This window comes from Bacillus multifaciens, assembly GCF_030756675.1.
Classification (GTDB): Bacteria; Bacillota; Bacilli; order Bacillales; family Bacillaceae_G; genus Bacillus_A; species Bacillus_A multifaciens.
Genome location: NZ_JAVBXD010000002.1, coordinates 57672 through 115342, shown reverse-complemented (window position 1 = coordinate 115342; position 57671 = coordinate 57672). Strand labels below are relative to the sequence as shown.

The window sequence follows — 57671 nt, the reverse complement described above, 5'->3', positions numbered from 1 at the left end:
GTAATTTCGTAAAAACAACGGAAAATCAAACAAATAATATAAAACGAGCAGCGGAACAATGAATAAAAAACTACTAAAAAAAGTTGGGACAAAACCCGGTTGTCCAAACTGTGAAATAGAAAACAACAAAAATGTGCCGAATACAAAAATCGGTGTAAATGGTTTCCCTTCATTTAGTAGGTTCCAACAGCGCGCCGCTACCTTTTCAAATTTTGACGCTTTCTTTACTTCTTCCAACGATTGTCTTCTCCTTTCTGACTGAAAAATGAGCGTAATTCCATCGGATACAATAGTAATAGCATTACGCCCGCACCATAAGAAAATATAAATTTAAAACCATGACTCATTAACGACCATTGATATGCATCAGATTGCTTGGCTCCTATTGCTTGCAATGCAAATGTCATAACGGTCTCATACGTACCAATTCCGCCAGGTGTTAGTTGAAACACTTGCCCAGCAATGGTCACGCTATTTACCCATACTGCTTGCAAAAATGAGAGAGGCTTAGCAATTTCATAAATGACAAATGCTTCGCAAATCCAGCTCATCATAATAAGAAAGACAATCATTCCACCTTGTAGAGTAAATAGTGACTCTTTCAATTGCTTCCACTGCTTTTCTACAAATTGAGGTACTTTCTTATATAAGAGAAATAACAGCACGCTTCCTGTACAGACACACGCAAGAATAACAGGAACATTAAGCAAAATATTTCTCCATAATAGTAACATTCCCGTTGCCCCAAACAGACCGAGAATAAACAAATCTAATATACGAAGTACAACGACAGATTGCGTCGCCTCTCCTAATGTTACTTTCTTCTCTTTTGTAATCACAGCAATGCGAACAGCATCTCCCACTTTTAGCGGAGAAACATGATTAATGAATAAGCTGTACAACAGTCCATATAACGCCTCTTTCATCGTAATACGATGGTGGAGATACAATTTCCACGCATATGCACGAAATAAAAAAGCGATGCTATACATCATAACGAGAAGCATAATGATGTACGGCTGTCTCCATAAATCCTGAAAATGTTTCCATAATGAGGATACTTCAAACGACCGCCATGACAAAAGAAAAAAGATACAGAGCAAAAAAACACCGAAAACATTAAAGAATATTCGGATATTGTTTCGCCCAAGCAACGGTTCGCTCCAACCCTTCTGCAAAAGATACACGCGGCTTATATCCAAGTTGTTCTTGCGCTTTAGAAATATCTGCCCACGTTGATGTTACGTCCCCTTTTCTATGCGCTTCTTGCCTTACACGCATAAACGGGAAATGTGTTTCTAACTGCGCGAGTAATTCTGTCATTAAAATAGGTGCGTTAGATCCAAGGTTATATACATCACTATGATGTGATTGTAATGTAAGAGCAATTCCTTCTGTAATATCATCGATATACGTATAATCACGTCCTGTACCTGTTCCGTACACAACAATTTCTTCCTCGTTTAATAACTTTCGAATGAAGCTTGCAACTGCCATATCCGGACGTCCCCACGGTCCATATACAGTAAAGAACCGTAAAATATTCATTTGAAACCCGTACATATATTGATACGCATGACAAAGAGATTCTGCACCGTATTTGGATGCAGCATACGGTGAAAGAACACGACCGTTTGCCATTTCCTCTCGTAAAGGCATTCCTGTCTGCTCCCCATATACAGAAGAAGACGATGCAAAAATAACATGCTTCACATTTTCTTCTCCAGCACAAGTTAATACGTTGCTTGTCCCTTTTATATTAATATCAACATAAGCACCTGGTATTTCAAGCGATGGTCTTACGCCTGGAAAGCCTGCTAAATGAACCACCGCATCGATTTTCTCTTGCTGCATCACAGCTTTCACATCATCTTTTTGTAAAATATCACATTCATAAAATGGAACGTTCCCATCTTTCTGGACTTGTTCTAATTGAAAAAGCTTTCTAGACTTCGCATAGTAAGAGTGAAAATTATCAAGAAGCACAACTTGTTTACCTTGCTCTAGTAATTTCAACGCAAGATGACTTCCGATAAAACCCGCTCCTCCAGTAATTAATACTTTCATTTTGTTCACCACCTTCTACAACCCTATGCAAAAGAAGAAACCTTGTCAAGGCAAGGTTTCTTCAAAAGAATATAGACGTTTCGGGTTTATTTCGCTGTTTCCACAACTTTATTTAATGTGGATTCAATTTGCGGCAATAACTTGTCTGCTTCTTCTTTCTTCTTCGCTTTTACTGCGTCTAAATAAGATTGTGCTGTTTTTGTTAACTCTGCTGTTTGCTGCTCGCCAAGTACTGTTTTTAAATCATTCTCAATCATGTTAATGAACAATGCACCTTCTAATGCTGTAACAGGGCCTTTGTCTTTTCCGAAGTTTTCTTGGCTCTCTTTATACTCACCTAATGCAACTTTTGCAAATCCACGTACAAACGCTTTATTTACCGCTTTTGCATCAACTGTTTTCACATCAGTTTTTAAATCAAATTGTTTTAAAATAAAGTCTGCTTCTTCAGGAGCTGCTTTTTTCACATATGGATAGACAGCTTGATAAAATGCCCATCCCTCCGCTTGCTCAACTTTTGCATTTTTCTCATCTTTCTTTGCTTCTGCTACCATTTTTGTAGCATAACCGTGCGGCTCAGCGCCCGTTGCAAAGTAAAATGTTTTCATTAACGTTTTATCTACAACTTGCTTGCCAAGAGAAAACGCAAGTTTGTCACCTTTATCAATTGCTGCGTTCATTTCATCAAAGCCGCCTTTAATTGTAGAAGTCATTTGTGTTCCGTATGCCGTATCACGCTTTCCAACTGTACCTTCTACGCCTTTATAAAACGCAAGTGCTTCTTCCATTTCTTTTTTCACTTCATCTTTTTTGCCCCATTTTGTATCAATCTCTTTAAAATCATGGCGCATGGATTGGAAGAATTCTTTTTGCATTAATTTATCAAATAGTTGTTTTACAACCATTGGTTCCATTTCTTTCTTTTTCCCTGCTTCTAATGCAGCTGTAATTGTTTGATCAATTTGCTCGTTAAATTCTCCATCACGTTGTTGAACAAGAGGTTGTAATTTTTCTTTATATAACTTTGTTACTTTATCAAAGTCAACCTCTTTGCCGTCTTTTGCTTTTTCAAGCTCCGCTACTCCATCTTTGTAAGCTTGTACAAAATCTGCTTCTTGTTGTTTTGTTTCTTCCTTTTTAGCAGTTTGTTCTGTCTTTTTCTCTTGTGCTTCAGACTTTTTCGTTTCCTCTTTCGCACAACCTGCAAAAAGTAAAGATGCTACTGCTGCTGCAGATAATACTTTTAACTTTAACGTCATGGATTACGTCCCCCTAGAACTCATTGATAGTGATTTTCATTATTGATAGCTTGATTATAAAAGCAGGGATAACAAGTGTCAACAACATTTTTGTATCCGTTGTCATATTTACACAAGGTAATTTTAACCAATATAAAAAAGCCCAGCATCATCTGCTGGGCTTTTTGAATTAGAAGTGTTTAGATACTAATTCAGCTAACGCTTCTTTCGGTTTGTAACCTAATGCTTGATCAACCACTTGACCATCTTTTAATACGAAAAGAGCTGGGATGCTCATTACTTCGAACTTACGAGCTGTTTCTTGGTTTTCATCCACATCTACTTTTACTACTTTTACTTTATCGCCTAATTCTGCATCGATTTCTTCTAATACAGGAGCAATCATTTTACAAGGGCCGCACCAAGGTGCCCAAAAATCTACTAAAACAACACCTTCGCTTGCTTCAGCTGCGAAAGTTTGGTCAGTTGCGTTTACAATTGCCATGTTATTTCCTCCTTTATGAACTTTCTAACCAAAGTATATCATTATCTTATATACGTGGCGAATAATATGTATCGTTAAGTATTTTAACAAATAACTCAACCTTTATACTAGCAAAAATTCTTTCGAACGAAAAAGCGAGAAGCAGGGGACCTCTCGCTTTTCTTTATTTATAATATAGGGGTAATTACTTACTAGGAACTCATTATGCGCAACTTAAGAATGTACTTTTAACTTTTTAAATTCTTCTGTTAGAAGCGGTAATACTTCAAATAAGTCACCAACGATGCCATAATCAGCTACTTTAAAAATATTCGCTTCTGGATCTTTGTTAATTGCTACAATAATCTTTGAGTTAGACATACCAGCTAAATGTTGAATCGCACCAGAAATACCGCATGCAATATATAAATCTGGCGTTACAACTTTACCTGTTTGCCCAATTTGCAGTGAATAGTCGCAGTACTCTGCATCACAAGCTCCGCGAGACGCACCGACTGCTCCGCCAAGCACATCTGCTAGTTCTTTTAATGGTTTGAAACCATCTTCACTTTTCACACCGCGTCCGCCCGCAATAATTACTTTTGCTTCGGAAAGATCGACGCCTTCTGCTGTTTTACGAACAACATCTTTAATAACTGTACGTAAATCTTTTACATCAACTGTCATAGAAGAAACATCGCCTGTACGCGCTTCATCTTTTTCAAGCGGTGCAATGTTATTTGGACGAATTGTCGCAAATATGACACCATCTGTTACAATCTTCTTCTCAAATGCTTTACCAGAATAAATTGGACGTGTGAACACAACATTACCACCAGCCACTTCTAACGCTGTTACGTCAGAAACAAGACCTGCCTCTAATTTCGCTGCAAGTTTTGGGGATAAATCTTTTCCTAATGCTGTATGTCCAAACACAATTCCTTCTGGCTTTTCTTCTTCATACACTGCTAGAAATGCTTGCGCATATCCATCAGACGTATACGAAGCTAATTTATCGCTTTCAACTGTCACAACGCGATCTGCACCGTAAGAAATAAGTTCTTGTGCGAATGAAGCGACGCTTTCACCTAGTAATAAACCGACAACTTCTCCGCCTTCTGCAATTGTTTTTGCGGCTGCTACTGCCTCAAATGAAACGTTACGTAAAGAACCGTCACGAACTTCTCCCATTACTAATACTTTACGAGCCATATGTTTTCCCTCCTGGATATCCTAGTATTTTTTAAACTACTTTCGCTTCTGTATGCAATAGCGATACAAGTTCTTTTACTTGATCTTGCAGTTCGCCTTGTAACACTTTTCCAGCATCTTTCTTAGGAGGTAAATAGATTTCAATTGTTTTTGTTTTCGCTTCTACATCATCTTCATCTAAATCTAAGTCATCTAATTCTAACGTTTCTAGCGGCTTTTTCTTCGCTTTCATAATACCTGGAAGCGATGGATAACGCGGTTCATTTAAACCTTGCTGCGCTGTTGCTAAAAGAGGTAAAGATGTTTCGATGACTTCTGTATCCCCTTCTACATCACGCTCGATTTTTACGTTTGTACCGTCAATTTCAAGCTTTGTAATTGTTGTTACATATGGGATATTCAGCGCTTCCGCTACACGTGGCCCAACTTGTCCAGATGCACCGTCAATCGCTACGTTACCAGCTAAAATTAAGTCAACATCCTTCTCTTTTAAGTACTCAACAAGCACTTTTGCTGTTGTATATTGATCACCATTTTCAACATCATCTTCAATGTTAATCAATACCGCTTTATCACAGCCCATCGCAAGTGCCGTACGAAGTTCTTTTTCACTATCTTCACCGCCAACAGTAACGACTGTCACTTCACCGCCTTGTGCATCTCTTACTTGAATTGCTTCTTCAATCGCATATTCATCGTAAGGGTTGATGATGAATTCCGCTTCGCCATCGTAAATTGCACCGTTTTTAATTGCGATTTTTTCTTCTGTATCAAAAGTTCGTTTCATGAGTACGTAGATGTTCATTCTATTTACCCCCTTGTTTTTTTAAAAGGAAAATTTGGTTAATTCTAATATTCCGTTAATTTATATTAAAAAAATAGAGAACTACCTGCCGCTAAAAGAAGGTTTACGTTTTTCTAAGAACGCTGCTACCCCTTCTCTTCCATCTGCGCTAGTGAACACTTCACCAAATAACTGCGCTTCATGTTGTACTCCTTCATAATAATGAGAAGACTTCGTTGTTTGCAGCAAATCCAATACAGCGCGGACAGATGCTGCGCTTTTTCCAGCAATCTTTTTCGCTACTTTCAGCGCCTCTTCTAACAATACTTCTTCAGGAAATGCCCGGTTTGCAAGCCCAATCTCAGCTGCTTCCATACCTGAAATCGGATCGCTTGTTAACATCATTTCACAAGCTTTCGCTTTCCCAACATAACGCGGTAAGCGCTGCGTCCCCGCAAATCCTGGAATCAATCCTAGCGTCAGCTCCGGCAAACCGATTTTTGCAGTCTCACTTACAAAACGCATATGGCAAGACATCGCAAGTTCTAATCCCCCGCCAAGCGCTGCGCCGTGAATTGCCGCAATAATTGGCTTTGAGAATTTTTCAACACGTTCAAAGATTACTTGTCCATGTTGCGATAATTTCGTTGCCTCTTTTGCTTCTTCAACAGAAGTGAACTCTTTAATATCCGCTCCCGCTGAGAAAAAGCGGCCCTCTCCATGAACAAGTACAACGCGCACATTCTCATCAGTTTCCACTGCATCAAGTAGTTCACCAACTTCACTAATAACCTGTGAAGACATCGCATTTGCTGGCGGATGATTAATCTTTACAATTGCTATGTAATCCTCCACCGTTACAGATAGGAAATTCAAATGTACTCCCTCCCCATTAATTGCGGTAACCACAAGCTGCTACTAATAGCTCATGCACCGTTTTTGAAATTGCGACCAAATCATATTTATGATCGCTCATTACCCAGTTGGTGACAACTTCATCTACTGTTCCGAAAATCATTTGTCTTGCCACGCGGACATTTAAATCCGTACGAAATTCTTCTTGCTTGATGCCAATTTCTAAAATTTCATCAATGACTTGCAAGTACCCTTTCAACACTTCATTAATTTTGAGGCGTAAGTCTTGGTTGGATTGGCGAAGTTCTAGTTGCGTAACGATAGCAAGAGCGTCATTTTGCGAAAGTAAAGAGAAGTGTGTTTCTACCAACATAAATAACTTCTCTACAGCGCTTTCAATTCCTGCTGTTTTTTGCCGAATTGTTTCGATAAATTCTCCCATCTTCTCCTGGAATAAGGATATTAATATATCTTCTTTATTTTTGAAATATAAATATATCGTTCCATCGGCAACACCAGCTTGTTTTGCTATTTTAGAAACTTGGGCTTGGTGGTATCCATTTTCTGCGATGACAATCACCGCTGCATCAATAATTTGGTTATATTTAGGTCGATTCTTTTTCACAGTACTATCCCCTTCAAGAAGATGACTGAATGATGATTCATTCACATTTTAATAATACTGACTATTTCAAATATTGTCAATGCTATTCACTCAAAAAAAAGAAAGGGCATTAGCCCGTTTGCTCATCATCTTGCTTTTGCAATTCTTCCTCAACTAGCACACGACGCAAAATCTTCCCGACAGTCGTTTTCGGTAATTCTTTTCGAAACTCATATACTTTTGGTACCTTATATGCTGCTAAATATTTGCGAGCAAACGCATTTAATTCTTCTTCTGAACATGTTACACCGTCTTTCACAACAACAAACGCTTTTACCGTTTCACCGCGGTACGGGTCAGGCACACCAAGAACAACCACTTCTTGCACCTTTTCATGTTCATATAGTACTTCTTCCACTTCACGCGGATATACGTTAAACCCACTTGCCACTATCATATCTTTCTTTCGATCTTTCACATAGAAAAAGCCGTCTTCATCCATATAGCCAACATCACCTGTATACAGCCACCCATCTTTCAGCACCGCAGCTGTTTCCTCCGGCTTATTCCAGTAACCTTTCATCACTTGCGGACCTTTCACAGCAATTTCGCCAACCTCACCTACCGGGAGCGGTTCACCTGTTTCTAGTGAAAGAATACGAGCATCTGTACTCGGCCACGGCACACCAATACTTCCGGGTACTCGCTTTGTCCATAAAAAGTTGCCATGTGTAACTGGGGACGATTCTGTTAAACCGTATCCTTCTACAAGTTTGCCACCTGTTACACTTTCAAACTGTTCTTGCACTTCAACTGGAAGAGCAGCTGATCCGCTAATACATGCGCTAATAGAAGAAACATCATACTTATGAAGTTCAGGATAGTTTAATAGTGCAATATAAATAGTCGGCGCTCCAGGAAATAACGTAACGCGATGTTTTTTAATTGCCTCTAATATCATTTTAATATCGAATTTCGGAATGAGGACCATTTTATACGCTTCCATAATTGACAGATTCATAACAGCAGTCATCCCGTATACATGAAAAAACGGCAATACTCCGAGAAGAACCTCTTCTCCTGCCCGGCAATTATAAAGCCAATGAATTCCCATCCTTGTATTGGACACAAGATTTTTATGAGTAAGCATAACGCCCTTTGGAAATCCTGTCGTCCCGCCTGTATATTGCAGGAGAGCTAAGTCTTCTTCCGAATCACACGGTACCTCTACCGCTGTATCCTCTGCACGTTCAATAGACTTCCAAACGTGAATATTCTCACTTTCTTTTACATGAACAACAAGGTTCGCTTGCTTCTTTTGCACAAATGGATACAACAAATTTTTTGGAAATGGTAAATAATCTGCAATACGTGTCACAATGACATGCTCAATATTCGTTGAGGACTGCACATTGCTGACTTTCGGAAATACGATATCGAGACAAAGAATAAATTTCGCACCTGAATCATGAAGTTGGTATGCAAGCTCTCTTTCTGTATAAAGCGGATTCGTTTGCACGACAACGCCGCCAGCTAATAGTGTTCCGTAATAACCGATCACACCTTGCGGACAGTTTGGCAGCATAATCGCAACTCGGTCTCCTTTTTCTAGCCCAAGCCTCTGAAGGTAATTGGCAAATTGCCTAACTTTACGATCTAACTCTGCGAACGTAATATCTTTCCCTAGGAAATGAAGCGCTTTCTTTTCTGGATATTGTGAAGCAGCTTCCTGCAAATACACATGAAGAGGCTTCATATCAAAGGAAATCGTGTGCGGAATTTCCTTTGGATAATTTTGCAGCCATGGTTTTTCCAATTCGAACTCCCCTTTCTCTACATTATAAAAGCATAACTCCTCCGCTTTAACGGCGCGTCCGTTCTAACATAAATGAATGTGTATTCATGTTGCTTATTTTCATTATAGTATAGGGATTGCCCCGTTACAATCATAATATTCAGACTTTTGCACTCCTATTACCACCCTACAAATATTCTCCAGCACACAAGTGTGATTACTCCTGTTAATAACGAAAAGACAACTTGTCTTTTCCATACACCTACACCAAATGCTACAATCCCTGCAACTATATACTCAGGACTCCACAATCCTCCCTTTTCATGAAACAGAACAAGCGGAATTGTTAATGAAGCAAAAATACCAATTGGAACAACCTTTAACCCTCTTTCCGCCCACTTCGGAAAAGAAATACGGGAACTTAACAAGAGCATTGGAAAACGAGTTACATATGTCAGTAAAACCATAATACAAATCGATACGAGTAACATACTATTCACGATGCATCACCCCTACAATTACAGCACTAATGGTACCAAATACAACTGCCAACGTTGTTCCTTCTATATAATATCCCGCACACGCGGCCGCTCCCGAAACAAGCGCAACAAATGCATAAAAGCGAGAAACAATACTCGTTGCTAAAAAACCTAAAAACGTTGCAACAAACGCAAAATCAAGACCATATTCTTCTGGACTCGAAATAAAGGTACCAAAAAACAATCCCGCAAGTGTACTGACATTCCAAATGACATAATCTAATGCACCTGCTCCAAAATAATAAGGTAAACTAGCCTTATTACCTTTCGCTACATACGCAGACTTCAAAGCATACATTTCATCATTTAGCATCCATGCCATCATCATTAACTTGCTGGTGGGAATATTACGGAATGCCGGGCCTAACGATAATCCGTATAACATTTGTCTAACATTTAAGAGCGTCGTAGACAAAATCATTGGCCATCCAACCACTCCTTGCGTAATAAATCCTATTGCTGCAAATTGTGAGGAAGTCATATTTAACAGCAACACTTCAAAAACGCTTAATCCCGTTTGTCTCGCAAGAATACCAAAAATAAGTCCATCAACAATACTTGCGGAAGCAATCGGTAAAATGTGCTTCATTCCTTTTAAAAACTCCTGCCGCTTATCATGTACTATGATTTTTTCTTTCACTATTCCATCTTATCTCCCCATTCTTTCTCTTTGCATAAGAAAAAGATGTGGGTTTATGAACCACACATCTTTCTTTCATATCTATAATTTCAAGACGATTATGTTATTTCCTTTTCAAAGTATTATATTTTATGAGTTTAAAGTGACATTTCTACTTTAAACATTTATTTTCGTAATTTGTTCACTTTAAAACAATATGCAATATACGGCATTCCAGGGAAAACTAAAATCACCAATGAGACAAACCCTAAAAAAACAGCTATATTTCCAGCAATTTCAGGTATCCAATTGTTGGAACTCAAAATACTAAGTAAAAAGAATATAACAGTAGCAATCAGAAGTGGTAACGCAGCTTTCCCCATCTTCTTCTTTTCTCGCTCGTATTTTTCAATGATAGTCGTTTTATCCGAGTAAATTGGTTTTGTTCCGACAGGTGCACAAAATATGTGAATTTCATTTCCTGCTGAACAGATGTGAGACCATCCCGCTTCCTCAAAATACATAAAGTATTCTTCATCTGCACCATTTTGATAATCAAGTGCATATTGTATATATTTAGGTTCATCTTTTCTTAATTTATAGCCAAGCGGAGCAAATCCTTCTAAAATCCAACCTTCTTTTGCATATTTAGCAAGCTTTTTCATTTCTTTTTCTTCGGAAAACGCTAATCCATCACTAGAAACATATTTTGTTCTCTTCATGTTTATATTCCTCCTTTTTGGTTCAATATTTCTTCCGCATGTTTAACCATTTCTCGTCTGCGCTGAACTTCTTTTTTTAGAAGTTCAATCCCCTCTTCTGTTGCTATGTATGTCTTTTTTTTATCTTCATCATCAAGTAATTTAATTAATCGGGCTGATAATAGTTTTTTAATTGTCGTATACATCGAAGCAGGCCCAATTGAAATACGATTATTTGTCATCGTTTCGATTGTTTTCATAATCAAATATCCATGTTTTGCATCAACTAAAGACAATAAAATGTAGTAAGAAGTGTCTGTAAGCTCTCCCGTCTCTAATGAATCATTTCTTGCCATTTTATTTATCCCTCCTTATATATCATTTAATGATATATCATTAAATAGAATATATCATTAAATGATATATTCGTCAACTTTGCATTTAATAAAAAAAGATTGATTAAAATCGAGCATGATTGGCTGATTTTGATCAATCTTTTACTAAATTTTAAATATATAAAGCAACCCGCATTGCAATCAAGCTAGGATTTAAACACCTACCTATCGCCGAAAAACCGATACTATTCACCAATTATTCCTTCTTCAAATTAATCTCAATATCTTTTCCACTCTCATCTTTCAAAATTACTTTAAAATCTCCTACTTCATCAAAAGAAGTAATATCAAATGTTTTCACCTTAATGCTCTTCCCATTATTTAAAGTTTTTGAATACCCCTTCCGCGTTGATTGATGTGCTTTTCCTTTATGATCAACTAACGTAATACTATCAATTGTCTTGAGTAGTTGTTTTCTCTTTTCAACATCCTCTACAGAATCAAATTCAAACGTGATATTCATCCCTGTTGGCAACAATTCGGCAGAAGAAATTTTTAACGATTCCAATTTTTGTTGAGAAACATATTTGATATCATGAATTTTATTAAATTTATTATCGACCGTGATACTATTTTCCCATTTCCCAAGAATTTCTTTATTTAATTGCATACCATTTTTATGAAATGCAAAAATATTTTCTTTCTCGATATTAGATTTTGTTTCTGCTTGTGTCATAAATGTGGGATCTTGATTTTCTAATGGTGTAAATAATTGGATTGATTGTATATTGAAATTCAAACTCTCAATATCAGTAATCGGATTCATTGGATATAAAACAAAATTACCTGTCAGTTCACCATGCTCTGCATCTACTTGTATACTTTGTTCTCCATTTGCTAATATTTCTCCATTCTCCTTCGTTAAACCAGTTGTTGTATCAGCTTTTTCTATATATCTTCCTTTATTGTCAGTTAAATCGTATACCATATTTAATTCCGAAACTTTCTGCAACACACTTTTATCATCAAATTTATACCGTAATGAAAATACGATTTTTGATTTATCATACGCTATGTCTTTTACTTGAATGGTAACACCACTATCTTTCATACTATTATTTTTCTCTACTTGTTGCATATATCCGTTATCCGCAGCCTTTTGTACCCCTCGATCTTTTGTAAGGAAGATTTCTTTTATCATCGCCATAGGAGCCTCACCATACAAAGCGAGACCAGCAATAGATAAACCTGTAATCACAGCAGCAATTTGTTTTTTATATGAAAACCGTTTTTTCGTTTTTTTACTGTTTCTGATTTGCTCAAAAGCAAGTTCTTTCTTTTCTATAACACTTTTAGGGATTAAGATATCTTCATTTAATGATTCTTCTAACTGCTTCTCAAAGTTAAGATTCATTTGAACTCCTCCCATTACTTAATATTTTGTCTTCTTGCAAGTAGTATGTTTTTAACTGCTGCCTTGCTCTACTTAATCTCGATTTTATCGTTCCTTCTTTTTCACTTAAAATTTCACTTATTTCTTTTGTCGTAAATTTATTTACATAAAATAAAACAATTACTAATCTGTACTCAGCACTTAAATAACTTAAAGTACTTTCAAAATCTAATTTTTGTTCTATCTTTTCATTCATCGCATGCTGACTCGGAACTTGCTCATAATCTTCGACATATACAATTTTATTTTTTCTTATTATATCGTTACACTTATTCATTAATATTTTCATAATCCATGTTTTAAAATAGCGTGGCTCTTTTAATTTTTTCAAATTGCTAAACGCTGCAAGAATAGTTTCCTGCACAGCATCACCTATATCTTCTTCATTTTTGAGACGTGCTTTTGCGACCTTATACATTTGCGGCATTATGATATCAATTGCCTCAATAAAGGCTTCTTCATCACCCTTTTGCGCTCGCTTTAAGAGTAACTCCATATAGCTCCCCCTTTAAAAGATTTATATACGTATATATTTTTGTACACCTATTAGACTATATAGAGATTCAAATGGTTGCATTTTATAGGATTTTTTTCAAATACTATATAAAGCCATTTTAATTTTCCGACATATAAGTCGCTGCTATGCACGACCAGATGCTCTCATTCTCCCTAAAAGAAAGGGATTTTCATGTCGTTTTTCAACTTAAATATAACTCCTTCTATCATATATCTTTCTATAACTCTGGTAAAAATCTCTCGTAAATCTAAATACTAGAAGGAAACTACAAAACTTTCACGAATTTACCATTTGAATCTAACCATAGGAGGTTTTTTCTATGTTCCAAACTGTAGAAGGTTTTTTAAAGGCGTGGAAATACGAAGCAGATTCAACACAAAGAGTATTAGATATGCTAACTGATGAATCATTAACACAAGAAATTACACCAGACAACTGGACGTTAGGACGCATTGCGTGGCATATTGTGACAGCCGTTCCTGTTATAACATCAAGAACAGGTTTAAAATTCGAAGGAGAAACGAAAGATTACCCTGTCCCAACTTCCGCGCAATATATCGCGGACAGCTATCGTCAAATGAATGAAGCATTTACTAAGGCATTACAAACACAATGGACAGATCAAGATTTAGCAACGATAAATGACTTCTTCGGAAAACCAATGCCTAATTCAATCTTTTTAATGATTGTCATTAATCATCAAAACCACCACCGCGGGCAAATGACAGTCCTTATGCGCCAAGCAGGATTAAAAGTTCCTGGCATTTACGGACCGGCAAAAGAAGAGTGGGCTCTAGCTGGAATGGAAGCTCCGAAGATGTAATATTTGCTTACGAAATGAAAATGAGGTTCCTCTTTTTTGAGGAACCTTGTTTTTGTTCTACAAGGACAAAACAAATTTCTTTGGTATCATTTATAATAGATATAAATCATTATTGGAGCTGAAACACATGGATTATATAAGTTATTTACGAAATATGGTTGGACATGAAAAAGTAATTATGGTGGTCGCAGGTTGTTTTGTATTAAATGAAAAGAATGAAGTACTTCTGCAATTACGATCTGATAACGGCAAGTGGGGACAGCCTGGCGGATTTATGGAATTTGGCGAGACAGTTGAAGATACAGCAAGGAGAGAAGTGTTTGAAGAAACTGGTTTAAAATTAGGTAAGCTTGAATTCTTTAATGTGTATTCTGGAAAGAAATACGAAAGAACGCTATCTAATGGTGATCAAGTTGCCTTAGTAAAGTTAGTTTATATTTGTAGAGATTTTCATGGAACATTACATACTGATAACGAAGAAAGCTTACAGCTAAAATTTTTCTCCTTAAATAACTTGCCTGAACTATGGCAGAATCAACAAGAAGTGTTTGATGATTTGTTGGAGTTTATGAAAATAAAAAACTAATTTTTCCTATCAAGTAGATAAAAGACCCCTATGGTTACGCACTCACCTGCGTTCGATATTCTATCAGACTCAGGTGAGTGCGTTTTTCTTGCAATCGTTCTAAATCATCATCTATTTTAAAAGCATTCTAATTCCATTTATAACTATACTTGCCATCCCTATCCCTACTAAAAGTAAATAAAACTTCTGCTCTGGATTTCTGTAATATAAGACTCCCCCTATTAAAAGCGCTATAAGCCCACCTACTAAATTAAGTATAAGTAAATCCATAATCGTCCCCCCTAAATAGATCTTCGACATATAAGTCTTTACTATATAAAATACAACATGACCGCTACTTGCTTTCTCCCTTTATTTTAAACCTCGCATGTGGCAGAAAAAGGCCCTGACCGCTTCTATACGCGGCCAGATGCTCTCGTCTCCCTCTATAAAAGGGTTTTTATGTCGATTTTTCAACTTGTATATACCTTTATCCGTCAAACTAAATCGCATCCTCTTTCTCAATGTCTCGAATTGCCAAGTAGGCAATTATCATTCCAATAGCTGCAAGGATGAGTTGAATAGGTATAATCATGACTACTGGAAACCCTGGATTATAAGAACAAGCAAATGAAACGACAAATAATGATGATACAATTGTGACAGGAACAGAATGCTTACGCATCCCAAAATATAGTGGAATTAAACTTGTACCTGCAGCAGCGATTGCAAATGGAATCATATTGATCGCTTGCTGCATCCAGTCCGTAAATGTGATCGAGTATGATATAAACGAAAAATATCCATGTAAAACGAAGACAGCACCTGTAACAACCGTATTAGATAACCAAATTGTTATAAATGTGAGTATAGCGATAATGGTTAATTTACTCGCAATGATTTTCTTCCGCTTAATTGGATAAGAAAACATGAGCATGATTGTCTTATTTTTATATTCTTCAATTACTAATTGCGCAAGTAAAACCGCCGCAAACACAATAAATGTTGCCCGCACCATTGTCCCTATCAATAAAAAAGCATCATCAGCATTTGTCATAATTACATCCTTTTCTACTTCCTGAATATAGTTCATGGAAACGAATAAGGCCGTAATTATGATATTGGCAATGAGCGCTCCTTTTATATACCAACCAAATTTAAATTTCTTCATTTCTAGCTTCATGAGGTGTAGCATAATGGCCTCTCCTCCTAGTTCGCTTAATTTATTTAAACAAATCCACTTGCTCTATTTTTCTTACGGTCATATAGGCAATCAATAGTCCAACACAAGCTAATATAATCGGAATGAAAACAATATCGTACAATGAAGAATTGCCACTTAAGCTAGAGGTTAGTAATGACATAATAATAACCCCAGATACAATTGTTGTCCGTACTGAATACTTTTTCATACCAAAATATAAAGGAATTAAACTAATCCCTGTCGCTGCTATAGCATTCATTAATAATTTAGATGCATTTTGCAAAAGAATCGTCATCGTTAACGGCTCTGTTATGACTGAATAATATACATTTAGTACATAAAAGAAACTAAAAATGACAATGTCACAAATAACAATCGACAGAAATGTAAAAATCATAATAATGAACAATTTTGCAATCATCATTTTTTTTCGATTAATCGGATACATAAACATGACCGTCATTGTCTTTTCTGTAAATTCTTGAATAATAAATTTAGCAATTAAACTTGCACCAAATATCATAAATGTTGCTTTCACAAAAATATCAATAAACCGAAAAGCATCATCGTAACTTTTAAATTCTCCATCAAGCATGATTAATGTAACGAAACCTAGCATAACAAGAAGCGCTATAAAGGCTCCTTTCATGACTGGCCATAATTTGAATTTAACAAGTTCTAACCTTATTAAATTAAGCATGGATTCCCTCTCCATTCATAAGATTTAAGAAGTACTCTTCCAATGAACTATGCTTTTTATTGATACTCTCAATTGCTATATCATTCATAATTAGAGTTTTCGAAATGGCTTGCTGCGTCGCGGTCATATCATAAATACGAATCATATTTTCACTCATAATTTTATAATTTGTCAGACGTAGTTTATTTTCTAACATATAAGCTGCTCGTTTCACATCTTGAACAGTGACTTCGATATACTCCGTTTGTTGTCCATTAATGCTTTTCATCGAAACTTCTTTTATTAGTTTTCCATTTTGAATGACACCAATTGTATCTGCCATTTGTTCCATTTCACCTAGAATGTGGCTAGACACTAACAGCGTAATTCCATATTCCTTACAAAGCAGTTTAAATAATTCTCGTAACTCTTTAATGCCGATCGGATCTAAACCGTTAATCGGTTCATCTAAAATTAACAACTCTGGTTTTGTTGTAATCGCTCTTGCAATTCCTAATCGCTGTTTCATCCCAAGTGAAAAATCTTTGACTTGCTTATCATCAACATTGTGTAAGTTTACAAGGTCTAAAGCTCGGTCAATTGCCTTCTTGTCATAGTACCCCATATATTCGCAGTGTAAATTCAAATTTTCTTTAGCTGTTAGTTTTTCATAAAAGATTGGATATTCAATAATTGTCCCCATTCGCTTTAACACTTCATATGAAGTATTTGTTAATTTCTCACCGAAAATCTCAATCTCACCGCTCGTCGGTTTAATTAAATTCGTGATCATTTTCATAATCGTGGTTTTACCAGCACCGTTTGGCCCTAGAAACCCATATATTTCACCTTGTTTCACATGCATATTTACGTTAGAAATCACTTCTTTACCTTGAAACACTTTTGTTAATTGATTTGTTTTCAATACGTACGTCATCTTTCATTCCCCTTTCGTGCCCGTTCTATATTTATATAATAAGAAATGAAATTTTCTTTTTTCTTACCTATTTCTTACAAATCCCTTAAGTTAAAAAAGCTTGTAGAATTGCTCTTTCTACAAGCTAAAAATTGATTCTTCTTAACATAACTGTAAACACTGTTTTCTCATAAGGTGTACTAGACAGATGAATTTCTCCCCCTAATGCTTCTACAAGACGCTTCGTAATCGTAAGTCCAAGTCCGCTGCCTTGATACAAACGATTTCGTGAATCTTCTAATGTGTACATCCGTTCAAATACTTTATCGATATGAGATTCAGAGATGCCTTTTCCTTTATCCCATATGTCCACGTACACAAATTGCTCATCACTTCGCAGTGTAATCCCTAATGTTTTTCCGTCTCCCCCGTAAGCAATTGCGTTTGAAATTAAGTTATTCATAATTCTTCCGATAACTTCTGTATTCCCGTGTGCATATATCGGTGTTTCCGGTATATCGATATGAACGTCAAATCCTTGTGTTGTTAATAAATCATAAAATGATAGCATATGTTCCTGACAAATTTCATTCATATAGACCCGCGTCATTGCAATATCTTTATCGCCAGATTCTAATTTGGCAAGATCGAAAAATTTATGAATAAGATCTAGCACTTCTAACGTTTTCGTATGAACTTTTTCTAATAATACCTTCCGATCTTCTTCATTTATCGTTTCATCTACATTTAAAATTTCTACATAACCGAGAATAACAGTAAGCGGCGTCTTTAAATCATGCGAAATGTTAGAAAGCATCTTCCTCATAGAAATTTCCAGTTTTGAATGCTTCGCAATTGTTTTTTTCTTTTCGTCTAACAAATAATTGATTGCCACTAATAGTGACTTCAATTCTTTATCATCTGTCACAACTAATAAATTTTCACTCGTTTGCTTTTCCAAAATTGCGTGTAATTTTTCATATGTATAACGTAAATTCGCACTTCGACTTTTTCCCGTACGATATTGAAAATAAATGACACCAAGTAATAAAAAAATAATAGCCGTTAAAAATAAAACCATTCTATATCACTTCCAGCTTATAACCGATGCCCCACAATGTCTTAATGTACTGCGGCTGAGAGGGATCGTCTTCAATTTTTTCACGCAGCCTTCTCATATGCACATTAATGACATTCTCATCACCGTAATATTCTTCATTCCAAATTAAGCTATAAATTTGCGCCTTTGTAAACACGCGATTTGGATTGGTCGCAAATAGCTTTAAAAGCTCAAACTCTTTCGACGTAAGTTTAATAGCTTCGTCGTTTTTTTGAACGGTAAAATTAGCCGTATCAATTTTCAAATTCCCGATCTCAATCATGTCATCTTGTTTTTGCTGCGGAGCGGAATATGTAGTCGACCGGCGGATTCCAGCCTTCACCCGTGCCGATAACTCAATCATAGAAAACGGCTTACAAATATAATCATCGGCACCGAGTCCAAGTCCTAACGCCTTATCCAAATCCGTATCCTTTGCGGACATAATTAAAATCGGAACAGAGCTCTTTTTCCGAATCCTATTCATCACTTCTAAGCCGTCTATTTTAGGCATCATAATATCAAGAATAACTAAATCAAACTGATCTTGTGAAAATTTAGCAAGCCCTTCCTCTCCATCTGAAGCTACCGCTACAACAAATCCCTCTTTTGTTAAATACCCATTCACCATTTCTTGAATAGATACATCGTCTTCTACTAATAAAATTTTATGTTGCACACCATCACCCGTTTTCTTGAAAATTTATAATTATATTGTAATATGGTGGTTGAATTTGGTAAATACAATATACGGAGTGAATCACATACACATATAACCATGTTCATTTTTTATCCCGACTAACATGTAGCATCGTTCCTCGTTTCAATTTCTCATATATGAATACAATAACCTTCAAACGACTTTTATTTCCCGCAAAAAAACCGAAATATTCAATAATATTACAAATCGGACAAGCATACAAGCAAAAGGGACGCAATGGCATATAATTAAATTACATTCTAAAAGAAAGGAGTTTTATTATTCTTGTCAGCAAAACACTTTAATTCTTATGGGTATCCTGCTCCGGCTCCAAAGTATCCAAGGGAATCCACTTTATTTACAACAGGAGCTATATGGAGAAACCCCAATACCGATGTCGTGATCGTCACGCTTTTAAATGAGGATTACAACATGCCCCAAACCGTCACCGTATCCGTGTTAGATTGGCAAAATACGTGTAATCCTGCCGAGGTTGCCAAGTCTGCATATTTATGTGGACAAGTCGTCAATCCAACTTTAAACACCACACAAACGATTCAACCTCAGCAAGGCAACATCGTTACACCTGACAACGTTCAACCAATTTTTACACCGTTCACGTTTACAATTCCTCCTCGTAATCTTCTCGTGATTCACGCAGTTCTCCCAAATTCTTTTCAGCAACCAAGTCCTTGCTACGAAGTACTTGTGACCTCTCAATATGGACCTGCCAAATCTATCATCACGAACACATTTGGAGTCAATGCTGCGGGTGTTCCGCAAGAAGGAAATACAGTCTTGCATGATCAATTTTCACCTACTCCTGTCACCTCATATGGTCTCCCTCACTATCCTTACGCTCCTCTTAGCCCTATTACTCCATAAAGGAATATATCATCTACAATTTAGGAGATACGAGCAAAAAGCCCCTTCAGTTCATACACTGAAGGGGCTTTTTGTTTTAACTCATTTCCTCGTTACCACCAATTCCTACACCATAGTCAATCAGAATTAACAATTATTACTTTAATTAACTAAATCATCCTAATCTCTATTGACAATGATAATGATTTTCATTATCATTAATAAAAGATACGATTTGAAGTTACTAATTTAAAATATGACTTTATAAAGTGAAACTTCCATCAGTGGAGAGTTTTTTCATCTCCCACTGATGGTCAGCCCCCACCTATCTTCCTAAGAAATGCGAAAGTGGCTCGTTCAGAATGTGAGGAGGATGGAGCTTCTGACATAGAGGTGCTTTTTACCTCGTAGGAGGAAGCGAAGCCACCGAACATTCTAGCCATTGGAGCTGGACAACGATTCTCTCTGAATCTTGAGGTGGGGGTCTTACTGCCAGTTAATGCGGGATAAATAGATTGCTAGGAGGAATTACTAATGATTATTGTGACAAATACTTCAAAGATTACGAAAGGGGATGCTCAAAAATTAATTGAGCGTTTCAATAAAGTAGGTAAAGTGGAAACTATGCCTGGCTTTTTAGGATTAGAAGTTCTTTTAACTGAAAATACGGTTGATTATGATGAGGTTACCATTAGCACTCGCTGGAATGCGAAGGAAGATTTCCAAGGCTGGACACGCAGTGATGCATTTAAAGATGCTCATTCACATCGCGGAGGTTTACCAGAGTATATTATTGAAAATAAAATTTCCTTCTATGATGTAAAAATTGTTCGTATGCCAATTGCAGCTGCTCAATAAACTGTTTGATTGTACCTTCCTTATTTTGAGGTATAAAAGCGAAAGAAGTTATATATCTTCTTTCACTTTTATACCTTCTTTTTTATGCTCAATGCTGTTTCATCAACTTCGCGTGCAAAACTAATCTTCCCGCTGTTGAATGGACGGCATAATCACATGTAGACAACGTAATAATTTGATCGTCTGCTGTTACTGTTGTATTTGATTTATATAGAGATTTCTCTTGAATATTTTGTAAGAAGTTTGCATATTCATCATCATTTGCAAAATCAGTTTGTATGTAATAAAAATCTGTCGTTGTTGTATAAATAGAGAAAACTTCAACATCATATCCTTCATATAACGTGTCATAATAAAATTTTGGATGAGACTTAAAAAAATCTTCATCTAAAAACTTTTTTAGGTTTCCGAACATAGAACCATCTTTCATACGATGACCGTATAAGATTGTATTTTGATTTGACGAAGATACTTGATTACGATAATCCATGAAGATACTTCCGGCTCTCATATCTTCTTTTTTATAATTTCGATATAAATAGTAGTCATTATCTTTCGCCTGAACAATTGGATAGTTAATATGTGTATCGTCAACCGTCACCCATCCAACTATTTCAGGATTAATCTCACGTAAGCTATTAAACTGAGAACGGATTTTCCCTTCTGTACTGTTCGTTTCTCCTTCATTTCTATGATAGATTGCTTGTGCTTCTGCCATTACTTTTCGATTTTCATAATAATCCATGAAAATACCGCCTAGTTCATAGATCGAGTAAAAAAATATCCCTAAAAAAATAATAGTAAGCAATCTTTGAAACATCGTAGTTTTTCTATTCTTGTTCAAGTTATCACCTCAAAACGAATTGCAATGATAGAAATCCGCTTTTTAAATTCCCATTGGAACCATATACAATCCCGTATCTTCATCATGTTTTACAACAACATCAACACCATAAATTGTTTTAATCATATCTTCTGTAATCACATCATTTGGCGTACCTTTCATAACAATTTCTCCATCTTTCATCACAATAATATGATCGCTGTACCGAATCGCTTGGTTAATGTCGTGTAATACCATTACAATGGTCAGTCCATACACTTCATTTAACTCTTTAATTAATTCTAATATTTCAAGCTGATAGTAAATATCCAAGTACGTAGTTGGTTCGTCTAAGAAAAGCATCGGTGTACTTTGGGCTAATGTCATTGCAATCCACACACGCTGCCTTTCTCCTCCAGACAATGAATCGATTGTCATATTGCGTTTTGCTTGAAGATTTGTACAAGTTAATGCTCGTTCAATTGCTTCCATATCCTCTTCAGTTTGCTGAGAGAATAAGCTTTTATGGGGCATACGACCAAAACTTGTTAATTTTTCAACTGTAATATCTGAAGGTGCTTCGTTATGCTGATGAACAACAGCTAATTTACGAGCAAATTCTTTCGGTTTATATTGACTAATGGTTTCCCCATCTAATATAACTTCACCGCTGCGGGGCATATAATTTCGAGACATTACACCAAGCAGCGTAGACTTCCCACAACCATTCGGACCGATAATAGTCGTGATCTTCCCAATCTCAATCTTACTATTTACAGATTTTAAACGATCTGTCTTATCGTCATACGAAAAGGTTACATTTTTAATTTCCATGGATTCGATCACTCTTTCTAAGTAAAAATATGAGGAATGGTCCGCCAATTATAGCCATAATTGTCGCTGCTGGAATCTCATTAGGCGGTACAATCATACGACCGATTGTATCTGCTGATAAAATTAATAAGGCCCCTGCAAGTGCTGAAAATGGAATGAGTACCTTATGGTCTGAACCGACAAATTGCCGTGAGATATGTGGAATAAGGAGACCGACAAAGGCAATTACACCTGCAATAGCGGTTGATACAGCTGCTAATAAAACAGCTATGACAGAAATGATAAGACGGACTCTCGTTACGTGAAGCCCTAAATTTTTTGCCGTTTTATCTTGTAGTGATAAAAGATTACACCACGCCCCCAGAAATAGTGCTAAAATGAGGCCGATAGATCCATATGTAACAATTACTTCTACGTCGCTCCACGTTTTCATCGTGATATTCGATGTTGTTGTCTGTTTTATACTTTTAATAAAATAGCCGCAAATCGTAACAAATGATTCATTTAATCCTGTAAACATCGCATTAATTGCAATCCCGATTAAAATAATGCGTAGTGGACTCAGGCCTGATTTCCAAGAAAATGAATACACAAGGTAACAAGCAAACGCCCCGCCTAAAAAAGCAAATAACGGTGTCCAGAAAAATAGTTGTGGAAACAGCGTAATAATGACAAGTGTCATAAAGCTAGCTCCTGAGGATATCCCGATGACCCCAGCATCTGCAAGTGGATTTTTCATGACAGCTTGGAAAAGTACACCTGAAACAGCAAGTGCTGCTCCTGTAAAAATTGCAATAATAATACGCGGCAACCTCAAGTCTTTAATTACTTCTACATCTTCATTTGTTCCTGTAAATAAACCTTGTATTAAATCAATAACGCCTACTTCTAAGCTTCCTTTCACCGCTGACACAATTGTCATTCCGATAAGTAAAGTAATTACGATAAAAAAGCTCCAAAACTTTTTATTCATTGTAATCTTCCTTTATTGATGGATACATCATTTTCTTTAGTTCATCCAACGCTTCCGTAGCTGCTAGATTTCCTGTTGTTCCAAATAAGCGTTCTTCTAAATCATAAACTCTATCATTCTTTACTGCTGCAAAATGCTTCCAAATGTCATTTGTTTTAAATTCTTTATCAAACATTTTTACAACTTCATCCGGCATACCGTGAGCGGCTCTTAAAATAATATCTGGATCAGCCTTTTTTAAGTATTCTGTATTGGAAGCTAAATATTCTACCTTCTCACCTTGTACAATATTTTTTCCACCTAATTGCTTCACAAGATCACCAATATACGAATGCTCTGTTGCAACTAAATAGCTGCCGGGTACCCCTAGTAAAATAAGAACAGTTGGTGACTTCTTCCCTTTTACTTGTTTTTGTATGTCCGCTACTTTTTTATCAAACTTCGCCACAACTGCTTCCGCTTGCTGCTGGCGATCATATTTCTTCCCTAAATCAGTAATGGTATTTTGCATATTTTTAAGGCTTGATAAATTTAAGAAACTTGCTTTTATACCCGTTTCGTTAAAAACTGGTTTTAACTCGTATTCAAGCGTTGTTACCGATAACACTTCTGTCGGTTTCATTGATTTTACTTTTTCCATATCAGGGCTCATCGGATTTCCGATTTCCGGAAGCCCTTTATAGCGCTTTGGTAACGTTTTATAACTCGTTGGAACACCAATTAACTCTACTTCTAAAGCGGCCATAATTTCTGTCACGGCAACAGTCGTTGCAATGACGCGCTGATCATCCTTAGTCACTTTTTTTGCCGTTTCCTTTTTAGGTGATGAACAGCCTGCTATGCCGCATAAAAGCAAAACAATCATAAACATACTTGCGATTTTCTTCACTTTCGATCATCGCTCCTTTCTAGACAAAACACGAATACAAGTAAGTCTTGATACACGCTTTTGTGTATCAAGACTTATAAAAATTACAATCTACCAGCTCTATATTTACGAACTAACAGAACAAATGAACCAAGTAACAATGCTGCATATAAGCCCATTTGTGCTGTATCTGCCGTTTTCGCATTTTGTTCTTTTTTCACTCCATTATTTGTATTTGAAGTTTGTTTTTTACCATCAGCATTCCGATTAAAATTAGGAGTTTCCGTGTTACCTCCTAGCGGTGTTGGCGTTACCATCGGGTTGCTTATCACTGGAGATTTTACAGTTGTTCCTAATGCTGCAATGCTTGCTGGATCAAATTGAATTTGAACGTCGTAAAAATGATGATAATTCATAGAATCAATATCTACTTTTACTTTTGTATTCAACTTTTTAAATACGTCATCTACATCAAATTCAACAACTCGCGTATCTGCACTCTTATTTTCAATTAACACTTTTGCATCAGCAAATGCACCGTTCTTTTCCGTTTGGAATTTTGTAATCCATGCACTATTTTTTAATGTCATAGCAACAGATTTCTTACCATTTTTCACGGTTAACTTTGCAGGACTGACAACATATTGATTCATCATCGAGATTTCATCTGCTTTATCTTTCAACACTTTAAAAGCGATATCATATTCACCGTCTTTTAAATTTTTTGGATCAATTGCCTGGTTTTGATTTCCACCTTGATTCTTGTCTCCGCCTTGGTTCTTATCTCCATCTTGGTTCTTGTCTCCGTCTTGGTTCTTGTCTCCGTCTTGGTTCTTGTCTCCGTCTTGGTTCTTGTCTCCGTCTTGGTTCTTATCTCCATCTTGGTTCTTGTCTCCGTCTTGGTTCTTGTCTCCGCCTTGGTTACCTACAGGTTTTACACTATCCTTATCAAATGCAAATTGAATATCGTAGAAATGATGATAATTCATAGAATCGATATCTACTTTTACTTTTGCATTTAATTTTTTTGATAGATCATCTATTTCTATCTCTATTACTCTTGTATCTTTCTCTTTATCTTCACTTAACACTTTTGCATCAACAAACGCATTGTTCTTTTCAAACTCAAATTCTGTGATCCATGAACTATTTGTCAGTGTAAACGATACATATTTCTTTCCATCTTTCACTTTCAATGTTCCTGGACTTTGTGTATATGTGTTCATCATTGAAATTTCGTCTGTTTTATCTTTTAACACTTTAAAAGCGATACTGTACTCGCCATCTTTTATTGTGTTAAAATTATTTTGTTGACCTTGGTCTGGCTTTTGGTCGGGCTTTTGACCTTGGTCTGGTTTTTCATTTGGATCTGGCTTAGTAGCTGGGTCCTTTTGTTCATCTGGATTTTTTGTTTCTTCTAGTTTTGTTACTTTAATTGCTTTTATACTTGCTGAATCAAATTGAATTTGAACATCATAAAAATGGTGATAATTCATAGCATCAATATCTACTTTTACTTTTGCATTTAGCTTTTGTTGTAAATCGTCTACGTCAAATTCAATAACTCGCGTGTCTGTACTCTTATCTTCACTTAACACTTTTGCATCAGCAAATACACCGTTCTTTTCTGTTTGAAACTTTGTAATCCACGAACTATTTTTTAATGTAAAAGAGACCTTTTTCTTTCCGGCTTTTACTTTCAGAGTCCCTGGACTAACAGAATACTGATTCATCATTGATTCTTCGTTTGTTTTATCCTTTAATACTTTGAATGCAATAGAATACTCACCATCAGCTAATTGTGTCGCTGCTTGTGCGCTTAAGGGCTTCAAAGTTGTTAAACATGTAAATATCGTTAAAAACATTGCGATAACGATTTTAAAGTACCTACTCAATGAAATTCCGCTCCTTCTATTTGATTTTTATGGAACTTCCTACTCTTATTTACTAGCTACAATGCTATTTACATCAAATCCAATTCGAATATCGTATGAAGCATTGTAATTAATGATTGGAATATTAATCTTTACCTTGCTATTTAACAGCTTTGATAAATCTTTCACTTCAAACTCTACGATTCTCGTATTCTCTTTTTTATTCTCACTTAATACAGTTGTATCTACTAGCTGACCATCTTTTTCTACCTGAAACCCTTTAATTGATGAACTATCTTTCAATTTAAAAGAAACATATTGTTTTCCACCCTTAACAGTTAATACAGCAGGACTTTCAAAATAGCTTCCCATTCTAGAAATCTCATCTTTATCGCCTTTCCATACTGTAAAGGCAATATTATATTTTCCATCAGCTAATTTTGTAGCTGCTTGTGCCTGATGAGAACCTAATGTAGCCATAAATGTAAACATTACCGCAAAAACAGCAATTACCATTTTAAGTTTTTTAAACATACATTTTCCACTCCTTCTCATGAATACATCGTTATTTGTTAAATTTCACTTTTCGAACTAAAAACAAAGTTGAAACAAGAAGCATCGCAACGAGCACTACAATATTTGTGTTGTCTCCTGTTTGTGGATTTGCTGTTTTCTCAGCATTTCCTTTCGATTTGTCAGTTGCTGCCTCTTTATTTTTCTCTTCTTTTGGAGCATCCACTTTTGTCCCTGCTGCCACGTTTCCACCACTTATTGCTTTTACATTTGCATCAAACGCAAAACGAATTGTATAGTGATGATCATAATTTGCAGATGGTACAACAACATGAATTTTTGCAGCTAACGGTTTTGAGAGATCATCTACTTTAAACTCTACTGTTCTTTTATCAGCCCCAGCATCAGAGCTCACTACTTTTGCATCAACATAGCCGCCATTTTGAGGTGCTTTAAATTCCGTAATCCATGTACTATGATTCATCGGAACTTGTACATTCATTTCTCCATTTTTTACGATTAACTTAGCTGGTTTTTCAAAGTAATCATTGGCCATAGAAGCTGAATCATCTTCTGCTTTTTTGATGACATAGCTAATATCGTAGGTACCATCAGCAAGTTCCGCTGAAGCTTGCGGGGTTGGTGCTACGAGAAAAGTAATCATATATACAAGTGTTACAATAAATGCTGGTAATGCAAAAAACTTTTTCATTTTGATTACGTTCTCCTTTTCAAACTTTGTTATGGAATTTTCTCATCAAACGGTTACACGATAATGATAATTATTCTCATCGTATATGAAAAAAAATAATCTTTTCTCACACTATCTTGACAGGACACATTTCCTAACAAAAGATATGCACACACACAAATGATTATCATTCTCAATTGAACTTAAAAAAATAAACTCCCTATTCTATTTTTCTATCACCTCATTACCTAAACATACTATTACGTTTCTAACAACGCTCTTCTCTTATCTATCCCCCCTTTTATTTCCATATTTTTCACAACTACAACACAATCTTATCTTAATCATGAAAATTTTGTCAACTACATTATGTATGAAATTTCATCTGTATAGTTTCTTCATTTCTAATCTCAACAATGATATGATAGTATTTACTATACAAAGTTATTATTCATAAAGGAGACTTTTCATGTCAGAAAATAAAAAAGTAAGCCTAGCCGATTTAATGCGTGAGCAACTTGCGAAGAAAAAGCAAGGAAATGACAACGGATCAAATGCTAAAAATCAAAATCAAGCAACGAAGAAGCTGCAAAATCAACAAACGAAGAAACCAAACAATCAACGCAGACGCACAGGTGTATAAATGAACGGACAGAAACGCGCAAATATATCGCCTGGTCTCGAAGTTGACATTGTTCTAAAGCAAGATCAGCGGACAGGGAAATTAACAAGAGGGATTGTGAAAGACATTTTGACAAACTCACCTTCTCATCCGCACGGCATCAAAGTACGTTTACATGACGGACAAGTTGGTCGTGTACAGCACATTGTACAATAGAAAGAGGAGCTCATTTTATACTTGAGCTCCTTTTTCCAATACTTTTTATCACCGATACATAAACCCATTTTGACTTTTCAACATATAAGTCGCTAGTATACAGAATCTGACCTGCACTTGCTTTCTCTCTTTGTTTTAAACCTTGCACATGGCAGGAAATTCTACACACGACCAGGTACTCTTGGCCACCTAAAAAGAAAGAGGTCTTTATTTTATCTTCTTAATGAACACAACTTTTAAATAATCACCTTCTGGAAACTGCGAAATAGTCCGGAAGTCCTCTGGCAATGAATGTTCTTCTAATACTTTATACTTGCCGTTCATTTCTTTAAATGCCGTATCAATAAATCCTTTAAACTTTTTCATACCGAAAGCACTGCAATTTGTCGAAGCGACAATAATACCGTTATTTTCTGTAATCGCAATTGCTTCTTTTAATAAGTTTTTATAATCTTTTGCGGCGCTAAATGTATATTTTTTTGAACGCGCAAAGCTTGGTGGGTCCAGAATGACCATATCAAACTTCAGCGCTTTTTTTACTGCATATTTGAAATAGTGAAATACGTCTTCTACAATAATATCTTGCGCTTCGTAATCAACGCCGTTTACACTAAATTGCTCAATTGTTTTACTTAAGCTGCGGTTCGCAAGGTCTACACTTGTCGTTTTTGCTGCTCCGCCAAGTGCTGCAAAGACAGAAAACGCACCTGTGTAGGAGAACATATTCAAGACTGTCTTGCCATTTGCATATTTGTCACGAATTTGCTTTCTTACATTACGTTGATCTAAAAAGACACCAACCATTGCTCCGTCATTTAAATATACCGCAAAGTTAACACCATTCTCTTTGACGATAATCGGAAACTCGCCGCGTTCTCCTGTTACGAAATCGTCTTCTTCAATATATTGACCTTTCGTATCAAAGCGCTTTTTCTGATAGATCGCTTTAAATGTAGTCACATTCTGTAAGGATTCGATAATCTCTTTACTAAATTGATAAATGCCTTCGCTATACCAGCTAATCACGTAATACCCAGCATAGTAATCAATGATTAAGCCGCCGATTCCATCACCTTCACCATTGAATACGCGAAATGCGGTTGTATCTGGATCCTCATAAAAGTTTTTACGTTTACTTAAAGCAGATTTAAGCTTCTTTTCAAAGAAGGCTTGGTCAATTTGTTCTTGTTCGTTTCTTGTTAAAATCCAGCCATATCCCTTATTTTGTTTACCGTAATATCCTGTACCAATAAACTTATTTTTGTCATCCACAAGTTTTACGATTGTACCTTCTGTATTTACATCATGTAAATTGATAATCGCTTCTTTCGAAATAAGTGGATAGCCACTTTTTAATTCGTTTATGTATTTCGTCTTAATCTTTAATACAACTTCTGTCTTCATTCTATATCCTACCTTTCCATTCCAATGCTTTCTAGCTATTACGAAAGGCCCTATACGAAGTCAGAAGTTTTGTAACAACTTTTCTTATGTATGAAACCACTCTATGTTAGAAGCAAAGAAATAGGGCCGTTTATTTAGTATCGTCCGTAAAGTGAAACTTCCATCAGTGATGATTTTCTCACTGCTAGAAAGCTCTCAGCAATCGGGCTTTTACGGGCAGTTTTCTTCCCCGTAATGCCCTTGCCTTTACTGACCGCGAATAGCGGGATAAACGGTCCTTTTTATTTTTTTATCCACACAACAAGCTCTTACCCTTTTTTATGAAAAAAATTAGGTGTAAGTACTTGATTTGGATAAGGCTTATGATAAATGTGCGTCGCTGCAGGAGATATAGGCGGAATTAACCATACCCAGTTTCCTGTGACTAAACGGCCGCATGCTGCTTCTTGTTTTTCAAATTGACTGAACTGCTGCGCCGCTGTATGGTGATCTACAATGGTTATTCCTTGTTTTTTGAAAGAGTGTAAAACAGCTACATTTAATTCTATTAATGCTTTATCTTTCCAAAGTGTACTGTTTCTTGACGTATCTAATCCCATCATCTCCGCAATAGCTGGAAGCAGATTATAACGATCTTGATCAGCTAAGTTGCGTGCACCGATTTCTGTTCCCATATACCAGCCATTAAAAGGAGCAGCTGTATAAGAGATACCGCCAATTTCTAAACGCATATCAGAGATTATCGGAACACCGTACCATTTTGCTTCTAAAGCAGAAAAAGGATACTCTGGATGTTCTAGCGGCACTTCTTTTACATCTTCTGCTGGGATTGGCATATACACTGGCTCGTTTCCATCAATTGAAAATACGAGCGGCAGCACATCAAAATGTGTTCCTTGCCCACTCCAGCCAAGTTTTTGGCAAAATGATGAAAAGGATAGGGATTGAGAATCTCCGATTATGCCATGCTCGGTTTCATATCCTGCGTAGCGAATCAATTGATGATTATAAATTTGAATTTGATTTTGCTCATTTTGATATTGTTTAAAAATAGTAATCGTAGGTAGAATTTTTCCATCGTTTGTTGCATATTGAATATGATGAAGCAACGCCTCGTACAGACCTTCTGCATCATTTACATCACGCGCATCTAAAACATGCAGTTTATTCCAAAACAGACGACCGATGCAGCGATTACTATTTCTCCACGCCATTCGCGCTCCGTGAACAAGCTCTTCAAAAGTATGTTCATACGTTCCTGTCATTTGTATTTCAGATTCAATTTGTGATAATCTATCTTGAATTTCATGAGATTTTTCTAGTTCGTTGTAGCAATCTGTAATAAAATTAGTTGCTTCCTCTAATAGTTTTTTCGTTGTAATCATAGCGTCACCTTCTATTCTTGTATAACATTCTCTATTATACATAACATCTTCTACTCGTGCCTAGAAAACAGCCAATGAAAAAGAACACCAAAAGTGGTGTCCTCTCCCTTATTTCGCAAAAAACAGCAAATATATAACCCCAATAATAAAAAACGTTCCGCAACAAGCTAACAATACTTTTGCAAGTTTGTCCATAAACATAGCCGTTTCCCCTTTGCTTCGTTTCCTATTTCAGTTCTACAACTGTCACGCCAAGGCCGCCTTCGCCCATATCACCATAACGGAAGCTTTTCACGCCGCGATGTTTTTTCAAGTAATCTTGTACACCTTGACGCAGTGCCCCGGTTCCTTTCCCGTGAATAATCGAAACACGCGGATAGCTCGCAAGCTGCGCATCATCTAAGTACTTTTCTACACGTGCTAGCGCATCTTCAAAACGTTCGCCGCGAAGATCAAGTTCCAATGAAACGTGATAGTCTCTTCCTTTTACTGCTGTCACTGCTTTTTTCTCAACAGGATTTGGCGTATTAATGTATTCCATATCGGACTCTTTCACTTTCATCTTCAAAATTCCGATCTGGACGTTCCATTCGTTGTCGCTTACTTTTTTCAGAAGCTGACCTTTTTGACCGAACGTTAATACTTTTACTTCGTCGCCTGGTCTTAATACTTGTTTTGGTGCTGTGTTTTTCACTTTTGTTTGTTGTTTTTTCACAAGCTCCGGCGCTGCCCCTGCCAAGCGGCTTTTCGCTTCAATAAGCTCATGATCTTTAATATCAGCAAGCTTTGCTTTTCGCAATTGACGAAGTTCACGAATAATTTCTTCCGCTTCTTTCTTCGCCAATTCAACTTTTTCTTCGCCTTCTTTTTGTGCTTTTAGTAATCTTTCATCACGTTCTTCGTTAAATTCGATAATTTGACGCTGCAATTCTTTATGAAGCTTTTCAGATTGCTTACGAAGCTCTTCTGCTTCATTCCATTCACGCTCAGCGTTCTTTTGACTTTCTTCAAGCTTCGCTATCATATTTTCTACTTTATTTGATTCTGTACTAATATGACCACGAGCACGGTCAATTACACGGTCAGATAATCCAAGACGTTTTGAAATTTCAAAAGCGTTGCTTCGCCCTGGTACACCGATTAACAATTTATACGTTGGGCTTAATGTGTTTACATCAAACTCCACACTTGCATTAATAACTTGTTCACGATTATAGCCGTATGCTTTTAACTCAGGGTAATGCGTCGTTGCCACAACGCGTGCACCGCGGTTATACACTTCATCTAAAATGGAAATCGCAAGTGCAGCCCCTTCTTGCGGATCTGTCCCTGCTCCTAATTCATCAAACAATACTAAGCTTTCAAAGTCAGCTTGTTCTAAAATGTCAACAATGTTTACCATGTGAGAGGAGAATGTACTTAAGCTTTGCTCAATGGATTGCTCATCACCGATATCAGCAAACACATTTTTAAACACACAAATTTCGGACTCATCTAAAACAGGAATGTGCAAACCAGATTGCGCCATTAAAATACAAATCCCTACCGTTTTTAATGTAACGGTTTTACCTCCTGTATTCGGTCCAGTAATAACAATTGTTGTAAAGTCTTTTCCAAGCACAATATCGTTTGGCACAACAACTTTCGGATCAATAAGCGGATGACGCGCTTGGCGTAAGTTCATATAACGCTCATTGTTCAAAATTGGCTTTGTTGCTTTTAATCGTTTTGCATAGAAAGCTTTTGCGAAAATAAAATCAAGCTCTGCCACAACATCGACGTTTTCTAAAATAATATCAGCCTCAGTTGCTACTTCTTCTGTTAACATCATTAAAATGCGTTCTACTTCTTGTTTTTCTTTCACGCGCGCTTCTTGCAGTGCGTTATTCAGTTCTACAATGACTTGCGGCTCGATAAATAATGTTTGGCCAGAAGCAGATTGGTCATGAACGATACCACCATATACACCGCGGTATTCTTGTTTAACTGGAATTACATAGCGATCGTTACGAATCGTTACGATTGCATCTGACAACATCTTCTGTGCGTTTGAAGAACGCGTCATATTTTCCAACTTTTCACGAATGCGACTTTCCGCTGTACGAATTTGCTGGCGAATACCACGTAGCTTTTCACTCGCACTATCAACTACTTCTCCGCCATCACTAATACAATTTGTAATTTTCTTTTCTAAATCATATAAAGATATAATGCGTGCTACATACGTATCTAAAATCGGCAGTTCCACACCATTTTCAATCATATCTTCAATAAATCGTTTCATCTGGCGGCTGCCATACATCGTACTTGCAATATCTAAAAGTTCATGCGGACTTAGCATACTACCAATTTTCGCACGCTTTACATTTGGACGAATATCAAAAATCCCGCCAAGCGGCACATGCCCTTTTAAACGTATGACCTTCGCAGCTTCATCTGTTGTTTCCTGCATTTTTACCACTTCTTCGTAATCTGTGCTTGGCACAAGCCCTTTTACTTTATCTCGTCCAAGTGAAGAAGCAATGTGTTCCAGCAATTGTTCTTTTACTTTTTCATATTCTAATACACGCAACGTTCTTTCTAACATAGTTGCACGTCCCCCTTGTGTTACTTATTACGCTTAATATAATCTAATAAACGTTCAATATCCCACGTATTAATAACGGTATCTTTTTGAATCCAACCTTTGCGGGCAGCTGCAGTGCCAATTTCCATATCCTCTAACATTTCAAGCGTATGAGCATCTGTATTAATGGCGATTTTCACACCCGCATCTTGCGCTTGCTTTAGCAGCTTCGCACTTAAGTCTAAACGGTTTGGATTTGCATTTAATTCAAGTACTGTATTTGTTTCTTTCGCAAGCTCAATTAATAAATCTGTATCGACATCATAGCCTTCGCGGCGACCAATTAAGCGGCCTGTCGGATGCGCAATCATTGTTACATGATGATTTTCAATTGCAGCGCGCAGGCGCTTCATAATTGTTTCACGGTCTTGTGAAAAACTAGAATGGATCGCCCCGATCACATAATCAAGCTCTGCTAATACGTCATCATCAAAATCAAGTGTTGCATCTGGTAAAATGTCCATTTCAATACCACGTAAAATAGTAATATCCGGATACTTTTCATTTATACGTTCAATTTCTTTGCCTTGTTCACGAAGGCGCTCTTTCGTTAATCCATTGGCCACTTTCAAATACTGCGAATGATCCGTAATCGCCATATACTTATATCCACGAGCACGGCATGCTTGTACCATTTCTTCAATAGCAAAAGCACCGTCACTCCACGTTGTATGCATATGTAAATCACCTTGAATATGAGAGAACTGAACGAAATTCGGATATTGCTCAATTAGATCAATCTCTTTTCCATCTTCACGTACTTCTGGTGGGATGAATGGAAGTCCAAAGTGTGCAAAAAATGCTTCTTCTGTTTCGAACGTCTGCACTTCTCCCGTTTCTAAGTTTTCAACACCGTATTCACTAATTTTCTCGCCCTTATCTTTGGCAATTTGGCGCATTCTTACATTATGGTCTTTTGAACCAGTGAAATGGTGAAGAGTAGTGATAAACTCTTCCGGCTTCACAAGACGGAAATCAATCGAAATATCATACTCATACTGAAGGCGTACGGAAACCTTTGTATCGCCGCTTGCGATTACTTCTATCATATTATCAAACTGCAGTAAATGCTCGCGCACCTTTTTTGGTTCTGTTGTCGCAATAATAAAATCCAAATCTTTCACTGTTTCACGAACGCGGCGCAAACTTCCCGCACGAGAATAGCGAATAATTTCTGGTATATTCGACAATTTCCTCTCTATTTCCCCGGCAATAGGAAGCACCATTGCTATCGGAAGACGTTCTGGCCTGGAACCAACCTGCGCGATTGCCTCTAGTATTTTCTCTTCCGTTTTCTTACCGAACCCAGCAAGTGCTTGAACTTGCTTTTCCTCGCAAGCTTTCTTTAATGTGTCCATATCTACAACACCAAGCTCTTTATATAACTTCGCAACCTTTTTTCCGCCAAGACCTGGTAATTTTAACAGCGGTAATAAACTGCTCGGCACTTCTTTTTCAAGCTCTGTAAGCACTTCTGATGTTCCAGCTTCAATATATTCTGCAATAACAGCCGCTGTTCCTTTTCCGATTCCTGGTATTTTCGTGAAATCTTCAATTTCCGAAAGGCTGCGATCGTCGCCTTCTAACGCTGCTGCCGCTTTACGAAATGCTGATATTTTAAAAGGATTTTCCCCTTTTAGTTCCATGAAAAGTGCAATCGTCTCAAGTAATTTAATCACTTGTTTTTTATTTACTTTCATTCTTCTCCCGCCTTCCCATCATAGAAAAAAACTTCTCTTTCTAAAGAAGAGAAGTTATACTTTGCTACCTGTCTGCCATAATTCCTTAACTTTTTCAGAAAGAATCGGTGTATCATTTACTATTACTTTGCTTATTGTTGATGTATTAAGTGACGTTTGTACTTGTTGAACCGGAAGTACCGTACCGATCACAATTAATACAAACAATATAATATATACTTCTAAAAACCCTAAAATCGCTCCACCTAATGCATTAACCTGTTTCACAACAGGAATTTCTGTAAACATGTTCAAAAGCTGTCCAAGCAATGTTAGTGCGATTTTTGTAATGATAAATAACGCAATAAACGCAATGGCTTGGTAAAAGACTGTTTCCATGCTATTTGCATCGATCCAATTCGGCACATTTACTTCTTGCTTAAATGGATACGGAATCATTTTTTGCAATGCAGGTGCTAAATCTTTGCAATACCAATAAGCTACAAGATAAGCAATAATAAAGCTTGCTAATTTTACAAGTTGTAGTACTAGACCTCTTCTTAAACCAAGAAGAAAGCCCATAACAAGCAGTAAAATGATTATAATATCAACCATGTTATTCCATTCCTTTTTGTCTCATTCTTTCTTTCATCTTTTCATTTTCTTCTTTTAATTTTATATAATCATGCACGACATTGACTGCTGTCAACACCGCCAATCGATTTGTGTCAAGCGAAGGATTCTTAGCATTTAGTTCGCGCATTTTATCATCCACAATCGCCGCGACAATGCGTATATGACTTGTACTTTCATCGCCAACAACTGAATATTGTTGACCGTAAATTTCTACATTAATTCGACTTCGATTTCCCTTTTGTTGTGACAACTTACTGTCCTCCAATCCCGTACAGAATCCTAAAGATTATCATACCATGAAAAAACATCATATGGAAACAGAAACAACAATTCGATATGATAAAAATATAAATAATGAAAAAGGAGCAACCATTTTGTCAAATTCTATTGTTATTGAAGTAAACTCTACGGTTATAGAAGACATGAAAACAAAGTACGCACAAGCCGTGCAGCCAAAAGTTCCTCAAGGCGGTGTCTTCATGGCGAAGGTTCCATCTTGCACAATTACAGCCTATAAATCAGGAAAAGTCATGTTCCAAGGTGGACGGGCGACAGAAGAAGCAAGTCAATGGCAAGCAAATGCCGCGGCGCCAAAAACCTCTGTCAAAAAAAGTGTAGACAACCATGCCTATGCACCACCAGCTTCTATCGCTACTATGTCTATTCTCGGTTCAGACGAAGTCGGAACAGGAGACTATTTTGGACCGATGACAGTTGTTGCGGTATACGTCGATGCGACGCAAATTCCATTATTAAAAGAACTCGGCGTCAAAGACTCAAAAAACTTAAACGATACCCAAATTTGTGAAATTGCAAAACAACTACTAGCAGTTGTCCCTTACAGCTCTCTTGTTCTGCATAACGAAAAATATAACGAAATGTTTGAAAAAGGTCATAATCAAGGACAACTAAAAGCACTGCTTCATAATAAAGCTATTACAAACTTATTGGCTAAAATGGCACCAACGAAACCAGAAGGCATCTTAATTGATCAGTTCACACAACCGGCTACATATTACAAATATTTGGCCAAACAAAAAAACGTTCAGCGCGAAAATGTCTATTTCGCTACAAAAGGCGAAAGTGTACATATCGCCGTTGCAGCGGCTTCCATTTTGGCCCGTTATTCATTTGTGAAACAGTTTGCTGAACTAAGCAAAAAAGCAGGCATGGAACTTCCGAAAGGCGCTGGGAAACAAGTCGATATTGCAGCAGCGAAATTAATTCAAAAGCTTGGGAAAGAAAGATTACCTGAGTTTGTGAAATTACATTTTGCAAATACGGAAAAGGCGTTTCGATTGTTGAAGAAATAGTTATTTTTCAGTATGGACAGGATGCGTATAGGCTAAACAATCGGTTCATTCAATATTCCGGCGCTTTTTTCGATATTTCGGCGCTAACCCATCATTTATCGACGACTTTTACAATATATCGGCGCTTCGACACAATTTAAAGACCATTCGACAACATTCGACATGAGAGTGGTCGAGCTACTGAACTAGATTATACTAAAAAGTGAAATGAGCTGACTAAAAAATAGACTTTAGTCAGCTCATTTGTTTTACTGCTCTGTTTTAAACGTCTCTGCAACTTTTTTTGACACTTCTTTTAAATCATAAAACTCAAGACGTTCTTTCTCTGGCGTATCTTTATGCCCAATTACAATATCCCCGTCATCTTCTACCCAAACAAAGTATTTTCCAGTTGATCCATCACTATAATCAATAGACATATTGTAATAAATAGCCGATTTAGCTTCTTCATCTAATGATAATGTTTTCGGTTCATCGCCGTTTTCCGCCAATCCAACCTGCTCCATCGCAGATACAAGTTGTTTCATGTCCTCTGCTTTTTTCAATACTTTCGTCCCTTTTGATTTCGTAGATGTCAGCTGAATTTCCTTTATCTCTTTTCCTTGGAATGTAACAACCTCTGCCTCTTGTGATGTTGGAACTACTTTTTCTTGCTTTTCATTTCCACATGCACTTAAACTCATTAGCATGATTGCTAAGAAACATACCATTCTTTTTTTCATAAATTCAGCTCCTTTCACTTCTACGTAATTTTTCTCTTTACATCGCATCTCTTCCTGCCGCTTTTTAATAAAGTGAAACTTCCATTCGTTGAATCCTTAATTTGAGTCACAATGTCATTTGCTTTATTCTGGTTACGTGCAACAATTCCCAGCTTCGCCCCTCGCGCTGCAAGCGCCTTAGCCGCAGCTAACCCGATACCACTAGTTGCACCAGTAATTACTACATACTTGCCGAGCACCGTCCACTCTGGATTCGTTGTTATTCCCCCCATAGTTCCAAAACCCTCCCTCTATTTCAATAAATAGTTCATTTTACTATATATGAAATAGAGGGACGACTATGAACAACAAATTTTGAAATACTCTTACTAGATTGGATTTACAGATAGAATTAATATAAAAATGCGAGAGGTTATCCCTCTCGCATTTTCATTGTTTATTCTAATCTTAAAACTCCGCAGAACCTGGTGTTCTTGGGAATGGAATGACGTCACGAATATTTGCCATACCAGTGATGTACATTAAGAAACGTTCGAAACCTAGACCAAATCCAGCATGTTTTGTACCGCCGTATTTTCTAAGCTCTAAGTACCACCAGTAGTCTTCTTCATTCATACCTAGTTCTTTAATTCTATCTACTAAAACATCCATTCTTTCTTCACGTTGACTTCCGCCGATTAATTCGCCGATGCCAGGAACTAGAAGATCAGTAGCCGCTACTGTTTTACCATCATCGTTCATACGCATGTAGAATGCTTTAATATCTTTTGGATAGTCTGTTACGAATACAGGACGTTTGAATACTTCTTCTGATAAGTATCTTTCGTGTTCTGTTTGTAAATCAATGCCCCATTCTACTGGGTATTTAAAGTCTGCACCTGATTTTTGAAGTACTTCAATTGCTTCTGTGTATGTGATGCGTCCAAAGTCAGAGTTAATTACGTTATTCATGCGCTCTAGAACTGTTTTATCAACAAAGCTGTTGAAGAATTCCATTTCTTCTGGTGCATGCTCTAATACGTATTTCATTGCATATTTCAGCATATCTTCTGTCAGGTTCATTACATCTTCTAATTCAGCAAATGCAATCTCAGGCTCAAGCATCCAAAACTCAGCAGCATGGCGAGTTGTGTTTGAGTTTTCAGCACGGAACGTTGGACCAAATGTGTATACATCACGGAATGCTAATGCATACGCTTCTGCATTCAATTGTCCACTTACTGTTAAGTTTGTTTCTCTGCCGAAGAAGTCTTTTGAATCGTCTACTTTTCCATCTTCACCTTTTGGCACGTTGTTCATGTCATGCGTTGTTACGCGGAACATTTCGCCTGCACCTTCCGTATCACTTCCTGTAATAATTGGTGTATGAACGTGAACAAAACCGCGCTCTTGGAAGAATTGATGAAGCGCAAAAGCTGCGATAGAACGTACGCGGAACGTTGCCGAGAATGCATTTGTTCTTGGACGTAAATGAGCGATTGTACGTAAATATTCAAACGTGTGACGTTTCTTTTGTAACGGATAATCAGAATCTGATAATCCCTCGATTTCGATTTTGTCCGCTTTAATTTCAAACGGTTGTTTTGCAGTTGGCGTTGCAATTAATGTTCCCTCTACTTTAATAGAAGAGCTTAATGGAAGCTTCGCAATTTCAGTAAAGTTATCTAGTTCTGTATCGAAAACGATTTGAACGCTTTTGAAGAAGCTACCATCGTTTAATTCGATAAAACCAAATACTTTTGAATCGCGTAAGTTACGGATCCAACCTGATACTTGTATTTTTTGATCTACATATTTATCAGTGTCTCTATACAGACTTTTTACTAATGTGTTTTCCATATTGAAATTCTCCTTCACTTATATTTAAATACAAAAAAACCTTACATCCATAAAGGGACGAAAGGTTAAACTTCGCGGTACCACCCAATTTGTCATAAAGACCAACTCTAACTCGTATGTATTACACATACTTCCCGGTTTGTAACAGGCCGGATTCCCGTCTAAGTCTACTCTTGAATATACAATTCAATTTCGGTTAGCAACTCCAAGGTGTTCTTCACATATACCGCCTCATCAGGCTCGCACCGTCCCTGACTCGCTTTGGATTATAGTATATACTACTTTTCCTTATCATCGTCTTTCTTTTGTTAAACTAAAATTAATGTACTACATTCCTTTGAAAGATGCAAGTTGTCTTTCAAATGCTTACCCTTTCAAAGAAAATGCCGTCCCCATATGCGCCTCAATCATCCGAACATGTCCATCTGTTTTTGAAAACGACGGTACGTAGCAAAGCTCATAGTGTAATGGATTCTGCTCCTGCGCCCACACAAGTTCCATCTCCAAATTACGAACATAAATAGCTTTTGCCTCTTCCTCAGAGATTATTGGCTCATCGTTTAGTTCATCTAGTTCCTTCTCAAAGCCATCAAATACTTGAAACTCTAAAATCTTCCCAGATTGCTGACCAACTTGAATAACCATACTGCATGTATCTACTCTTTTACCACGGTACAGAGGATGGAACCAAAACCCGTACTGCGATTCACAATTTTCATCTTCCCATACACAATGATGCGATGAATGACTTCTCTCTATTAGGAATTGTTCGCCAGCTTTAAGATAACATGCAAATAAAAATTGAAGTGCACACTCTCTTGCTTCCTCTTCTGTTATGACTTCTTTCTTCCCATCTTTCTGTTCATTATTGATTACACTTATACACTGAAATGTTTCTTGATGAAAACATACTTGAATGGTATGAAACGGCGTTCCTTCTTCCACTTCAATATCATTAGCGTAATCTTGCTTCGTCCAAAGTTCCGTTACTTTATCCCCTTTATGGTTCATATAAACTTTTACATATGTATCATCTAAGCCAATTAATTTTAAAATCTCTCCATTTTGTACAGTACGGTTCTCTAAGTTATAAAACTGCTGAATGAACCCATTATTATTCTCATATGTATGTAGTTCTCCGTTTGCCCCTATATCCATAACGTGATCTTTTGGTGCATAAACGAGGTGATATGCATCATCCCCATTTGCAAACACTTCCGTACTAGCCTTCGCAAACAGCAATTCAAATCGAAGCGCTTCAATGTATTTTTCTTTTGCTTCTTCTTTTGGAATAAGCTCTTTCGGATACCGCACTTCACACGCTTCTCCTTCAAAAAGGAAATATTGAAAACGCCCATCCTTTGCAATCTCAAGCACGACACTAGAATCTGGAAAAGACAAGCCGTAGCGTTCATCTCGTAGTTCATAGGAAAGTTGGAACACGCTATTCATTTCAATTGAATTTACAAAATAAATAGATTTAACGATATTAGGGGCAAATACTTGTAAAAAAGATTGTGCAATCTCATAAACTTCATCATGGGATAATGATACACATCTTACCTTTTCTAAATCTCGGCACGTTTGAAAATGCTTTAATCCACCTTTTCCATCAGTTTCATAACATGCTACTAATTCTCCTGTTCGCTGCTCAAACACATTAAACTCATTCTCACCTTCTTCTGAGGTGACCGAAAATAATTGTATATTCTCATTAATTTTTAAAAATAGTTTTATTTGTTCAAGTATATTCGTCATTTGAAATCTACACACATCCTTTCTCTTATAACTATTATAAAGTGAAACTTCCATCAGTGGAGAGTTTTTTCATCTCCCACTGATGGTTAGTTGAAGTAATCGGGCTTTTACTGGCAGTTAATGCGGGATAAATAAAAGAAAACCTTTCATCCACGATAGAATGAAAGGTTTTACTTTATTTCTTTTTTAGCTTTATCTCTCCGAATTTTCTAGTTTTTAGAGTTACACTTTCCATTTCATCGTAAGAAGAGACTGGGAAATTCGCATGAATAATCATTTTTCCTTCTTTAACATCTGTTCTATATCCGCCTGAAGACGGATACTCATTTCCTTTATTATCAATCACTTTCATATCAATAAACTCATTTTCATCTTCTATGATTTTGTCTATAGAAAATGCGATATTTAATGATGTTGGATTTGCTTTTGCTGAAACAAGTTCTAAATGAGGCGAAGTTTTTACCGCTTCATACTCAAACTTTACCTTCTTTTCTTCTTTCTTGTTGTTCTCAATTGGCAAATTCCATATCCCATCAATTTTTTTCATTTCTTCATTTTCATAAAAAACGTTGACGCTCTCAATTTCTAACACAGCATCTTTCAAATTAGGAATCGATCCTTGGTTTGATCCAAATACTACATCATATTGGACTTTCCCACTCTTTCCATCTATGGATGGATTTTTATCTTCTGCCCTAGATAAATACATCTTTTTACCTTTCAAAGGCTTTGTATCTGGAATATACTCCATAATATATTCGCCATCACCATTTTTTAACCGATAATCAAAAGACACCTCCTTCACTTGTTTCTTGAATATACTTGTATCTTCAAATACCAATTGAAAACTAAATCCTAATTTATTCTCGTCAGCAAAATAGCGATCCAGTGCTACTCTGATTTCTTTATCAGCAGCTGTACTATTGCTTTTTTGTGAAAATCCTTCATCAATCGCTCTCTCAATTCCTTTATCATTAAAATGAAATAATTTGTTTATATTAGCTCGCACATGCTCATTTGTAAAAATACTACCAGCTATCATAAAACAACAAGCGGCCACCGCAAATTTTCTCCACATCACATTTCTTTTCTTTTTCTTTGCTTTCATGCGTATCACATCATAGGAATGATCTAAAGACTTTCTAACAATACTAGGTATTTCTTTTTCCTCATGTAACACATGCTGCAATTCTTTTTCAAAGTTATTTTTCATTTACACTCACTCCTTCACCACTGTAATAATGATTACGCAATATCGACTTGGCTCTGGAAAGTCTTGATTTAATCGTTCCTTCTGGTTCTTTTAAAAACGTACTTATTTCTTTAATACTAAGCCCAACGATATAATATAAAACGATCGCTATTTTATAATCCTTATTTAAACTATTTAACACATCTTCTAGTTCTATTTTCAAAAATTCATTTTTGTTTTGTTTTTTCTCAACGTGATCATCTACTAACTTAATTTTTTGTCTTTTGTTTAATATACCGTTGCATATATTAATTAATATTTTACAAATCCATGTGTTAAAGTACTCGTCATTTTTGAGTGTATGTATTTTCTCATAAGCCACTGTGATTGCTTCTTGCATGGCATCAGCGACATCCTCATCTTTTTGTAACAATCTACTTGCGACTTTGTACAGCACATCTTCATAGCGCTGTACAAGAGAAACAAATGCTTCTCCATCTCCCTTTTTTGCCTTTTTCACTAAGGCTTCTAGCTTCCCCATTTAAGTACCCCCTTGCTAACTCATTTCAATATACGCTTTTTGTTCTTTACATTCTATTAGATAGGAGAAGTTAACATTTGGTTGCATTCATTTTTTCTTTTTATAAAAAAAGGATTATCACCCTTATCATGAGTGACAATCCTTTCAATTTTTTATCCAACCCCGCATCATTTTTTTCTTCTACCATTACAGTAAATGGATCTCTTTTTTTGGACAAATCACCACTCTTTCACCTTGTGTATAATAAAGATTCCAACCAAAAAAGCAGCCACATGGCTGCTCTTTTATTATTTACGTAACTCCGCACCAAATTTTTCTTCTACCGCTGCTAATACACGGCTATGTGCTTCTGTTACTTCTTCATCTGTTAATGTACGTTCTGGATCGAAGTAGTTCATAGAGAATGCAAGTGATTTTTTGCCTTCTTCCATTTTTTCGCCTTCGTATAAGTCGAATAATGTTACTTCTTTTAGAAGTGCTCCGCCTGCTTCCGCAATTACTTGCTTCATTTCGCCAGCTTTTACTTCTTTCGCTACTACAACAGCCATATCGCGTGTCATAGATGGGAAGCGTGGGATTGTATTATAGTAAGTTTCTTCTGCATTTGCACCAAATACTTTTGCAAGTGACAGTTCGAATACATATGTTTCTCTTACATCTAATTGTTTTTGTGCTTCTGGGTGTAATTGACCGATAAAGCCAATGCTTTCGCCGTCAAGTAAAATGTCAGCTGTACGTCCTGGGTGCATACCTTCACGTTTTGCTGGTACATACGTAATGTTTTTAGATACACCAAGTATGTCAACTAACCCTTCTAGTACACCTTTCATAACGAAGAAGTCAACAACCTTCTTCTCCCCTTGCCATTGATGCTGAAGAGCAACCCCTGTCATAATACCCGCAAGATGTTGTTCTTCTTTCGGAAGTTCACCTTCTACTGTTGGTAAAAATACAGAACCTACCTCATATAATGCAACGTTATCTACTTTACGAGCGTTATTATATGCTACCGCTTCTAATAATTGCGGCACTAAGCTTAAACGAAGCTGACTGCGTTCTTCACTCATTGGAAGTGCAAGGTTCACAGGTGTTTTTTCATTTGATTCCACCATATATTGTTTTGCTTTTCCCGTGCTTGTTAATGAATACGTAATCGCTTCATATAAACCAGCAACTTCTAAATAGCGGCGTACTTTACGACGTTTTATTTGTGCTTCTGTTAATTTACCACGTGTAATTGTACCAGTTGGTAATGTTGAAGGAATACGATCATATCCGTATAATCGACCTACTTCTTCTACTAAGTCCTCTGGAATTGTAATATCAGGGCGACGTGCTGGTACGTTCACATGGAATGTGCCTTCCACTTCTGTGAATGTGAACTTTAAGTTTGTGAAAATTGCGCTCACTTCACTCAATGAAATGTCTGTACCTAATACACGGTTAATTTTTTCAACTGTAACAGATACTGTACATTCTTCTACTTGTAAGTTATCAATTTCTACAACGCCTTCTAACGCTTCGCCGCCAGCATATTTTGCCATTAATGCTGCTGCGTGTTGAATCGCTTCAAATGTACGAGTTGGGTCGATACCTTTTTCAAAACGTGCACTTGATTCACTGCGAAGACCTAAGTCTTTTGATGTGCGGCGTACTGTTTGACCTGCGAAATATGCAGACTCAATTAATACGTTTACTGTATCGTTATCTACTTCAGAATCCGCTCCGCCCATTACACCGGCAACCGCTAATGGTTTTGTACCGTTTGTAATCACAAGGTGATGCGCTTGCAATGTACGCTCTTGATCATCTAATGTTGTCATTTTCTCGCCTTCTTCAGCAAGACGAACAACGATTTCTTTTGAGCCTAATTTATCATAGTCAAATGCATGTAACGGTTGACCGTATTCAATTAAAATATAGTTTGTAATATCAACTACGTTGCTAATTGGACGAATGCCAGCTGCCATTAGGCGCGTTTGCATCCAAATTGGTGATGGACCAACCTTTACGTTTTTCACCATTTTCGCAATATATAATGGGTTTTGTTCTGTTGCTTCTACACTTACAGAAATATAATCAGATGTTTTTTCTGCTGCTTCTTGTAAGTCTGCTGCTGGAAGTTTCACTTCACGGCCGTAAATTGCTGCTACTTCGTATGCAACACCTAACATATTTAAGCAATCCGCACGGTTTGGCGTTAAACCAAGTTCAAGTACTTCATCGTGTAAGTTTAAGATTTCAAGTGCATCTGCACCAACTTCCACATCACTTGGGAAAATGAAAATACCTTCTGCATAGTCTTTTGCAACTAATTTTGCATCAATGCCAAGCTCTTGTAAGGAACAAACCATACCGTGAGAAGCTTCACCGCGTAGTTTTGCTTTTTTAATTTTGAAGTTGCCAGGAAGAACAGCACCAACTTTTGCAACTGGCACTTTCAAACCTTTCGCAATGTTAGGAGCACCGCAAATGATTTGAACTGACTCTTCTTCGCCAACGTCGATTAAACATTTGCTTAACTTATCAGCTTCCGGGTGTTTTTCGCACTCTAATACGTGACCAACTACAACACCTTTTACGCCTTTATTTAATACTTCAACGCCTTCTACTTCAATACCGCTTTTCGTAATTTTATCAGCTAATTCTTGTGCTGTTACATCTTTAATATCTACATACTCTTGTAACCAACGATATGATACGAACATTCTTTATCTCTCCTTCCCTTACGCTCGTTTGAATTGTTGTAAGAAACGTACATCGTTTGTATAGAAATGACGAATGTCATCAACGCCGTACTTTAACATCGCAATACGCTCTGCACCCATACCGAATGCGAAGCCTTGATATTCTTTTGAATCATAGCCAGCCATTTCAAGAACATTTGGGTGAACCATACCTGCACCTAAAATTTCGATCCAGCCAGTTCCTTTACAAGTGCCGCAACCTTTGCCATGACACATCATACATGAAATATCCATCTCAACAGATGGCTCTGTGAATGGGAAGAAACTTGGACGAAGGCGAATTTCACGATCTTCACCGAACATCTTCTTCGCGAATGCTTGTAATGTTCCTTTTAAGTCACTCATACGAATGTTTTTATCGATTACAAGGCCCTCAATTTGCATGAACTGGTGAGAGTGCGTCGCATCATCATCATCGCGGCGATATACTTTACCAGGGCAAATAATTTTGATTGGACCTTTTTCTGTATTCCCCTCCATCGTTCTCGCTTGCACAGAAGATGTATGTGTACGAAGTAACATTTCTTCTGTAATGTAGAAAGAATCTTGCATATCGCGTGCCGGGTGATCTTTCGGTAAGTTTAACGCTTCGAAGTTGTAGTAGTCTTTTTCTACTTCTGGACCTTCAGCAACTTCATATCCCATACCGATAAATAAATCTTCAATTTGCTCCACAACCGCTGTTAATGGATGATGGCAACCTGTATTTACAGGACGTCCTGGTAATGTTACATCAATTGTTTCAGATGCTAATTTCGCTTCAATTACTGCTTTTTCTAAATGATTCACTTTTTCTTCTAAACGCGTTTGAATTGCCTCGCGCACTTCATTTACTAAAGCTCCCATACGCGGGCGCTCTTCTGGAGATAATTTCCCCATGCCGCGCAGTACTTCTGTAATTGGACCTTTTTTTCCTAAATACGCAACGCGTACATCGTTTAAGCCCTTTAGCTCTTTCGCTTTTTCAATAAGCTCTAACGCTTCTTGCTTTAGCTCTTTTAAACGTGCTTCCATTTGGAACCCTCCTAATTTTAAAAATAAAAAAACCTCGCTCCCTAAAAAGGGACGAGGTAAATTCGCGGTACCACCCTAAATTGACAGAACGAGTCTGCCCACTTAATTCGTTATAACGGTTTGTTAGACCGGAACGCCTTTACATACAATGGTCCTGGCGTCAACTCCAGAGGTGAATTCACTTCCGTCTACCATAAGAATGCTTTCAGTCTATGACATTCTCTCCCTATATGGCGATTTTGCAAGCTACTCTTCTCTATCATCGTTTTTTAATATTTCACTTCCACCTATTATAAGAAGTTTTTTAGCGATTCGCAACCGGAGTTTGTAAATAATATGTTAAAATACCTGCTGCAACCGCAACATTTAATGATTCTGCTCCTCCGTAAATCGGAATGTATAAGTTTTGCTTACATTTCGCAAGAAGCTCTTGGCGAACGCCGTTTCCTTCGTTACCTACAATTAATGCAAAGCTCCCCGTTGGTGCTACTTCACCGTATGGAACCCCATTTTCAAGAGCTGTTCCGTATACAGGAACGTTCTCTTCAGTTAACTTGTCTACCCATTCTTCTAAGTTTCCTTTTACAATCGGTAAATGGAATACAGAACCTTGCGTAGAGCGTAGTACTTTACTGTTATATACATCGACACATCCTTCTCCAAGAATAACAGCGTCAAGTCCAGCTGCATCTGCGGTACGAATGATTGTCCCTAAATTCCCTGGGTCTTGCAGGCCATCTAATAGTAGAAACTTCCCATTTGTAAGAGCGATTTCTTTTTCATGTTTCTCACAAACCGCAAATACTCCTTGCGTCGTTTCGGTTTCACTTAGCACTTTTACAACCGCTTCAGCCACAATATACATTTCTACATCAGCAACCGTCCAATCTTTCGGAAGGTCTGTTTGATCTGAAACGATTAGCTCCGTTGCAACGCCTGCTTTTAAAGCTTCCTCTACTAAATGGAATCCTTCTACAAAAAATAATCCTTTTTTATCGCGCTCTTTTTTCGTTTGCAGCTTCTTCCACTGCTTTACGCGCGGATTTTGTACTGAATCAATGTTTTTCATAATATGTATTTCCCTCTCTTCTTGTCTTCTCATTATAGCCTATTTTTCATACATATTTACATAAAAAAGAACAAAAACTAACGTCAGTTTCCATTCCTAAAAAGAGGTGAAAGCGATGAACTTTAATTTACGCGGTGCTGTATTAGCCAACGTATCTGGAAATACACAAGACCAATTACAAGAAACAATTGTCGATGCCATTCAAAGCGGGGAAGAAAAAATGCTCCCAGGCCTTGGCGTGTTATTCGAAGTCATTTGGAAAAATGCTGATGAAAATGAAAAGCATGAAATGTTATCTACGCTAGAGCAAGGATTAAAAAAATAAGCAAGAGAAAGTCACCTTAGCAGGAAAAAGCTAGGGTGACTTTTATGTTTAAAAAAAGACATCAAAACCTCTCTTTTATTTAGGGACAAACGAGAGCATCTGACCGTGCATAGAAGCGACTTCTAAAGAAAAGCGGATCCGACTGTTTAGACCCGTTGGCTAAGGTTCTTTCACACAGAAGGTATTTTTACCTTCTCGTGTGGAAGGTTCTTAGACATGAGGCTTTAGGAGGCAAAGCTAGACAAAGATGGCGAAAAATTAACATGGATTTATATAACAATGGAACCCATCATTTTAGAAACTGTTCCTCCTTAACTTCCTCTTCTCACAAACATTTCTACTTTACTAATACAACATGATGAAGTAAAATGTTCGAAATATACTTATGTCGACCTGTTCGTTTCCGTCATATACAGCAATGAATAAAAGGAGTGAATACTTTATGCGCCGTGTTACACTTGAACAAATTTTCAAACATCATATTACACAAAAGTATGTAAACCGTGCTGGAATGGTTCACGCGATTGCCGTCGCTTACCATGCGTTTCACTTAGCCAAAAAGCATCACGCCTCAGTCGATGCGGCAACAAAGGCTGGTTTTCTTCATGATATAGGACATCACACATGGTATCAAAACGGACAATGGGACTATGAATTGTACAAGAAAAATGATATACATGCGATTAAAGGAGCGGAAAGAGCTCATAAATTGCTAATTCGATTAGGAGAACACCCAAAACAAGCAAAGGAAATTTCCGTTGCCATTCTCCTGCACACTGATTCTTTTCTAGTAGAACAAACTCTTGAGAGAACACCTCTCCAAAATATTATTAAATGGGCAGACGAAGCCGATGAGGAACCGGGCGGGGCACATCACTATCGAACAATTTCTTATGAAAAAGCATTGCAAGCAATCCAACGATTAGATCAGATGTTAGATCGTGAATTACAAGTCCAACAATCAGCGTCCGATGCTCATATTTCTACCAATAAAAAAGCAGAGCAAATCTGTTAATCAATAACTAGTCAAAAATCACCTTAGTAAATACTAAGGTGATTTTTACTTTGATTATGAAATTTCGAACTATTATGTAATATTAATTTATGGAATATTTTATCAAAATATGTATAATTTTATATATAAATAATAGAAAGGATTCGATATATGCAACATTCTGTACAACTCACATACAATCAAAATCATTCTTTATCATGGGGAAAATTTATTGGTTCCGTTTTATTTGCTTTTTTTGGGGCAAGCACTATAAGCAGTTTATTTGTAGCTCTTCCGTTTATGCTTTACAGCGAAGGCATTTCTGACAAAAAAACAAGTGCCCTATATAGCTCACTTGGAAATACCGGAAGTACTTTATTACAACTGCTTATTTTATTATTATTTATTTTTAAATATGAACCCTTAAAAAAACTATTATTACCTGTTTTCAATTTTCAAGCGCTCCGAAAAGTTCATACATATATATACTTATTTCTTTTCTTTGGGCTTAGCATTGTAATTAATGTATTAATAATTTCTAAGATATTTCCTCATGCAACACAAGAACAAGATTTAGCCTTAAACCTAGAAACTTTAAAACAATATAAGATTCTATTAATTTTAGGAAGTGCGATTTTCATTCCCATTTTTGAAGAGCTTATTTTCCGCGGAATCATTCTTCAATTTTTCCAGCAGCGTTTCCCATTTTGGATAGCAGCAATTAGCTCAAGCTTCATCTTCGGAATCGCCCATACATATTCTCTAGGTGTTATGGTCAGTGCTTTTATGATGGGTATGTTTATGGCTGTACTATGTAGAAAAACGAATTCTATTATGCCAGCTATGTTATTTCATATGATGAATAATACGCTTGCGTTTTTATAATAAACAAGAGGTACACAAAATCAAATTACTATTATTAAAAAGGAGCACCACTTTGCAAACACATGTACAAATAGAACAACAAACAAAAATATCTTGGCTTGAATTTCTTGGAATCCTGTTAATGATTATTCTCGTTATTCCAATAATTAATGCAGTTTTCACCATACTACCTATCGAGTTATATGGATATGCTCGCCCAAATACACATAAATCTCTACTTGAATCACTTGAAAATATTAGCTATGAATGCATAGCCTTATTCTTTTTAATACTATATATCGTGAAGCATAAACCACTTAAAACGCTAGTATTACCAGCTATCGATTTTCAATGTTTAAAATCTTTTCGTACGTATGCCTACGTACTCCTTTATTATGCTATCGGTATCTTTATCGATCTTGTTATACTAGATAAAATTTTCCCTAATTCGGTACAAGAACAAGTAAATGCATTAGATTTCGCTACGTTAGAGCAATACAAATTCTTACTAATTATTGCAGTCGGATTACTTGCACCTATTAAAGAAGAATTAATATGCAGAGGCATTCTCTTACGTTTCTTTGAAGAGAAATTCACATTTTGGCCAGCTGCAATCATTTCAAGTTTCTTATTTGGCGTCGCTCATACGTATTCAGTTGGGATTATGGTAAGTGCCTTTATTACTGGTCTCTTTGCCTCTTTATTATATAAACAAACGAATTCTATCGTTCCAGCTATCCTGCTTCACATCACAATTAATACATGTTCCTTCTTGTACTGAATGAAACGCCATTATGGTTGCATAATGGCGTTTTATTATTTAAAGCATTTTCAAATTTTATAAACTGGAATCATTTTATGTAAGATATATCCAAAACAAGATCTATATTATAAAATATAACTAATACTATAAAATTGCACTAATTTTCACAGGAGGTTTTCTTACACATGCCAATCTTCAGCTTACTTTGGATTTTTTTCGTACCCGTTCTTGCTCTATGCGGCATTGGCGGGGGATTATTTTTTATCATAAAAGGAAGTGTACATAAAAAATGGTTTATTCTTCTAATGGGCATCATTTGTTTGTCACTCGTTCTTCTGCCGCTTATTTTTGCAGGGATTGGAAAAGATGCACAACAGTCTCTCCCACTTTCGACGTCTATGTACTGGGGGATTTTAGCTATTGCTAGTTTATTAGCAGGCGTTAGCGGGGCACGCCATCAACTAACTAGCATTAAGCGTGTAGGGATTACGGTATGTTCACTTGTTGTAACAGGGATATTTTTTTATGAAATGATGTAATTCTCTTGAAGGGAGAACGTAACTTGAAAAAATTCCTCTTGTTTTTTGGCTTATTATTTTTAGTAAGTTGCAGGCAAGAAACTCTTCCAAAAATGACTGTAAAAGTAGAATAAAGTGAAATTTCCATCTGTGGGGGGTCTTCCCCACCCTCACCAATGGCTAGTTGAACGAAACAACTAATAATCATTATAATCCCATACTAGCGTTTCAATTATTTCAATCGTTTGTTAATCGAGTAACTTTTCTTAACTCATACATAAATTCACATAACATAATGACAAATAATGGTTTTTAGTAGATAATTATACATATTACCCTTTCATGAAAGGAGCACGATCTTTGCACATAAATATTGATAAGTTAGTGAGTTTTTTAATCATATGGTTAATCCCTCTATTTTCCGTTTTACGAAGATATTTCAAAATGGATAAAGAGGAAAAAAATGCAGCTCTTACTACTCTCAAATCTCCTCAATTTCTTTTCACACGCGGGATTATTCTACTAGGACTTTTTCTAGCAACTTTAGGGCGTTTACTATCTATCATTGTTTTACAAGTAATCGGTTGTATCCCTTTCATAATAGGCGGCGTGGTATATGCTGTTCGAACGTGGCAAAACAGGAAAGGAAAAAGTATTATCATTCTTGTTTCCGTTTTATTCGCTACTTTTGTAATCCTTTGGTGATCTATAAAATAGAGGAGAGTTTGTATGAATATACTTAGCTTACTGTGGATGCTGTTACTTCCAGCTCTTGTACTTACTGGAATTATCGCAGGTATCTTTTTAATCATAAAAGGATTCATACATAAAAAACTTCTTATTAGTCTACTTGGCTTATTTACTTGCCTATTCACTTGCATGCCTTATGTGTCGGTTCTACTCATCCATCTAGGAAGTTTTTTTACCTTTGCAACTGGTCTATACTTCGGATTATTAGCTCTCACTGGATTCCTTACACTCCTTGCTGGTGCACGTAGTCAAATGAGTAGCATCCGAAATATTGGTGGGTTAATTTGCACAACCGCTCTGGTCGGTATTTTTATCTTTTAATATAGTAAATACACAAAAAAGCAGAGATTATCTCTCTGCTTTTTTGTTCGCCTTATTTCCTGGTTGTAAGAAAAACGATAAGACTAATGCAATGGCCGTTAAGATTGTTGCAATCCAGAATGCATCATTAATTCCGTTAATAACGGATAACTTCGAAACTTGCCCAAACAGCATTTGTGAGCCTAATGCGTTTCCTGCCTGAGCTGATCCTGTCATTGCAGCAACGCTTTGGCCCATTTGTGCTAGTTTGCCTACGATAATCGGGTTTGTCGTTGTAATTGCATTTGCATAGTCTGCCATATGATTCGTCGTTTGCTGCGTCATAATTGTGATTAAAAGCGCAGTTCCAATGGAGCCCGCAACTTGTCTTGATGTATTTTGCGTTGCTGTTCCATGAGAAATAAGTTTCATTGGCAAAGCATTCATCCCTGCTGTCATAATTGGCATCATGATAAAGGACATCCCAAATGAACGAATAATATAGTCTCTCATAATCTCACTATAAGGTGTCTCTAAAGTTAAATGTGTAAATTGATATGTTGCATATGTTGTAAGGATTAATCCAAAAATAGCAAGTGGTCGAATGCCGTATCTATCAAATAATTTCCCGGCAAATGGCCCCATCATTCCCATGATTAAAGATCCTGGCAATAGGAGTAATCCTGAATCAATCGGTGTAAATCCACGGATGTTTTGTAAATATACAGGTAACAATATCATCCCGCCGTATAATGCCATCGTGACAACTACATTGATTAAAAGCGTTGAAGCAAATGCCGAATAACTGAATACACGCAGGTCTAACATTTTATTGTCAGTCGTTAACTGTCTCCAGACGAATAGACTGATTCCGATAATACCGATTACAATCGTAATGATAACTTCCGCACTGCTCCAACCTTTATTCCCTGCCTCACTAAAACCATAAAGTAAACTTCCAAGTCCGATACTAGAAGCAACTACACCGAAAGTATCTAGTGTTGCCTTCGTCACAGGTTGTTTCAGCGTAAAATATTTTAGTGCTAATACGATAATAATTAAACCAATGATAAACATAGCATAGAATATAACATTCCATGTGTAGTTTTGAATAACCCATCCTGTAATTGTTGGTCCAATGGCAGGTCCTAAAATCATTGCAATACCAAGCAGTCCCATGGCAGCCCCGCGTTTATGAGGCGGGAAGATTGTCATGAAAATATTCATTCCAACCGGCATTAAAATACCCGCACCAACAGCTTGAATAACACGTCCTGTCATCATCATCGTAAAGCTTCCAGATATCGCACAAATCATCGAACCTGCTGTAAAGAACAACATAGCCGCTAGAAATAAGTTTCGGTACGTAAACCGCGAGACTAAAAATGCACTAATTGGCACTAATACCCCGTTCACTAACATAAATCCTGTTGTAAGCCACTGTGCTGTAGATGTCGATACATTAAATTCATTCATTAATGCTGGCAAAGCAACGTTAATTAACGTTTGGTTTAAAATCGAAACGAACATCCCGAAAACAAGAACAGCTAAGACAACTTTCACATTAAATTCAGGAAGCACTGTTTGAGAACGAGAAGCTTTCGGTTCCGTATCTTCCGGTATTTCTTCTGTTCTTACTGCCTCTTTTTTATTCTCTAAAACCCCTTGTGCTTGAACTGGTTCTTCTATCTCTTTTCCTTTTTTTCTAAATACACGATTTACAATAATGAACACGACGATACATAAAAGAGCGTATCCTACAATAAAGATCGAGGACATATTTTATTCCCCCTTACTTATGAATCCGAACTGTGACATTCATGCCTGGGACAATATTTAATGATTTACTATGATCTAATGAAATCTTAACAGGAATAACTTGTGTTACTTTCGTATAGTTTGCTGTTGCGTTGCTAGATGGTAACATAGAGAATGTATTTGCTGTTGTTAATCCAATTTGTTCTACTTTTCCTGTTAATGTCGTATCAGGATATGCATCTACATATACATCTACTTCTTGCCCTTTTTGAATCTCATCTACGTCTGTTTCTTTAATGTTTGCCGTTATCCATAAATCACTCATATTGTAGGCATACGCAAGCGGTGTTCCCGGTGCAATATATGAATCTTGCGTCGCATTTGATTGTACAAGCGTTGCATTTGCCGGAACTGTAATATCTACTTCTTGCGCAGCATTACCAGCGTTACTCATTACAGAACCTACTTTGTCACCAGCGTTATAATTTTTTCCTACTTCCGCTTTCCAATCTGTTAACTTCCCTGCAACTGGAGAGGCAATAGGAACTACTTTCCCATCTATTTTTGCATTATCCGTTTTTAAATAATTTGTTGATTGATTGTAATAATAATAACCAGCAAACCCACCGCCAACTAATACAATCAGCGTAACAATATTGATGATAATCATTCTCCGAATTTGACTCATTGTTTTCCTCTCCTTATTTTTAATTTTAGATTGTTTTCTAACAAGCCCTCTTTTTTTAGTTAATAATATTGACCATTCATATTATTAAGGACTAATCAAAAAATAACTCTTTTCCGGGCACAAAATACTATCCTTATTTTGTGCTAAGAAAAAGAATATCGTTTATAATTATAAATAATTCAGTTTGAGTGACAACCGACAATTTATTGCGATATGTTGTTTTTCCAACAGTCCTTCATATATATGTTGAAAAAGTATGAAAAACAAAGCAAGGAGAACAAAAATGTCTATTAAAAATTCAAATGATCCACGCGTAAAACGAACGAGGCAAGCGATACGTGATGCTCTTATATCTTTAATACATGAAAAAGGTTTTGATAGTATTACGGTTCAGGATATCGCTGAAAAGGCAACTGTAAACCGCGCTACCTTTTATAGTCATTATCATGACAAATATGATTTATTAGACAAAAGCATTGCAGAAATGTTAACAGCATTAGCGGATATTCTCAAGTCGAAGAAATTAGATAAGAAGGAGTTTGAACTTACCTTTGATACTCCCCACCCTATCTTTTTATCTTTGTTTAGCCATATTGCTGAACATGCTTTCTTTTATCAAGTGATGCTCGGAGATAATGGGATTCCGAAGTTTTCCTCGCAAATGATGAAAGCGATTCAAGCGAATTTGCTTATCGCCCTTTCTCTTTCACAACCAAATGAAGAAGAATTGATTGTGCCTCGTGATATTCTCGCTAGTTATATAGCAGGTGCGCATTTAGGTATGATTATTTCTTGGTTAAAACGAAACATGCCGTATACGCCCCATTACATGGCCTTGCAGCTATCTCGTTTAATCATTTTAGGTCCGTATACAGCCGCTGGATTAGAATCACCGTTTAAATGAAAAAGAGCGAAAGGAATGTCCTTTCGCTCTTTCAAATATCAATCAAATGTAATGTTATGTACAGCCTCAGCATCAAGACGTTTCACAACTTCTACTATTAACTTCACTGTATTTTCATAGTCATCACGATGCAACATTGCTGCATGAGAATGAATATAGCGAGTTGCAATTGTAATTGCCATCGCTGGAATACCGTCTACAGAAATATGGATTGCTCCTGCATCCGTTCCCCCGCCAGGAAGCGCATCGTATTGATATGGAATATTTAATTCATCTGCTACGCCAACAACGAAGTCACGAAGACCTTTATGTCCAACGATAGATGCATCATATAATATAATTTGCGGGCCATCACCCATTTTTCCTTGTGCTTCTTTTTCGCTTACTCCTGGTGTATCACCAGCGATTCCAACATCTACTGCAAATGCGATATCTGGTTGAATATAATGTGCAGATGTTTTCGCTCCGCGAAGACCTACCTCTTCTTGTACTGTTCCAACACCGTATACAATGTTTGGATGTTTTTCATCTTTTAATTGTTTTAAAACATCGATTGCAATTGCGCAGCCAATGCGGTTGTCCCAAGCTTTCGCAAGTAACATTTTTTCGTTTTTCATTACTTGGAATTCGAAATATGGTACAACTTGATCTCCTGGGCGTACGCCCCACTCCAATGCTTCTTCTTTACTAGAAGCACCAATATCAATAAACATATCTTTAATATCAACTGGTTTTTTACGAACTTCAGCTGGTAAAATGTGCGGTGGTTTGGAACCAATGACACCCGTTACATCACCTTTGCTCGTAACAATTGTTACGCGCTGTGCTAACATAACTTGTGACCACCAGCCGCCAACTGTTTGAAAGCGCAAGAAACCTTTATCATCAATTTGCGTAATCATAAAACCGACTTCATCTAAATGACCGGCTACCATAATTTTTGGACCATTGCCGTCACCAATTTTTTTCGCAACTAAGCTTCCTAAGTTATCTGTTGATACTTCATCAGCAAACGGTGCGATATATTTCTTCATTACTTCACGAGGCTCGCGCTCGTTTCCAGCAATCCCGCGTGCATCTGTTAATTCTTTTAGCATCGTCAACGTTGCATCTAGTTTTGTCATTGGACAATGTCCTCCTTTTTCTTCATCTCTTCAATTATACAAGAGCAGAAAAGAATGTTCAAAAAATTTCATCAATATCCTTCTGTTTGACGTTGATGATTCACTTCATTTTTATCTAAATACGCTTTCTCAATCTCTTCTTGTCCAAAATCAAGCGCTTGTCCTAAACGAAGGTAGCTCGTAAATAATTCAATATAATTTGTAATAGATGGCTGCTCATTAAAACGAATTGCTTTCGCATATGCATCTAAGAAAATTTCTACTTGCGTTTTATTTGTTAGTGCACATTTATAAAACAAGAAATTTTTATCAATTCCTAAATCGATTCCAATAGATAAAATAAAATGCAGCCCATCTACGTATTCTTCTAGTACAACTTGGCGCTCAGAAGCTGGCTTGCTACTCCAATATTTAAAGCAGCGTGTTTCATTTG

At 36.8% G+C, this 57671-nt stretch carries 62 protein-coding genes, 1 pseudogene and 2 other annotated features (2 of these 65 cut by a window edge); of the genes and pseudogenes, 15 read left to right on the top strand and 48 right to left on the bottom strand.

The features are described from left to right. From Q9306_RS02310 to Q9306_RS02235, 16 genes are all read right to left on the bottom strand, one after another. Positions 1-237, bottom strand: the beginning of a protein-coding gene (locus Q9306_RS02310) for an alkaline phosphatase family protein (protein WP_306194869.1). The gene continues 1239 nt to the left of window position 1, outside the view; the window shows 237 of its 1476 coding nt (coding positions 1-237); the start codon lies at positions 235-237; its stop codon lies beyond the left edge, outside the window. Further along, positions 225-1187 (bottom strand): lysylphosphatidylglycerol synthase transmembrane domain-containing protein, encoded by a 963-nt coding sequence (locus Q9306_RS02305; RefSeq protein ID WP_306194867.1) that lies wholly within the window; start codon positions 1185-1187, stop codon positions 225-227. Before Q9306_RS02305 ends, Q9306_RS02310 begins: the two co-directional genes overlap by 13 nt. Next, positions 1120-2067, bottom strand: coding sequence for an SDR family NAD(P)-dependent oxidoreductase (locus Q9306_RS02300; protein WP_306194865.1), 948 nt, complete (start codon positions 2065-2067; stop codon positions 1120-1122). The genes Q9306_RS02305 and Q9306_RS02300 overlap by 68 nt, the downstream gene beginning before the upstream one ends. An 86-nt stretch (positions 2068-2153) precedes the next feature. Beyond that, positions 2154-3326, bottom strand: a complete 1173-nt coding sequence (locus Q9306_RS02295) for a hypothetical protein (protein ID WP_306194863.1) — start codon at positions 3324-3326, stop codon at positions 2154-2156. A gap of 169 nt (positions 3327-3495) precedes the next feature. Continuing rightward, positions 3496-3810, bottom strand: a complete 315-nt coding sequence (gene trxA, locus Q9306_RS02290) for a thioredoxin (RefSeq protein WP_098914164.1) — start codon at positions 3808-3810, stop codon at positions 3496-3498. Between the two features lie 213 nt (positions 3811-4023). Further along, positions 4024-5001, bottom strand: coding sequence for an electron transfer flavoprotein subunit alpha/FixB family protein (locus tag Q9306_RS02285; protein WP_306194861.1), 978 nt, complete (start codon positions 4999-5001; stop codon positions 4024-4026). Positions 5002-5032: 31 nt separating this feature from the next. Further along, complete coding sequence (etfB, locus tag Q9306_RS02280) at positions 5033-5806, bottom strand: electron transfer flavoprotein subunit beta (protein WP_272186575.1); 774 nt, start codon at positions 5804-5806, stop codon at positions 5033-5035. Between the two features lie 81 nt (positions 5807-5887). Continuing rightward, entirely contained in the window at positions 5888-6661 is a 774-nt protein-coding gene (locus Q9306_RS02275) for an enoyl-CoA hydratase (RefSeq protein WP_306194858.1), read from the bottom strand. Between the two features lie 16 nt (positions 6662-6677). Further along, positions 6678-7265 carry a fatty acid metabolism transcriptional regulator FadR gene (gene fadR, locus Q9306_RS02270; protein WP_020060033.1) on the bottom strand — a complete coding sequence of 196 codons (588 nt, stop codon included), beginning with the start codon at positions 7263-7265 and terminating at the stop codon, positions 6678-6680. Between the two features lie 109 nt (positions 7266-7374). Next, positions 7375-9060, bottom strand: a complete 1686-nt coding sequence (locus tag Q9306_RS02265; RefSeq protein ID WP_306194855.1) for a long-chain-fatty-acid--CoA ligase — start codon at positions 9058-9060, stop codon at positions 7375-7377. Between the two features lie 158 nt (positions 9061-9218). Then, complete coding sequence (locus Q9306_RS02260) at positions 9219-9530, bottom strand: AzlD domain-containing protein (RefSeq protein ID WP_306195161.1); 312 nt, start codon at positions 9528-9530, stop codon at positions 9219-9221. A gap of 1 nt (position 9531) precedes the next feature. Continuing rightward, positions 9532-10218, bottom strand: coding sequence for an AzlC family ABC transporter permease (locus Q9306_RS02255; RefSeq protein WP_306194852.1), 687 nt, complete (start codon positions 10216-10218; stop codon positions 9532-9534). A gap of 164 nt (positions 10219-10382) precedes the next feature. Beyond that, entirely contained in the window at positions 10383-10919 is a 537-nt protein-coding gene (locus Q9306_RS02250; RefSeq protein ID WP_306194850.1) for a DUF2812 domain-containing protein, read from the bottom strand. Between the two features lie 2 nt (positions 10920-10921). Further along, complete coding sequence (locus Q9306_RS02245; protein ID WP_306194848.1) at positions 10922-11254, bottom strand: PadR family transcriptional regulator; 333 nt, start codon at positions 11252-11254, stop codon at positions 10922-10924. Positions 11255-11489: 235 nt separating this feature from the next. Beyond that, positions 11490-12647 carry a DUF4179 domain-containing protein gene (locus Q9306_RS02240; RefSeq protein ID WP_306194846.1) on the bottom strand — a complete coding sequence of 386 codons (1158 nt, stop codon included), beginning with the start codon at positions 12645-12647 and terminating at the stop codon, positions 11490-11492. Continuing rightward, positions 12637-13182, bottom strand: coding sequence for an RNA polymerase sigma factor (locus Q9306_RS02235; RefSeq protein ID WP_306194844.1), 546 nt, complete (start codon positions 13180-13182; stop codon positions 12637-12639). Before Q9306_RS02235 ends, Q9306_RS02240 begins: the two co-directional genes overlap by 11 nt. A gap of 340 nt (positions 13183-13522) precedes the next feature. Between Q9306_RS02235 and Q9306_RS02230 the strand changes: the two genes are divergently transcribed. Continuing rightward, positions 13523-14026: a DinB family protein gene (locus Q9306_RS02230; protein ID WP_306194842.1), complete on the top strand. Its 504-nt coding sequence runs from the start codon at positions 13523-13525 to the stop codon at positions 14024-14026. Between the two features lie 127 nt (positions 14027-14153). Beyond that, positions 14154-14612, top strand: a complete 459-nt coding sequence (locus tag Q9306_RS02225; protein ID WP_306194840.1) for an NUDIX hydrolase — start codon at positions 14154-14156, stop codon at positions 14610-14612. Positions 14613-14723: 111 nt separating this feature from the next. Here the strand turns inward: Q9306_RS02225 and Q9306_RS02220 are convergent, their stop codons facing one another. From Q9306_RS02220 to Q9306_RS02195, 6 genes are all read right to left on the bottom strand, one after another. Next, entirely contained in the window at positions 14724-14882 is a 159-nt protein-coding gene (locus Q9306_RS02220; protein ID WP_306194838.1) for a hypothetical protein, read from the bottom strand. A gap of 211 nt (positions 14883-15093) precedes the next feature. Beyond that, positions 15094-15786: an ABC transporter permease gene (locus tag Q9306_RS02215; protein ID WP_306194836.1), complete on the bottom strand. Its 693-nt coding sequence runs from the start codon at positions 15784-15786 to the stop codon at positions 15094-15096. 28 nt (positions 15787-15814) lie between these two features. Beyond that, positions 15815-16495 (bottom strand): ABC transporter permease, encoded by a 681-nt coding sequence (locus Q9306_RS02210; RefSeq protein ID WP_306194834.1) that lies wholly within the window; start codon positions 16493-16495, stop codon positions 15815-15817. Further along, on the bottom strand, positions 16488-17411 hold the full coding sequence (locus Q9306_RS02205; protein WP_306194832.1) for an ABC transporter ATP-binding protein: 924 nt from the start codon (positions 17409-17411) through the stop codon (positions 16488-16490). Before Q9306_RS02205 ends, Q9306_RS02210 begins: the two co-directional genes overlap by 8 nt. A 124-nt stretch (positions 17412-17535) precedes the next feature. Beyond that, positions 17536-18471 carry a HAMP domain-containing histidine kinase gene (locus Q9306_RS02200; protein WP_306194831.1) on the bottom strand — a complete coding sequence of 312 codons (936 nt, stop codon included), beginning with the start codon at positions 18469-18471 and terminating at the stop codon, positions 17536-17538. Between the two features lies 1 nt (position 18472). Then, positions 18473-19168 (bottom strand): response regulator transcription factor, encoded by a 696-nt coding sequence (locus tag Q9306_RS02195; protein WP_306194829.1) that lies wholly within the window; start codon positions 19166-19168, stop codon positions 18473-18475. A gap of 453 nt (positions 19169-19621) precedes the next feature. Here Q9306_RS02195 and Q9306_RS02190 point away from each other — a divergent pair, with 453 nt between their 5' ends. Together Q9306_RS02190 and isdG are read left to right on the top strand one after the other, a co-directional pair. Further along, the gene (locus Q9306_RS02190) at positions 19622-20074 is read left to right on the top strand and encodes a hypothetical protein (protein ID WP_306194827.1); all 453 of its coding nucleotides are present in this window, start codon (positions 19622-19624) and stop codon (positions 20072-20074) included. Between the two features lie 513 nt (positions 20075-20587). Further along, positions 20588-20911 (top strand): heme oxygenase, encoded by a 324-nt coding sequence (isdG, locus tag Q9306_RS02185; RefSeq protein ID WP_306194826.1) that lies wholly within the window; start codon positions 20588-20590, stop codon positions 20909-20911. 88 nt (positions 20912-20999) lie between these two features. On the opposite strand, the gene srtB is transcribed toward isdG, so the two are convergent. The 7 genes from srtB to isdC form a co-directional block, all read right to left on the bottom strand. Beyond that, positions 21000-21731 carry a class B sortase gene (gene srtB / locus Q9306_RS02180; protein ID WP_306195159.1) on the bottom strand — a complete coding sequence of 244 codons (732 nt, stop codon included), beginning with the start codon at positions 21729-21731 and terminating at the stop codon, positions 21000-21002. Between the two features lie 66 nt (positions 21732-21797). After that, positions 21798-22568: an ABC transporter ATP-binding protein gene (locus Q9306_RS02175; protein ID WP_306194824.1), complete on the bottom strand. Its 771-nt coding sequence runs from the start codon at positions 22566-22568 to the stop codon at positions 21798-21800. Then, positions 22558-23541: a FecCD family ABC transporter permease gene (locus Q9306_RS02170; RefSeq protein ID WP_306194822.1), complete on the bottom strand. Its 984-nt coding sequence runs from the start codon at positions 23539-23541 to the stop codon at positions 22558-22560. Before Q9306_RS02170 ends, Q9306_RS02175 begins: the two co-directional genes overlap by 11 nt. After that, entirely contained in the window at positions 23534-24430 is an 897-nt protein-coding gene (gene isdE, locus Q9306_RS02165; RefSeq protein ID WP_306194820.1) for a heme ABC transporter substrate-binding protein IsdE, read from the bottom strand. Before isdE ends, Q9306_RS02170 begins: the two co-directional genes overlap by 8 nt. Before the next feature lie 83 nt (positions 24431-24513). Then, positions 24514-26304, bottom strand: coding sequence for an NEAT domain-containing protein (locus Q9306_RS02160; protein WP_306194818.1), 1791 nt, complete (start codon positions 26302-26304; stop codon positions 24514-24516). A 45-nt stretch (positions 26305-26349) separates the two neighbouring features. Then, positions 26350-26817, bottom strand: coding sequence for an NEAT domain-containing protein (locus Q9306_RS02155; RefSeq protein ID WP_306194815.1), 468 nt, complete (start codon positions 26815-26817; stop codon positions 26350-26352). Between the two features lie 31 nt (positions 26818-26848). Next, positions 26849-27508, bottom strand: coding sequence for a heme uptake protein IsdC (gene isdC, locus Q9306_RS02150; protein ID WP_306194813.1), 660 nt, complete (start codon positions 27506-27508; stop codon positions 26849-26851). Between the two features lie 448 nt (positions 27509-27956). On the opposite strand from isdC, the gene Q9306_RS02145 reads away from it, so the two are divergent. Next, entirely contained in the window at positions 27957-28130 is a 174-nt protein-coding gene (locus tag Q9306_RS02145; RefSeq protein ID WP_306194811.1) for a hypothetical protein, read from the top strand. Continuing rightward, entirely contained in the window at positions 28131-28325 is a 195-nt protein-coding gene (locus tag Q9306_RS02140) for a YwbE family protein (RefSeq protein ID WP_306194809.1), read from the top strand. It abuts the gene before it with no gap. 207 nt (positions 28326-28532) lie between these two features. Here the strand turns inward: Q9306_RS02140 and Q9306_RS02135 are convergent, their stop codons facing one another. The 6 genes from Q9306_RS02135 to zapA form a co-directional block, all read right to left on the bottom strand. Beyond that, entirely contained in the window at positions 28533-29729 is a 1197-nt protein-coding gene (locus tag Q9306_RS02135; RefSeq protein ID WP_306194807.1) for a class I SAM-dependent rRNA methyltransferase, read from the bottom strand. Positions 29730-30037: 308 nt separating this feature from the next. Next, positions 30038-31114 carry a nitric oxide synthase oxygenase gene (locus tag Q9306_RS02130; protein WP_306194805.1) on the bottom strand — a complete coding sequence of 359 codons (1077 nt, stop codon included), beginning with the start codon at positions 31112-31114 and terminating at the stop codon, positions 30038-30040. Between the two features lie 226 nt (positions 31115-31340). Further along, the gene (locus Q9306_RS02125) at positions 31341-33701 is read right to left on the bottom strand and encodes an endonuclease MutS2 (protein ID WP_306194803.1); all 2361 of its coding nucleotides are present in this window, start codon (positions 33699-33701) and stop codon (positions 31341-31343) included. Positions 33702-33721: 20 nt separating this feature from the next. Further along, a complete protein-coding gene (gene polX, locus Q9306_RS02120) occupies positions 33722-35440 on the bottom strand; it encodes a DNA polymerase/3'-5' exonuclease PolX (protein WP_306194801.1) in 1719 nt (572 codons plus the stop codon). A 54-nt stretch (positions 35441-35494) separates the two neighbouring features. Beyond that, entirely contained in the window at positions 35495-36034 is a 540-nt protein-coding gene (locus Q9306_RS02115) for a CvpA family protein (RefSeq protein ID WP_306194799.1), read from the bottom strand. A gap of 1 nt (position 36035) precedes the next feature. Then, positions 36036-36305 carry a cell division protein ZapA gene (zapA, locus tag Q9306_RS02110; RefSeq protein WP_306194797.1) on the bottom strand — a complete coding sequence of 90 codons (270 nt, stop codon included), beginning with the start codon at positions 36303-36305 and terminating at the stop codon, positions 36036-36038. Between the two features lie 124 nt (positions 36306-36429). On the opposite strand from zapA, the gene rnhC reads away from it, so the two are divergent. After that, entirely contained in the window at positions 36430-37368 is a 939-nt protein-coding gene (rnhC, locus tag Q9306_RS02105; RefSeq protein WP_306195157.1) for a ribonuclease HIII, read from the top strand. A 248-nt stretch (positions 37369-37616) separates the two neighbouring features. Here rnhC and Q9306_RS02100 read toward each other — a convergent pair whose 3' ends face one another. The 9 genes and pseudogenes from Q9306_RS02100 to Q9306_RS02060 all read right to left on the bottom strand — a co-directional run bounded on the left by Q9306_RS02100 (position 37617) and on the right by Q9306_RS02060 (position 48283). Then, positions 37617-38090, bottom strand: coding sequence for a hypothetical protein (locus Q9306_RS02100; protein ID WP_306194795.1), 474 nt, complete (start codon positions 38088-38090; stop codon positions 37617-37619). Positions 38091-38167: 77 nt separating this feature from the next. Beyond that, positions 38168-38362 (bottom strand): annotated as a pseudogene (locus Q9306_RS02095) (SDR family NAD(P)-dependent oxidoreductase); the annotation flags it as partial. Positions 38363-38537: 175 nt separating this feature from the next. Then, complete coding sequence (asnS, locus tag Q9306_RS02090) at positions 38538-39929, bottom strand: asparagine--tRNA ligase (RefSeq protein ID WP_306194793.1); 1392 nt, start codon at positions 39927-39929, stop codon at positions 38538-38540. Positions 39930-39979: 50 nt separating this feature from the next. Next, positions 39980-40233 (bottom strand) — a binding site (T-box leader). A gap of 62 nt (positions 40234-40295) precedes the next feature. Continuing rightward, positions 40296-41687: a YcdB/YcdC domain-containing protein gene (locus tag Q9306_RS02085; protein ID WP_306194791.1), complete on the bottom strand. Its 1392-nt coding sequence runs from the start codon at positions 41685-41687 to the stop codon at positions 40296-40298. Positions 41688-41862: 175 nt separating this feature from the next. Then, complete coding sequence (locus tag Q9306_RS02080) at positions 41863-42900, bottom strand: DUF4179 domain-containing protein (RefSeq protein ID WP_306194790.1); 1038 nt, start codon at positions 42898-42900, stop codon at positions 41863-41865. Continuing rightward, entirely contained in the window at positions 42890-43420 is a 531-nt protein-coding gene (locus Q9306_RS02075) for an RNA polymerase sigma factor (RefSeq protein ID WP_306194788.1), read from the bottom strand. Before Q9306_RS02075 ends, Q9306_RS02080 begins: the two co-directional genes overlap by 11 nt. 287 nt (positions 43421-43707) lie before the next feature. Then, positions 43708-46128 (bottom strand): phenylalanine--tRNA ligase subunit beta, encoded by a 2421-nt coding sequence (gene pheT / locus Q9306_RS02070; RefSeq protein WP_306194786.1) that lies wholly within the window; start codon positions 46126-46128, stop codon positions 43708-43710. Positions 46129-46146: 18 nt separating this feature from the next. After that, on the bottom strand, positions 46147-47181 hold the full coding sequence (pheS, locus tag Q9306_RS02065) for a phenylalanine--tRNA ligase subunit alpha (protein ID WP_306194784.1): 1035 nt from the start codon (positions 47179-47181) through the stop codon (positions 46147-46149). Positions 47182-47225: 44 nt separating this feature from the next. Continuing rightward, positions 47226-47453: a binding site (T-box leader), on the bottom strand. A 32-nt stretch (positions 47454-47485) separates the two neighbouring features. After that, a complete protein-coding gene (locus tag Q9306_RS02060; protein WP_306194782.1) occupies positions 47486-48283 on the bottom strand; it encodes a TrmH family RNA methyltransferase in 798 nt (265 codons plus the stop codon). An 82-nt stretch (positions 48284-48365) separates the two neighbouring features. On the opposite strand from Q9306_RS02060, the gene sspI reads away from it, so the two are divergent. The 7 genes from sspI to Q9306_RS02025 all read left to right on the top strand — a co-directional run bounded on the left by sspI (position 48366) and on the right by Q9306_RS02025 (position 52785). After that, on the top strand, positions 48366-48575 hold the full coding sequence (sspI, locus tag Q9306_RS02055) for a small acid-soluble spore protein SspI (protein WP_306194780.1): 210 nt from the start codon (positions 48366-48368) through the stop codon (positions 48573-48575). A 442-nt stretch (positions 48576-49017) separates the two neighbouring features. Continuing rightward, positions 49018-49590, top strand: coding sequence for an HD domain-containing protein (locus tag Q9306_RS02050; RefSeq protein ID WP_306194778.1), 573 nt, complete (start codon positions 49018-49020; stop codon positions 49588-49590). A gap of 150 nt (positions 49591-49740) precedes the next feature. Further along, complete coding sequence (locus Q9306_RS02045; protein WP_306194776.1) at positions 49741-50454, top strand: CPBP family intramembrane glutamic endopeptidase; 714 nt, start codon at positions 49741-49743, stop codon at positions 50452-50454. Positions 50455-50506: 52 nt separating this feature from the next. After that, positions 50507-51214 (top strand): CPBP family intramembrane glutamic endopeptidase, encoded by a 708-nt coding sequence (locus Q9306_RS02040; protein WP_306194774.1) that lies wholly within the window; start codon positions 50507-50509, stop codon positions 51212-51214. A gap of 167 nt (positions 51215-51381) precedes the next feature. Then, the gene (locus Q9306_RS02035) at positions 51382-51735 is read left to right on the top strand and encodes an ammonia permease (RefSeq protein WP_306194772.1); all 354 of its coding nucleotides are present in this window, start codon (positions 51382-51384) and stop codon (positions 51733-51735) included. 339 nt (positions 51736-52074) lie between these two features. Beyond that, positions 52075-52419, top strand: coding sequence for a hypothetical protein (locus tag Q9306_RS02030; RefSeq protein WP_306194770.1), 345 nt, complete (start codon positions 52075-52077; stop codon positions 52417-52419). Between the two features lie 24 nt (positions 52420-52443). After that, positions 52444-52785: a DNA-binding protein gene (locus tag Q9306_RS02025; protein ID WP_306194768.1), complete on the top strand. Its 342-nt coding sequence runs from the start codon at positions 52444-52446 to the stop codon at positions 52783-52785. A gap of 27 nt (positions 52786-52812) precedes the next feature. Here Q9306_RS02025 and Q9306_RS02020 read toward each other — a convergent pair whose 3' ends face one another. Beyond that, complete coding sequence (locus Q9306_RS02020) at positions 52813-54543, bottom strand: DHA2 family efflux MFS transporter permease subunit (RefSeq protein ID WP_306194766.1); 1731 nt, start codon at positions 54541-54543, stop codon at positions 52813-52815. A 13-nt stretch (positions 54544-54556) separates the two neighbouring features. Continuing rightward, on the bottom strand, positions 54557-55210 hold the full coding sequence (locus Q9306_RS02015; protein ID WP_306194764.1) for an HlyD family secretion protein: 654 nt from the start codon (positions 55208-55210) through the stop codon (positions 54557-54559). A 283-nt stretch (positions 55211-55493) separates the two neighbouring features. Between Q9306_RS02015 and Q9306_RS02010 the strand changes: the two genes are divergently transcribed. Continuing rightward, positions 55494-56114, top strand: a complete 621-nt coding sequence (locus tag Q9306_RS02010; RefSeq protein ID WP_306194762.1) for a TetR/AcrR family transcriptional regulator — start codon at positions 55494-55496, stop codon at positions 56112-56114. Positions 56115-56152: 38 nt separating this feature from the next. Here Q9306_RS02010 and Q9306_RS02005 read toward each other — a convergent pair whose 3' ends face one another. Then, on the bottom strand, positions 56153-57238 hold the full coding sequence (locus Q9306_RS02005) for a M42 family metallopeptidase (RefSeq protein ID WP_306194760.1): 1086 nt from the start codon (positions 57236-57238) through the stop codon (positions 56153-56155). A gap of 71 nt (positions 57239-57309) precedes the next feature. Beyond that, a protein-coding gene (locus Q9306_RS02000) for a dUTP diphosphatase (RefSeq protein ID WP_306194758.1) crosses the window boundary here: on the bottom strand, positions 57310-57671 show its 3' portion. The gene runs 130 nt beyond the window's last position; only the last 362 of its 492 coding nucleotides appear in the window; its start codon lies beyond the right edge, outside the window; the stop codon is at positions 57310-57312.

Coding starts and splice junctions, on each gene's coding strand:
- Q9306_RS02300 (WP_306194865.1), bottom strand. CDS start 2,067: ATGAAAGTATTAATTACTGGAGGAGCGGGTTTTATCGGAAGTCATCTT.
- Q9306_RS02295 (WP_306194863.1), bottom strand. CDS start 3,326: ATGACGTTAAAGTTAAAAGTATTATCTGCAGCAGCAGTAGCATCTTTA.
- trxA (WP_098914164.1), bottom strand. CDS start 3,810: ATGGCAATTGTAAACGCAACTGACCAAACTTTCGCAGCTGAAGCAAGC.
- Q9306_RS02285 (WP_306194861.1), bottom strand. CDS start 5,001: ATGGCTCGTAAAGTATTAGTAATGGGAGAAGTTCGTGACGGTTCTTTA.
- etfB (WP_272186575.1), bottom strand. CDS start 5,806: ATGAACATCTACGTACTCATGAAACGAACTTTTGATACAGAAGAAAAA.
- Q9306_RS02260 (WP_306195161.1), bottom strand. CDS start 9,530: ATGTTACTCGTATCGATTTGTATTATGGTTTTACTGACATATGTAACT.
- Q9306_RS02250 (WP_306194850.1), bottom strand. CDS start 10,919: ATGAAGAGAACAAAATATGTTTCTAGTGATGGATTAGCGTTTTCCGAA.
- Q9306_RS02245 (WP_306194848.1), bottom strand. CDS start 11,254: ATGGCAAGAAATGATTCATTAGAGACGGGAGAGCTTACAGACACTTCT.
- Q9306_RS02240 (WP_306194846.1), bottom strand. CDS start 12,647: ATGAATCTTAACTTTGAGAAGCAGTTAGAAGAATCATTAAATGAAGAT.
- Q9306_RS02235 (WP_306194844.1), bottom strand. CDS start 13,182: ATGGAGTTACTCTTAAAGCGAGCGCAAAAGGGTGATGAAGAAGCCTTT.
- Q9306_RS02230 (WP_306194842.1), top strand. CDS start 13,523: ATGTTCCAAACTGTAGAAGGTTTTTTAAAGGCGTGGAAATACGAAGCA.
- Q9306_RS02225 (WP_306194840.1), top strand. CDS start 14,154: ATGGATTATATAAGTTATTTACGAAATATGGTTGGACATGAAAAAGTA.
- Q9306_RS02220 (WP_306194838.1), bottom strand. CDS start 14,882: ATGGATTTACTTATACTTAATTTAGTAGGTGGGCTTATAGCGCTTTTA.
- Q9306_RS02215 (WP_306194836.1), bottom strand. CDS start 15,786: ATGCTACACCTCATGAAGCTAGAAATGAAGAAATTTAAATTTGGTTGG.
- Q9306_RS02210 (WP_306194834.1), bottom strand. CDS start 16,495: ATGCTTAATTTAATAAGGTTAGAACTTGTTAAATTCAAATTATGGCCA.
- Q9306_RS02205 (WP_306194832.1), bottom strand. CDS start 17,411: ATGACGTACGTATTGAAAACAAATCAATTAACAAAAGTGTTTCAAGGT.
- Q9306_RS02200 (WP_306194831.1), bottom strand. CDS start 18,471: ATGGTTTTATTTTTAACGGCTATTATTTTTTTATTACTTGGTGTCATT.
- Q9306_RS02190 (WP_306194827.1), top strand. CDS start 19,622: ATGCCCCAAACCGTCACCGTATCCGTGTTAGATTGGCAAAATACGTGT.
- isdG (WP_306194826.1), top strand. CDS start 20,588: ATGATTATTGTGACAAATACTTCAAAGATTACGAAAGGGGATGCTCAA.
- srtB (WP_306195159.1), bottom strand. CDS start 21,731: ATGTTTCAAAGATTGCTTACTATTATTTTTTTAGGGATATTTTTTTAC.
- Q9306_RS02175 (WP_306194824.1), bottom strand. CDS start 22,568: ATGGAAATTAAAAATGTAACCTTTTCGTATGACGATAAGACAGATCGT.
- Q9306_RS02170 (WP_306194822.1), bottom strand. CDS start 23,541: ATGAATAAAAAGTTTTGGAGCTTTTTTATCGTAATTACTTTACTTATC.
- Q9306_RS02155 (WP_306194815.1), bottom strand. CDS start 26,817: ATGTTTAAAAAACTTAAAATGGTAATTGCTGTTTTTGCGGTAATGTTT.
- isdC (WP_306194813.1), bottom strand. CDS start 27,508: ATGAAAAAGTTTTTTGCATTACCAGCATTTATTGTAACACTTGTATAT.
- Q9306_RS02145 (WP_306194811.1), top strand. CDS start 27,957: ATGTCAGAAAATAAAAAAGTAAGCCTAGCCGATTTAATGCGTGAGCAA.
- Q9306_RS02140 (WP_306194809.1), top strand. CDS start 28,131: ATGAACGGACAGAAACGCGCAAATATATCGCCTGGTCTCGAAGTTGAC.
- Q9306_RS02135 (WP_306194807.1), bottom strand. CDS start 29,729: ATGAAGACAGAAGTTGTATTAAAGATTAAGACGAAATACATAAACGAA.
- Q9306_RS02130 (WP_306194805.1), bottom strand. CDS start 31,114: ATGATTACAACGAAAAAACTATTAGAGGAAGCAACTAATTTTATTACA.
- Q9306_RS02125 (WP_306194803.1), bottom strand. CDS start 33,701: ATGTTAGAAAGAACGTTGCGTGTATTAGAATATGAAAAAGTAAAAGAA.
- polX (WP_306194801.1), bottom strand. CDS start 35,440: ATGAAAGTAAATAAAAAACAAGTGATTAAATTACTTGAGACGATTGCA.
- Q9306_RS02115 (WP_306194799.1), bottom strand. CDS start 36,034: ATGGTTGATATTATAATCATTTTACTGCTTGTTATGGGCTTTCTTCTT.
- Q9306_RS02100 (WP_306194795.1), bottom strand. CDS start 38,090: ATGAAAAAAAGAATGGTATGTTTCTTAGCAATCATGCTAATGAGTTTA.
- asnS (WP_306194793.1), bottom strand. CDS start 39,929: ATGGAAAACACATTAGTAAAAAGTCTGTATAGAGACACTGATAAATAT.
- Q9306_RS02085 (WP_306194791.1), bottom strand. CDS start 41,687: ATGACGAATATACTTGAACAAATAAAACTATTTTTAAAAATTAATGAG.
- Q9306_RS02080 (WP_306194790.1), bottom strand. CDS start 42,900: ATGAAAAATAACTTTGAAAAAGAATTGCAGCATGTGTTACATGAGGAA.
- Q9306_RS02075 (WP_306194788.1), bottom strand. CDS start 43,420: ATGGGGAAGCTAGAAGCCTTAGTGAAAAAGGCAAAAAAGGGAGATGGA.
- pheT (WP_306194786.1), bottom strand. CDS start 46,128: ATGTTCGTATCATATCGTTGGTTACAAGAGTATGTAGATATTAAAGAT.
- pheS (WP_306194784.1), bottom strand. CDS start 47,181: ATGGAAGCACGTTTAAAAGAGCTAAAGCAAGAAGCGTTAGAGCTTATT.
- Q9306_RS02060 (WP_306194782.1), bottom strand. CDS start 48,283: ATGAGAAGACAAGAAGAGAGGGAAATACATATTATGAAAAACATTGAT.
- sspI (WP_306194780.1), top strand. CDS start 48,366: ATGAACTTTAATTTACGCGGTGCTGTATTAGCCAACGTATCTGGAAAT.
- Q9306_RS02050 (WP_306194778.1), top strand. CDS start 49,018: ATGCGCCGTGTTACACTTGAACAAATTTTCAAACATCATATTACACAA.
- Q9306_RS02045 (WP_306194776.1), top strand. CDS start 49,741: ATGCAACATTCTGTACAACTCACATACAATCAAAATCATTCTTTATCA.
- Q9306_RS02035 (WP_306194772.1), top strand. CDS start 51,382: ATGCCAATCTTCAGCTTACTTTGGATTTTTTTCGTACCCGTTCTTGCT.
- Q9306_RS02025 (WP_306194768.1), top strand. CDS start 52,444: ATGAATATACTTAGCTTACTGTGGATGCTGTTACTTCCAGCTCTTGTA.
- Q9306_RS02020 (WP_306194766.1), bottom strand. CDS start 54,543: ATGTCCTCGATCTTTATTGTAGGATACGCTCTTTTATGTATCGTCGTG.
- Q9306_RS02015 (WP_306194764.1), bottom strand. CDS start 55,210: ATGAGTCAAATTCGGAGAATGATTATCATCAATATTGTTACGCTGATT.
- Q9306_RS02010 (WP_306194762.1), top strand. CDS start 55,494: ATGTCTATTAAAAATTCAAATGATCCACGCGTAAAACGAACGAGGCAA.
- Q9306_RS02005 (WP_306194760.1), bottom strand. CDS start 57,238: ATGACAAAACTAGATGCAACGTTGACGATGCTAAAAGAATTAACAGAT.